Here is a 57,276-nt window from a genome sequence, read left to right as displayed (position 1 = left end):
CGAAGCCGTCCTGCCCGAACCCGTCGCCGGTGATCCGGACCGGCTGGCCCCCGAGACCCGGGCGGCGCGAGGCATCGACCCGCTGCCGGGCTCCCTCGCCGACGCCGTGGCCGCCTTCGAGTCAGACGCCGTACTCGGCGCCGCCCTCGGTGCCGAACTCGTCGACACCATCGCCGCCGTCCGGCGTGGCGAGATCGCGCTGTTCGCCGACGCCACCCCCGAACAGATCACCGCCGCGTCCCGCTGGCGATACTGAACCCGGGGGCTGCCGGGTCGGCCTGGCCCCGGCTATCGCCGTACCGCGATCGTCGCCGGGTCGGGGCCGGGCGCACCGTCGAGCCGCGCGGCGAGCCGGCGATTGGTGACCCTCAACTGCCGGGCCGTCGAGGCGGCCAGCGACCGCAGCTGGACCGGGCCGATCCGTCCGCAGACATGATCCCAGTGCAGTGCGACATGATCACCCACACGCAGTCCCTCGATATCGGGGCGCCCGGCGTATCCGGTGACATCCAGTGCGCGAGCAGAATTCGGCGACAGGATCAACCGGCGGCCGTCCCACCGCAGCCGCCGGGCACACACGGTCAACTCCCCCGGTGTCCGGTCGCACACCCGCGCCCACGTGATCCGGCAACTGTCCAGGATCCGCACGGGCTGTTCGGCCGGACCGCGCCCCAGCAACCAGGACCAGGGATACACACCGAAGACGTGGAAGCCGTGGTTCGCGCACGCCTCGTCGCTCAGTGCCGGAGTGAGATGATGCCAATAGCCCTGGGCGAGCGGGCCGATCAGTGCCAGCAGCTCCGACAGGAACGCGTCCGGGTCGAGCCGGGCGCCGAGACCGCCACCGAGCCAATATGATTCGACGAGTCGCCGGTCCAGCGGATCGGCCACACCGGTCATCGCGGCCATGATCCGCAGATACGGCCAGGCACCCGAGAATTCCCGGGCGGCGGCACGGATCTCGGATTCGGTGCCCGTGGCCAAGGCCGTGGTGTCGGCCGGACCGCAGTAGCCCAGCGCGTTGGGAGCGTGGGCGTACCGCGCGAACATCTCGACCCCGGCACTCGTCCCGGTCACGGCGGCGCCTCCGAATTCGCCGCGGGACTCAGGCCCGCCCGCCAGCGTCGTTCCACATCGCCGTATCGCCACACCGCGACCGCCACCGCCCAGGTGCCGACGAACAACGCGACGATGATGAAGCCCATCGACCCCAGATCGAGGTTCCCGATCCAGGCCAGCGGCCCGGCGGCGATGTCGAGCTTGTCGGCCAGAATCGAGATGATCTCCTGGGCTCCGATCAGCAGCGCCACCGTCACCGACAGTCCCGTCACCACGACGTTGTAGTAGATCTTGCGGACCGGTTCGGCGAAGGCCCAGCCGTAGGCGTAGTTCATGTACGCGCCGTCGAGCGAATCGAACAGCGACATCCCCGCGGAGAACAGCACCGGCAGCACGATGACCGCGTACCACGGCAGATCGGTGGCCGCGGCGCCACCGGCGAGGACGAGCAGGCCGACCTCGGTGACGGTGTCGAATCCGAGGCCGAACAGCACCCCGACCGGATACATCTGCCACGGCGCGCGCACCGCCCGCAGCAGCGGTCCCAGGAATCGGTTCAGCGCACCACGGGAATCCAGCTGCCGTTCCAGCGCCCGCTCGTCGTATTCGCCGTGGCGCATGCGGCGCAGCACCCGCCAGATACCCACCAGCGACACCAGATTGAGCAAGCCGATGAGGATCAGGAAGGTACCCGACACCCCGGTCCCGAACACGCCGGTCCAGCGCTGCAGGCCAGAATCCGGATCTTCCACGCCGGCCGACAGGGCCCGGACCCCGAGCGCGACCAAGGCCACGATGGCGAACACGACGGTGGAATGTCCCAGCGAGAACCAGAATCCGACCGACATCGGTTTCTTGTTCTCCGCCACCAGTTTCCGGGTGGTGTTGTCGATCGCGGCGATGTGGTCGGCGTCGAAGGCGTGCCGCATGCCCAGGGTGTAGGCGGTGGCGCCCAGGCCCACGCCGAAGGCCGCGCCCTGCACGGTGTATCCGCCCGGCGCGACGAGCAGGATCAGCACACCCCAGCCGATCAGATGCAGTGCGGCGACGGCCGCGACCATCGAGACCACGCTGCGGCGCTGGCCCCGATCCCACTGTGACCACGGGCGCCGGATTCTGGCGGTGGCTGTTCCGATCCGCAGCATGGTCGATCCTCGTGGTCGGGCACCCGGCGATCCCGTGCCGGGGCGCGTCTTCGGCCGATCCGCCGCCCGCTCAGCAGATTCGCGGCAGTTGCTCACCGGCGGGCAGATCCACCACGCGGGTGCCGCCCAGCGCGGTACGAGCCACCACCATGCCCGGATGATCGGCGACACAGACGCCGATGGCCTGCGCGTGCGCACCCAGCGGATGGGCCCGCATCGCCGCCAGCACCCGGTCCGCGTCCTCCGGTGCGACGAACGCCACCGCCTTTCCCTCGTTGGCGACATACAGCGGGTCCAGTCCGAGCAGACCACACGCGTCGCGGACGGCATCGGGGATGGGCAACTTCCGTTCATCCACGGTAACACCGACTTTCGCGAGTTTCGCGATCTCGTTCAGGGTCGCCGCGACGCCGCCGCGGGTGGGGTCGCGCAGGGTGTGCAGATCGGCGCCGGTGGCCAGCGCGGCCGCGACGAGGCCGTTGAGTGGCGCGGTGTCGCTGCGCACGGTGGTGCCGAATTCCAGGCCCGCCCGGCAGCTCATCACCGCCACCCCGTGCACGCCGATATCGCCGCTCATCAGTACCACGTCGCCGGGCCGGGCGCGGTCCGGGCGGATGTCGACGCCCTCGTCGACCACGCCGATTCCGGCGGTGTTGATGAAGATCCCGTCCCCGTGCCCGGAGTCGACCACCTTGGTATCGCCGGTCACCAGCTTCACTCCGGCAGCCGTCGCCGCGGCGCCGACCGCCTGGGCGACCCGGCCGATCTCGGCGAGTTCGGTGCCCTCTTCGAGAATGAACGCCGTCGACAGCACCAGCGGCCGGGCACCAGCCATCGCCAGATCGTTGACCGTGCCGTTGACCGCCAGCTCCCCGATCGAACCACCGGGAAAGACGATCGGCTTCACCACATAGGAATCGGTCGAGAACGCCAGCCGGGTTCCGCCCACACCCACCACCGCGGCATCGCCCATATTCGCCTCGGCGGCCGCGCCGAACGCGGGCAGGAACAGGTGCTCGATCAGTTCGCCCGACATCGCGCCGCCACCGCCGTGGGCCATCACGATGGTGGGCGAATCCCGAAGCGGCAGCGGGCAGACCCAGCCACTGGGATCGATGTTCGGTGTGGCCGGCGGGGTCTCGGTGTCCTCAAGCATGGGCCACCTCCGGCGGCTGTTCCAGGCGGCGGTACAGGTAGTAGGCCGCACAGGCGCCCTCGGAGGAGACCATGGTGGCGCCCAGCGGATTGCGCGGCGTGCACTGCGTACCGAAAGCCGCGCACTCGTTGGGCTTGATCAATCCCTGCAGCACCTCACCGGAGCGGCAGATCGAGGATTCGGCGGTGTGCAGATCCCCGACCGAGAACCGGTGTTCGGCGTCGTAGTCGCGGTAACGCTCCGACAACCGCCAACCGCTGCGCGGTATGACACCGATCCCGCGCCAGCCGCGATCGGCCACCTCGAAGACGTCCTCGAGCATCGCCTTGGCCGCCGGGTTGCCCTCGGCGGGAACCGCTCGCGGATAAGCGTTCTCGACCTCGTAGGCGCCGTGCTCCAGCTGGGTGACCGTGCGCCGGATGCCCTCGAGGATGTCCAGCGGCTCGAAACCGGTGACGACCATCGGTACCCGGTACTTCTGCGCCAGCGGCGGATATTCACCGGTGCCCATGACCGAGCACACGTGCCCGGCGGCCAGGAAGCCCTGCACCCGGCAGTCGGGCGACTCCATGATCGCCGCGATGGCCGGTGGTACCAGCACATGGGAGACCAGCAGCGAGAAGTTCGTGATTCCCAGGCGCTGGGCCTGATAGACCGTCATCGCGTTGGCCGGAGCGGTGGTTTCGAATCCGATGCCGAAGAACACCACCTGTTTGTCCGGATTCTCCCTGGCGATGTCGAGCGCGTCCAACGGTGAATACACCACCCGCACGTCACCACCCTCGCTCTTGACCCGGAACAGGTCCTTGTCGCTGCCGGGCACCCGCAGCATGTCGCCGAACGAGCAGAAGACCACACCCGGACGGGCGGCGATCTCGAGCGCCTTGTCGATCAGTTCCAGCGGGGTCACGCACACCGGGCAGCCGGGGCCGTGGATCATCTCGATCTGCTCGGGAAGCAGTTGATCGATACCGTGCCGGATGATCGAATGCGTCTGTCCGCCACATACTTCCATGATCGACCAGCGCCGGGTGGTGGTGGCGCGGATACGCTCCAGCAGCCGTTGCGCCAGGTCCGGATTGCTGAATTCGTCCAGATATTTCATCGCTGCACCTCGCTGTCGCCGGTGACGGTCGGATCGGGCAGCCCGGATTGGCGGGCGGCGATGGCGAACCCGTCGCCGAACTCCTCGTTCAGCACTCCGAGATGTTCGAATTCGGCGAGTGTGCGCAGGGCCGATTCCTCGTCGAGCCGCTGAATCGCGAACCCGACGTGGACGACCACGTAGTCACCGACCGCCGCATCCGGAATGTATTGCAGGCAGACATCTTTGCGGACGCCACCGAAATCCACGACCGACATCAGGGTGCCGTCGCGTTCGTAGAGGTCGAGCACCTTCCCCGGTACCGCCAGGCACATGGAATTCTCCTTTCATTCCGCCCCGGCAGCCAGCAGCTGCCCGAATGCCAGGCCGCCGTCGTTGGGCGGCAGCCGATGATGGGTGATGACGCGAAATCCGGCCTCGCGCAACGCCGCGCGCGCCGACGAGAGCAGCAGCGCGTTCTGGAAGACCCCGCCCGACAGCGCCACCGTCGAGCCCGGCTCGGCGAAGCGCGACGCCAGCTCGAGGATCAGGCTCGCCACCGCGGCATGGAAGCGAGCGCCCACCACCGCCGCGCCCACACCGGCGGTGACATCGGCGACGACCGCGGCCAGTAGCGCCCCGGGATCGATGATGGTCGCGGGATCTGCTGCGGCCGAGTCGGATTCGCCGATCTCGAACCGATAGGGCCGCGGTCCGGGATCGACACCTCGAGACAGCCCTTCCAGTTCGATCGCGGCCTGCGCCTCGAAGTCCACCACCTGCCGCACATCGGCCAGCGAGGCCACCGCGTCGAACAATCTGCCCATACTGGAGGTCGGGGCACAGCCGAGCCCGGTGCCGAATTGATGGCGCAGCACCCCGCGCTCGATCTCCGGGCAGGCCGCCACCGACGGGATCGATTCCGGCCAGCCGAGTCCGGCGGCGTACAGGTGCGACAGCGCCATCCGGTACGGCCGGTGCACGCTGGTGTCGCCACCGGCCAGCGGGACATATTTCAGATGGGCGAGGCGGCGGAAACCCTTGTATCCGGCGGCGAGCACCTCGCCGCCCCAGATGGCGCCGTCGTGCCCGAAACCCGTACCATCGAAGGCGATTCCGGTGACCGTGGCACTGTCGGGCAGTCCGTGCTCGCCCATCACCGCGGCGATGTGCGCGTGGTGGTGCTGTACCGTCCGCACCGGGCGGCCCGCCGCGTTGCGCCGGGCCCATGCCGTCGACCGATACCCCGGATGCGCGTCGGCGGCCAGCCGCAGTGGTCGCACACCGGTCAGCTGCTCGAGGTGGCGTTCGGCGGCATCGAAGGCGCGCAGTGTTGCCACATCGTCCATGTCCCCGATGTGCTGACTCAGCCACGCGTAGCGGCCCTCGGCGACCGCGCAGGTGTTCTTCACGTCCGCGCCGACGGCGACGGTGGCCTCGGCGGCGACCGGCATCGTCAGCGGCAGTGGCGCATAGCCACGCGAGCGCCGGATCGGCAGTTCGGCGTCGTCGACGAGCCGGACCACCGAGTCGTCGCAGGGCACCAGGATCCGGCGATCGTGCCAGAGCCTGCCGTCGGCCAGGTCCGCCAGGCGCAGCGCGGCGTCGTCGTCCTCGTAACAGATCGGCTCACCACCGAGATTCGCCGAGGTCATCACGAGGGTGGCCGGGCCGGGCGGATCACCCGGCAGGCCGAACAGCAGCAGATGCAATGGCGTATACGCCAGCAGCACACCGAGATCCGGGTTACCGGGAGCGACCGAGGCGGCCACCGCGCGCTCGCCGCGTGGCAGCAGCACGATCGGCCGCTGCGGACCGCTCAGCAGGGTCTGCGCCGCGGTGTCCACCCGCGCGATCGCCCGGGCGCCGGCCAGGTCGGCGACCATCACCGCGAACGGTTTGGCACCGCGCCGCTTGCGGCGGCGCAGTCGCGCGACCGCGGTCTCGTCGGCGCCGTCGCAGGCCAGATGGTAGCCGCCGATTCCCTTGATCGCCAGAATTCCGCCCTCGCGCAACAGCTTTCGCGCTGCCGGGAGCGGATCACCGGTGCCCGGGCCGGTATAGCTCAGGACCGGGCCGCAGTCCGGGCAGGCGATGGGCTGGGCGTGGAAGCGCCGGTCGGTGGGATCACCGTATTCGCGGGCGCAGCGCTCGCACATCGCGAAATCGGCCATCGAGGTCTGCGCGCGGTCGTAGGGCAGCGCGGCGATGATGGTGAACCGCGGCCCGCAATTGGTGCAGTTGACGAACGGATGCCGATACCGCCGGTCGGCCGGATCCCGAAGCTCACGAACACAATCCACACACACCGCCACATCCGGTGAGGCGAAGGTACGGCCCGCTCCGCGGGTGGTGCCGGCGATGCGGAATCCGGTGCCGCCGCGCGGTGGCAGGTCGGCTCGTTCGACGGATTCGATCACCGCCAGCGGCGGCGGGCGCTGGCGCAGGCGCTCGGCGAATTCGGCCAGTGCCGCAGGCGCGCCCTCCACATCGATGGTGACCCCGGCACTGTCGTTGGCGACACTGCCGGTCAGCGCCAGTTCGGCCGCGGTGGTGTAGACGAAGGGGCGAAATCCCACCCCCTGCACCACCCCGCGCACCAGTAGCCGGCACCGGCCGCGCTCGCCGCTCACGGCCCCTCACCCCGGCCCAGCAGCCGCAGTCCCGCCATCGCCTCGCGCGCACCCGCCTCGTCGGTGCGCTCGACGGCCAGTCCCATGTGGATGATCACCCAGTCCCCCGGCTGTACCGGATCCTCCTCCAGCAGCCCGATATTCACCTTCCGCTTCTCGCCCGATACGTCGACGAGGGCGAGCTGACCGCCGTAGCCGTCCAGAATTTCGACGACCCGGCCGGGAATTCCCAGGCACATGGTCACACCTCCGTCCGCTGTGCCAGCAGTCCGGCGACCACCCGGCCCACCGCGTCCACGGCCGGTGCCACCGCCGCGGCCACCGGCTCCGACAGGCCGATGCCCTCCTCGGTCGAGGCCACCCGGCAGCCGACGACGACGGTCGGCGGCGGTAGCGCTCCGAGCGCCCGCACACCGGCGAACACCGTGGCCGGATCCATGCCGTGGGCATCGAGCTCGGCTGGACGGTCCGGGTCCGGTTCGGCGCGCACGATCTCGAGGCGGCCGGGCATGCCGGTGTCCGGGAGCGCGTCGACCAGGACCAGGGCGTCCCAGGGGTCGAGCAGGTCGTAGGCCAGATGCATACCGCGGATGCCGTAGTCGACGATGCGCACACCTGGATCCGGGTGCGGTGGCATCGCCCGCACCACTTCCGATCCGAAGCCGTCGTCGCCGAGGAAGATGTTGCCGATACCGGCGACGAGTACTCGGCCGGTCATCGCGGATCGGCCGTTCGCGGTGTGCCGCGGATGGTCACATCCGCCGCATTCGCAGGTACCGGCTGATGTCCGGGATCGAGCGCACGCCGACGACCGCCGCCACCACCACGGCCACGGCGACGACCGCCACTGCCACCATTCCGACGATCTCCATGAGAGGTCCCTCCTTTCCCGCTGGGCTGTCGCGGATGTCGCTGTTCAGTTGTCCGGCCCGTCGAGCGGTTCCAGCTCGTCGGGATCGAAATACAGGTAGCGCCCGTAGGACTCGTGCAGATCGGCGCCGGGATCGTCGGTGATGACGACACCGACGTGGGTGCGGCCGTCCACATCGGCGTGCACCGAGGTGACGCGGGCGTCGCGGCCGTCGAAGAACATGTCGTGGATGTCGGCGCGACGGGACGGGTGCAGCCGCACCCGGCTGCCCTTGCGCACCAGCGTTCCCGCGGTGGCGACGCCGTCGGAGTCGGGGCGCACCGCACCGTCGGCCTGCGGATCCCACCAGTCCATGCCGAACGGGATCTCCGGAATCGGATGCGCGGCACCGTCGTTCGGATCGCGCAGGACGCCGTGCAGCCGGGCCATGTCGTCGGCGGTCATGGCCTCGCAGCGGTCCACGATGCGGGCGGCGCGGGCATCGGTGGCGCGGGCGGCGGCCTTCTCCGCATCGGTCATGGTCAGCACGCGCAGGGTGAGGATCTCGTCGATCTCGGTCGAGTCGTAGAGCGGTTCCTGGCTCTGCTCGGCGATCTGCGGATGGTCGTACAGGATGATCGGCGACAGCAGCATCAGGCTGTGGTCACCGGGTGGTCCGGCCAGCACCGGGAAACAGCGGTGCTGGGTGCAGTGATCGACCGCCGATGCCGCCTCCGGTGGCGGCTCGAGCAGCGAAATGAACTCCCCGCCTTCGATTTCGGCGATCACGTGTGCGCCGATCAGCGAGCGGGCGATGGCGTCGCGTGCATCGGTGGCTGGTGCGCCGGTGTTGCGCACCGTCACCGTCAGGCGCGAATATCCGCCGTCGCGATCGACGCCCAGTTCGCACTCGCCGCTCAGCGCCGCCCGGGTGCGCACCACCGTCGCGCCGGAACCCAGCGGTTCGGTCTCGGTGGCGGCCGGAACGCGCAACGGCACCGTGGTCGCCTCGGGGGCGATCGGGCCGATCGAGATCTCCTGCTCGACCGCCTCGTCCCACGCGTGCAGCGACCGCGTCCCCATCGTGAGCTGCTCGGTCTCGGCCCCACTCTCGTCCCGCAGCCCGCGGTGCTGCAGTTGCAGGAAGCGCACCGCGATCCGCAGCACCGCATCGGCTCCGGCGCCGATCGGGAACTGGCCGCGCAGGGATGCTTCCTCTCCCATCCCCGCCGCGGCCGCTCCCGCGGGGCCCAGGACCCCGAACTGCCACCGCGATCGGTTCTTCGCGGCATCGGCGCGATACGGATAGAGCAGGTAGCCCTCGTAGAGCACGGCATCGGCGACCGCCCGGGCCCGTGCCCGGCCGGGATGCGGGGCGGTGGTCACGACGGCTCCGGTGCGGTCGCGAGCAGCCGGGTGACGGCCTCGTCGAATCCGAGCAGGCCGTGCCCGGATTTGAACGCCGCCAGTGCCGTGAGGGTGTCCTGATTCAGCCGCACCCAGCCCGCGTGCGGGAAGTGCGCCGCCATCAGCTCCCGCCACACCGATACCGGCATCCGGTAGGAGTCGTCGCGGTCCCACGGGATCTGCTGAATGGCGAATCCGTTGCTGCCACGAATGAAGACGGTGCCGCTGAACAGGAAGACCAGCGGTATCACGCCGTCGCGCAGGGCGTGCAGGTACTTCGATCCGGCGACCTCGAAATCGTAGGTGCACGACATCGGCAGATCCACCTCCGCGCCGCCGATGAATCCGGGAACCGTTGTCGCGCAATGCATCCACAGGAAGGGGCGCTGGGTATCGGACCACCGCTCACGCGGGCCGAACAGATCGAGCAGACCGGCCGCCTCCTCGTCGGTGTACTCACGGCGGTGCGGTTCGATGCGCACCTGTGCCCGCAGCGCGATGGCGTGCACCGGTTCGTCGCCGACCGAGGCGATGCCGACGCGCGCGGACAGGATCGGGGTCACCGCATACGGCTCGGGCCGTACGTCCAGGACGGCGAATGTCGTGGAGTATGCCGGACTCATCCGGTGCCCCCAGCCACCGCACCCGCGCGCGCCGATACCGTGGCGAAGAACTCCTCGACATAGTCGCGCACCTCGGCACCACCGTCGAAACCACGCCACAGCAACCGGATTCGGCCCACGAATTCGTAGCACGCGTCGATCGGCAGCAGCAGGCACCGCGCCGCCGCGGCGTCTCGGTCGGGTACGCGGACGAGCAATGCCTCCACATCCTCGGTGAGGGTATCCAGGCCCGGGTGCCGGTCCAGGATCGACTGCCAGTGCTCGAGGGAGAGTTCGGATTCGATGGCGCCGGCCGGGCCCGGATAGAACGCGACCGTCCGACCCACCGCCGAACTGCGGAACAGGAACACCAGACCTACCGGGAACTCGAGCGCATCCCATTCCCCCTGACTGAGGGTGAACTCCGGGATACTCGTATAGCGTTGCGGCACAGCACGATAGCGCAGCGCGGCCTGCTGATCGGTGAACAGCAGATAGCAACCCCGGCAGACGCACATCAACTGCCGGGCCTCGACGTCGACGACGTGCTGATGCTGTTCGGCGATGGACTCCGCGCACATCTCGCACCGCTCGCCCGGTGGTGCGGGCGGACGGCGATCGGCGGCCAGGCGGCGCAGTGTGCGGGCGGTGTCGGTCATCCGCTCACCCCCGCCGGAACGGCGACCGACAACTGCCCGTCACGAACGAGCACGGGCAGCGGCTCGAGATGCCCGTCGCCGTCGATCCGGGCGCCCGCGTGCACGACGTCGTAGTGGGCGTGACAGGAGGGACATCGCAGCACCGGGTCGCCGCGGCCCACTCCCCGGTGGAGGACGGCGCCGGCCATCGAGCGCGCGCAGGACGGGCAGTGGTCGCGGTAGACGTAGAGTTCCCGGTCGACCCGGCAGGCCAGCACCGTGGCCCCGGCCACCTCGAATCCGCCCACCTCACCGGCCGCGAGTCCGTCGAGTTCAGGGACCGCGACCCAGCTGCCGGCCGGACGGACTCGATCGAACAGCGAATCCGGCTCGATCACCGCGGTCTGCGCATCGGCCTGCGCCGCCACGACCTCGATCGTCTCGATCTCGGGCGCCGCCGCGCGCACGGCATCCTCCACCGCCAGTTCCAGGGTCACCGAGGACGACGGACAGCTGCGGCAACTCCCGGTGAGCTCCAGATGCACCACGGCGCCGGTCACATCGAGCAGCCGCACATCACCGCCGTGCGATCCCAGATACGGCCGCACCGAATCCAGTGCGGTCGCCACCCGGGTAGCCACGTCATCGGGATGCAGGCCGTGGACCAGCAGCAAGCTGGCGATCAGATCATCGCCCAGCAGGCGGCGCACGGTGTCGTGGTCGAGCTGTCCGATGATCCGGTGCAGACCGGCACCGTAGAGGTCGACCACTTCACCGACGAGTTGTTCGGCACGCTCGCGCGCGGCCACACCACCGGCGGCCATGGCATCGAGCAGCGTGTCGATACGATCACCGGCGCCACGCCACCGCTGCTCGTCCACCGCGATGTGGCCGGTCTCGGAGTGTTCGGGCACCGCCGTACCGCCTCCTCTCCGCGTTCCGGGCCGAGCGGCCCGCCGCCCTATTCGGCGGTCAGCGTCTGGGTCGGTGAATGCACCGTCTCCAGGGTTCTGCCCTTGCCGAGGTACATGTGCACGCCGCACGGCAGGCACGGATCGAAACTGCGCACCGTGCGCATGATGTCGATGCCCTTGAAGTGCTCGCGATCGTTCTCCTCGAAGATCGGCTGCCCCTGCACCGCGTCCTCATAGGGCCCGGGCGTGCCGAAGCTGTCGCGCGGGTTCGCGTTCCACGGCGTCGGCGGGTAGGGGTGGTAGTTGGCGATCTTGCCGTCACGGATCACCATGTGATGGGACAGCACGCCACGAACGGCTTCGGTGAAGCCACAGCCGATTCCGCTGTCGGGCACCTCGAACTTCTCCCAGGTCTTGGTGCGCCCCGCCCGGATCTCGGCGAGCGCCTGCTCGGCGAAATGCAGGGCACAGGCCGCGGCATAGGCCTGGAAATAGGTACGCGCACGATCGCGCTCGATGGTGTTGCTGCCGTGGACGGGGATCTTCCATTCCAGTTCCACCGGTGGTTTCAGGGCGGTCTTGGGCAGATTGATCTGCACGCTGTGCCCCGTCGCCTTCACATAGCCGACATCGACCAGTCCGGCCAGGGCAGTGGACCACAGTCGAGCCAGCGGCCCGCCGCCGGTGTCGAGCGCCAGATGGTTCTCGCCGTCGAACCAGCGCGGCGACATCACCCAGCTGTACTTGTCGTCCAATTCCCGCTTCTGCGGTTTCGGATTGGTGTGCTGATTCCAGGGATGGCGCCGGTCCACCGGATTGCCCAGCGGATCCTGGGTGACGAACATCTCCTGATCGGTCCAGTCCTCGTAATACGAACTGCCCAAAAGGATCCGGATGCCGAGGTTGATGTCCACCAGTGAGGTCGTGACCAGCTTCCCGTCGACGACGATGCCCGGTGTCACGAACATCGCGCGGCCCCACTGCTCCATGTCCTTGTAGTCGAAATTGCAGACCTCGGGATCCTGGAACGAACCCCAGCACCCCAGCAGGGTGCGGCGCAGGCCGACGTTCTCGTACCCGGGGACGGCCTCGTAGAAGAAGTCGAACAGATCGTCGTGCATCGGCACGACCTTCTTCATGAATTCCACATAGCGCATCAACCGGCTGGTGTAGTCGGTCATCAGCTGCACCGTCGCGACCGTGCCGATACCGCCGGGATACAGCGTCGAGGGATGGACGTGGCGCCCTTCCATCAGGCAGAACATCTCGCGGGTGTACCGGCTCACCTGCAGGGCCTCGCGGTAGAACTCACCGGTGAACGGATTGAGCGCCCGCATGATGTCGGCGATGGTGTGATAGCCGTGGGCGTCGGCATGCGGTGCGGAGGTCTTCTCCGCCTGCGCCAGCACACCCGGATTGGTTTCCGACACCATCTTCTCGCAGAAGTCCACGCCGACCAGATTCTCCTGGAAGATGTTGTGGTCGAACATGTATTCCGCGGCCTCGCCGAGATTGACCAGCCACTCGCCCAGATGCGGCGGTTTCACCCCGTAGGCCATGTTCTGCGTGTAGCAGGAGCAGGTGGCGTGATTGTCACCGCAGATACCGCAGATCCGGCTGGTGATGAAATGCGCGTCGCGCGGATCCTTACCGCGCATGAATATCGAATAGCCGCGGAAGATGGACGAGGTGCTGTGGCATTCGACCACTTCGCGATTCTCGAAGTCGATCTTGGTGTAGATACCGAGGCTGCCGACGATCCGGGTGATCGGGTCCCACGCCATTTCGACGAGTGAATCCGGGTCGACTTTCTTGTGTGACGGCTCCGGGATGATCTGTGTCATCGAGCGACCCTCCTACCAGGTGCGTGTCGCGCCCGTATCCAATGTCGCGCTCTTGTGCCGCCAGTGCGGCTCCTTGTCCACGGTGCGGCCGGTGATGTGGCGCAGACTGCGAATCACCGAGCCGTACAGACCTGATGCCGTCGAGGACAGCTTGCCGCCGGGCGGCTCGTCCATGAACGGCATGAATTTGTCCGGGAATCCCGGCATGGTGCACCCGATGCAGATACCGCCCACATTCGGGCAGCCGCCCACGCCGTTGATCCAACCGCGCTTGGGCACATTGCATTTCACCACCGGGCCCCAGCATCCCAGCTTGACGATGCACTTGGCCGAACCGTATTCGTCGGCGAAGTCACCCTCCTCGTAATAGCCCGCGCGGTCGCAGCCCTCGTGCACGGTCGCACCGAAGAGCCATTTGGGGCGCAGCGCATCGTCGAGCGGAATCATCGGCGCCTGACCGGTCGCCATATAGAGCAGATAGGTCAGCGTTTCCGACAGATTGTCCGGCTGAATCGGGCAGCCGGGGACGCAGACGATGGGGATGTCGGCCTTGGACTTCCAGTCCCAGCCCAGATAATCCGGTACGCCCATCGCGCCGGTGGGATTGCCGGCCATCGCGTGGATACCGCCGTAGGTGGCGCAGGTACCCACCGCGACGACCGCGGTCGCCTTGGGCGCCAGCCGGTCCAGCCATTCGCTGGTGGTCATCGGCTGATCGGTATCCGGATTGTTGCCGAATCCGCACCAGTATCCCTCGGTGTGCAATGTCTCGTTCGGAATCGAACCCTCGACGACCAGGACGAACGGCTCGAGTTCGCCACGGTCGGCTTTGAAGAACCATTCGAGGAAGTCGTCGGCTCCCCCGCTCGGGCCGCATTCGAAGTCGATGAGCGGCCAATGTACGGCGATCTTGGGCAGACCCGGCAGGGCTCCGAGCGCGATCTCCTCGACACTGGGCTGGGTGGCGGCAGTCAACGCCACCGAATCGCCGTCACAACTGAGGCCGGCGTTGATCCACAGGACGTGTATCAGCGTTTCCTCGGCCCGAACTGCTTCCTGAGTGGGCATGAGCTTGCCGCCTTCCCGAACCGGGCGGGGGCTGGCCGATCCGGCTCGAAGCCGTCACGATCTGTGATACAGACCACATCAGTTTAGGCCGGTCGGTTTGTTGCGACAACAGCTGTTGACGCCTCATTCGATCGGTACTGCTCCCCCAGCCACCGGTACCAGTCCGCCATACCCGCGCCCGTCGTCGCCGAGACCGGCAGAATCGTCACGCCGGGATTGACCGAGCGCGCATATTCCGAACACCGGTCCAGATCGAAATCGACATACGGCAGCAGATCCACCTTGTTGATCAGCACCAGGCCCGCCGCGGCGAACATGTGCGGATATTTCAGCGGTTTGTCGGTCCCCTCGGTCACCGAGATGATGACGGCCTTCGCACGCTCACCGAGGTCGAACAATGCCGGGCACACCAGGTTGCCGACATTCTCGATGAAGACCACCGACCCGGCCGGCGGGTCCAGCGTATCGAGCGCCTGCCGGACCATCTGGGCGTCCAGATGACATCCGGCACCGGTATTGATCTGCACCACCCGGGCTCCCGTGGCCCGGATCCGGTCCGCGTCGAGCAGGGTCTCCTGATCACCCTCGATGACCGCGATCGGGATGTCGGGGACCTCGCGAACGGTCCGTTCGAGCAGGGTGGTCTTCCCCGCGCCCGGCGAGCTGGTCACGTTCAGCGCCACGATGTTCCGGGTGGCCAGCCACTGCCGATTGCGTTGTGCCAGTTCGTCGTTCTTGGCCAGCACCTTCTCCTCCAGGGTGACCGTATCGGTCACCGGAGGATGACTGTGCTCGTGCCCGCCATCATGGGCGTGTGCATCGGGCCCGTGGTCGTGACCGTGCTGATGGTCGCCGGCATGCTCGTGATCGGAGTGGTCGTGCCCGTGATCGTGCGGGACTGTGATCACGGCCGCGCCGTCTCCGCCGCATCCGCAGGTTGCGCACATGGATCACTCACCTCCATCGAACGGATTCGAAGTTCCCGGCCCGCGACGACCTCGACATCGGCGCTGCCACATCCGCACAGCAGGATCGGGTCGCGCAGGATGAAATCGGCGCCGCAGCGATGGCATCGCGCCCGGCCCGGCACCGGCTCCATCAGCAGCTCGGCCCCCTCGGCCACCGTCCCCTCGGCCGCCAGGCCGAAGCAGAAACGCAGGGCATCCGGGACCACCGCGCACAGATCCCCCACCGCGACGGTCACACTGTGTACTCGCCGACCGGACGCGCTGCGCTCTATTCCGCCGATGATCGCTTCCGCGACCGCCAACTCGTGCATGCGATATCTCGATTCATCCGTCAGCCGGGATCATCGATCGCCATGTCACGATCAACCATACTCGCGCACCGGGCATCCACCCGGCACACCGTGCAACCATGCCGATGCGGACATCACCGCGGCGACACGATCAACGCGGTCCCCCGGTCGAGGGACCGTACGGCGTACAGCGCCGACGATGCTGTGCGGCGACAAGCCGAGCCGCACCGCCGCCGCGAACCGGATCATCGTTCCCGCCGCCCGTCGCCACCATGTGCCGCGGTCACCGGAACCCGGTTCGGACTGTGTCGGTGACGTCGTTGCTTTCATCCGTCCCAGCCACGCCGAACTTTCAACTTTCTACGTTGTCATCAGCGTATGGACCCGCCGGGCCGCACACCTGAGTAGAGCGCTACTCGAATTCCGCGGGCATCTCCCGCGATTCGCTGCGTAGGCACCGTCGCCGTGCCGCCGCGCGCCACGCGCCGCCTGCGGATGCCGATGTGTGGCCGTGCCGAGGATTGCGCACGGACCCAACCTTTTCCGCTCGTATCGGGTTGTCACAGGTGAGGATCGGTCACAGCGTCCGGTTCGACGCCGAATGGGGTGATGTGTGGTGACTGGCGACGAGATCGAGCCGACGGCCGGGGCCGGCGATACGGAGACGCCCGGTGCTGTCGCACATCGCGGCGAGGTGGATCCGGTGGCGTTCCTGGAATCCGTACTCGGCGAAAACCTGTATCGGGACAACCCTTTCCGGCTGACCGGCTTGCCTGCCGACGCCGATCCGGCGCTGGTCGCGCAGCGTGCGGCCGAACTGGAGCGAGGCGAGACGCGCACTGCTCTGCCAGGATGCGCGATCGTCCTCCCGGTCGAGCCCGCGCCGGACGCCGGCGCACTGCGGGTCGCGCTGGATCATCTCCGGGAACCGGCGCATCGCCTGGTGTTCGAACTGTTCTGGTTCACACCGGCACATGGCGCCGATTCCGCTCGGGATGCTTTGGTACGCAACAACGTCGGCCGTGCCCAGCGAATCTGGCTGAAGCGGATGGCAGAGGACGCTACGGCGGCCCACGACGCGGCGGTGTTGTGCCACCTCCGGCTGCTGGACACATCCGATGGCGGGTCGGCGGGGGATTGGGAGACGGCTTTCCTGGCATGGGGCATCGCGCTGTACCAGGACGACACATGGGATCGACTGCGCGCCCGCGCCGCGCGCATCGACGAGCGATTGTCGTGTGGATCGGCCGTCGACGATCTGCGCCGTGCCCTGCCCGCGGCACTGCTACGCATCAATGCCGAACTGATGACGCGTGCCGTACTGGACGGCTCCTCCGTGACCGGGGCGCCACACGTGCGAGTAATCGAACTGCTGGAGAAGGTCGAGAAGCCCTTCGCGGACGCCCCTTTCACCTCCGCGGCCGCCCTCGACGAGGCGCGCGAGTGGGCGGCCCGGACACTGTCGGAACGGTTGTGCTCGATCGCCGAAAAGACACGACTCTTGGCGGCCGATCGACCGGCCGAGGCATGCGCCGCGGCCCAGGACATGCTCGATCGCGCCACTGCGCCATTGCGCGTGATCGATCGGCTGTGTCCCCCACCGAGCCGCCTCGGAGCCGAGGCCCGCGACGCTATCGTGGACACCGGATTATTCTGCAGCGCTCGGCATTACGATACCGCCGCCGATCTCGTCGCGAACCATGCCCTGCTGGGAAAGCTCTGGCCGTTTGCGACCGCATCGTCGTGGCCACGGATCGTCACGCAGCGCGACGAGCTGGTGGTCCGGGACGTGGAGTCGCTGTGTGCCGGTGCGATGCGGACCCTCGACGCCGATCGAGGATCGGGCGCGGACGTAGGGCGCGCTCTGCTCGACCTGACATCGGTTGCGCTGAAATGGAGCCTGGCGGCCGACCAATCCGATGGGCCGGTCACGGCGGAACTGTGCGCCATGATCGCGGAAGCGGCCACCGCATCCGCGGTGGCCGAGCGTGAAAGGTCCGGCGATCTGTTCGCCGCCGAGCAGTTGCTCGACGCGCTGTCGATTCTGGCGCGCGGCACGGAGGCCGAGGACCTCGTACACCGGGAATTCGGCGTCCTCGTGCGCGCGATACAGCAGCGCGAGACCGAACTCAGCGCCCGATGCTGGTTCTGCGGAGACGGATTGGCGTTGCACCGCCCCTATCGGGTGGTGTTGTACGGCTCCCACCCGTTCACCGGAGTCCGCCGGACGCACACCGCGCGGGTGCCACGTTGTTTCGATTGCGGTTGGGCGCAGCGGCCGGGCGATAGGAAGCGGGGCTTCCTCCTGTGGGCCGGCCTGTTCGGCCGGCTGGGGGCCACGGTGGCGTTCGGCGTGAGCATCTGGGGGCACCCGGCGTACGTCGTCTGCGCGATCTTCGTGGCCTTGACGATCATGTCGCTGCTGATCAGGCGGAGGATCGCCCCCGATGTCGAGGCCCGCGCGAGGCAGCATCCGTTCGTCACGGACATGCAGCGCCAGGGGTGGCAACTGGCCTGGTGGTGATGCCGAAGTGGCGCGACACCGATCGCGATGGTGGCGAGCCGGCGCGCGCAGCGTTTCGCGGCCGGAACGTGCGGTCCGGACACCCGCGCGGCGGGCTCCGGGGTCCGGACCGCACGACCCCGATCAGAGGTACGGCCGGGTGATCATCTCGATACCGTGCCCGGCCGGGTCCAGGAAGTACACACCCCGGCCACCATGGTCGGCATTGGTCCGGCCGGGCAGTTTCCGGTGCGGATCGGCCCAATGCTCGATTCGCCGCTCACACAACCGGGCATATGCCCGATCGAAATGCTCGTCGTCGACCAGAAATGCGTAGTGCTGCATCTGGATCTGCACCGGCGGTTCGGCGAACTGCAGCAGGACACCGTCCGCGCACTGCAGATTGGTGAACACGCCCCACGACGGCGCAGCGGCGAACTCGAAGATGTCGCGGAAGAAGGCGGCGGACTGCTCGCGATCCAGCGCGGCGATGATGGTGTGATTGAAACGTGCGGTCATGAATCCTCTTGTCATAGCTGATGTCTCGATGCGAAATCAGCTCGGCAGGAGGTGCGCGTGCGGACCGCGGTGCCGACCGGAGCGGGCTCGACGCCCGCCGCGCGCTCAGTGGGGCACCGGGTCACCGATCCGTGTGTGGCTCTTGGCCGTCCCGGTAGTCATCGTCGGCGAGTATAACCCCATCGCGGCCTCCCTTCCCCTCGCGGCCGTCGCTTGCTACATTGCGTACATCGCGACCGTATTGTCTACCGTATATGCAACAGTATTAATCCACAGAGTGGCACTGCGGTGATTCCCTCGAACGCGGGCAACCGTCCGGCGCGAGGGCGTCTCACTTCCCGGGGCCGGCCGCCGCCGTCGAAAGGTGAACCAGCGAATGCGCCGGCACCCCACGCCCCGCGCCGGATACCGCCACCCGATCGGCGGCGCAGCCCCTGGCCGGGATGACACCGACCCGGCTCGGCGCCGATGTCATACGCGTCGATCCACTCACCGGCGCGGCCGACTCGCCGTCGCTCGAGGATGTCGCACCGACCACGGCGGGCAATCCGGGATTCTCCGAATCACCGGGCGGCCGCGATGAACGACGTCCGCCCCGGGCACCACACCCGGCACCGAAACGGAGTGGCGCAGTGCCGATCGCAGCCCACCAGGCACCGGACGATGCCGACCCGCGACGCCAGCGCTCCCGCGCCAGACTGCTCGCGGCGGCCGGCGAATTGCTCGCGACCGGCGGGATCGACGCGGTCACGGTCGAGGCCGTCACGCAACTGTCGAGGGTGGCCCGGACGACGCTCTACCGACACTTCCGCGGTGTCGCACAGTTACGCGCGGCGGCGCTGCAGCGGTTGCTCATGCCACCCTGCGACCCCGCCGCGGCCCGCGGATCGCTGCGCGATCGGCTGATCGAACTGGTGGCTCGGCAGGCCCTGTCGATCGACGACGCCCCGCTGCACACGACCACCCTGGCCTGGCTCGCCACCGCCGGCCACACCGAGGTCGATGCCGGACCGGAGGCGGCCACCCTGCGACACCGGCTCACCGAGGAGTATCTCCGGCCGTTCGAGGAACTGCTCACCGGTACGGAGGCCGTCGCCGAGCTGGGCGTCTGCGATATCCGCACCGCGGTGGCGCAGTTGATCGGGCCGATCGTCTTCACCAGAATCGCGGGATCGGGCCGCAGCACCGGCGAGGATTGCGTCCGCCTGGTCGACGATTTCCTTGCCGCGCGCACGGCGCGGCACACCGGCAGCACCGGCGGAACAACCTCCGGCAAGTAGCACTGTGGATATTACAGTAGCCTTACCGTTCCGCGCGCGGATTCGCGAAATTTACTGCGCAACAGCCATATAGCAGCCGAACTTCGGAAATTTTCCGATTGCCCAGACTCGCTGACATGTGTCAGCATGTGTGCAGCGGCCACATCCGGTCGCAACTCACCGATCCCACCGCCCTCGCCGACAATCGTCGGCGGCATTCGACGGAAGCCGGGCCATGAGTGACACCTCACGGAAACCCCACGGCCGTACGGCCCAGCGCTTGGAGACGCGACAGCGCGTACTCGACGCCGCGATCGCGGAATTCCGGGCCACGGGCATGGCCGAGGCCGATGTCGCGGCGATCGCCGCGGCCGCGGGAGTCGCCCGCGGCACCTTCTACTTCCACTTCCCCACCAAGGAGCATGTCCTGCTCGCGCTGGAGGAGCGTGAGGAGGTGCGGATCGCCCGCGCCCTCACCCGGTTCCTGACGTCCCCCAGAGATCTGGCGACCTCGCTGGCCAAGACGATCGAGCTGGTCGCGGCGATGGAGCGGCGGCTGGGCACTCTGCTGTTCAAAGATCTTCTCGCCGTGCACTTCTCACCGACCCGGCCGCTCACCGAGGAGTGGCGCGAGCATCCGGTCATCGTGCTCGTCGCCGAGATGATCGAACGCGCGCACCGGCGGGGCGAGGCGCAGATCGCCGTGGACCCATACCACAGCGCGGTCTTCTTCCTGCTCGGTCTGTACGGGCTGCTGGCGACGACCACCACCGCGGCGGCGCTGCGCACCGTCACCCTCGACAACTACCTCGTCACCGTCCTGCGCAGCCTCGAACCCCGATAGCACGCTCCCCCACCATGATTCGCGGCGCGGCACCCGCGCCCGGGAAATGAGGAAACCATGTGGCAAGAGATCGTCCGGCTGGCCGTGGCCTGGGGTGGGGTCCTGCTGATCACCGCCTTCTGGTACTGGGTCATGAAGAACATCGGCACCTTCTGACGGGCGCCGGACATGTACCCATCCACCGATCCGGCCGCCCTGGAACGCAGTTGCGCGGTCACCGCGGCAGCGTTCTCCGGCCGCCGCCGCGAGGGCGCACGGCTGAGCACCGGACCGCGGCGGGCCTTCGGGCTCGACCGGGCCCGCACCGTCGTCCACATCCCGTATCCCGCACCCGAGCCGGGCTGGAACCGGACCACCATGACCGCCGGTGTCGCCCTGCAGTGTGCACCGACCAAGGACCGCATCGCCGAATACGCACTGCACGAGCTGACACCCCGTCAGCGCGCCGCGCTCACCCTGGTGGAGAGCTCGGCCGCGGCCGGCTGGATCGCCGGATGCCTGCCGGGTCTGTCTGCCGAATTGCACCGTGCCGCTCCGGGACTCGACATCGCCGACCCCGGTCTCGGCGGTCGGGACCTGCTCTCCCGCGCGATGGAACTGGCGCGATCACGACGAGAACTGGTGGTGCCGCCGCTGCTCGGTGAGCTGCCGTTCGCGGCGCCGGTGCGAGGCGGGGTGGCCGCGACACTGCGGCGGGTGTACGGGCGGATGCCCTGGACCTCCCCGCGCAGCGACCGCTTCCGCCTGATGTCGGTGCCGGTGGGTGGTGCGGGCGGTGACCGCAATGCGAATCTGCCCCCGCCCAGCCGGCCCGAGAACGACGACCTCGAGATCCGCGCCGACCGGCGGGCCGGGATTCCCTATCCGGAATGGAACCTGTGGACCGAGGCATTCCTGCCCGACCACGTGGCGGTTCTCGAGCGCCGCCATCCGGCCGGTGATACACCCCCGGGCACGGTCTCGCCGGCGGTGCAGCGCTGGTTCACCCACCACACCCACCGATCCGTGCGCACCGGACTCGAGGACGGATCCGATATCGATGTCGACCGCTACGTCGGTCACTTCCTCGACCTCGGGACCGGAACAGCGCACCAGCCCAGGATCTTTCGTGACCTGATCCCGAGTTCGCGGGATGTGGCGACCGCACTGCTGCTGGACGGCAGTTCCTCGCTCGGCGTGCACGGCGGACGGATCTTCCGGCTGGAACTCGAATGCGCCGACGCGCTGTCGCGCGCGATGACCCTCGCGCGCGAACGGCACGGCGTCTTCGTCTTCACCGGCAACACCAGACACCGCGTGGAGGTGGGCTGCCTGCGCGACTTCGACGACCGGCACTTCGCCGAACCGAGTGCGCTGGGCCTGATGACCGCCGGATACACCCGGCTCGGCGCGCCCCTGCGTCATCTGACCCGCCGCCTGATCGACCAGCCCAGCGAGCGCCGCCTGCTGATCGTGATCGGTGACGGGCTGATGTCTGACGAGGGCTACGAGGGCCGCTACGCCTGGGCCGATGTCGCGCACGCGGTCGAGGAGGCCGAGAAAGCCGGGGTGTGCCTGTACTACATCGGGGTGGGGCCGGTTCGGGTCGACCCGCTCCCCGAAGTCTTCGGGCCACGCCGATCCTGCCGTATCCACCGGGCCGAGGAACTGCCCCGGGTCCTCGCCCACATCCATCGAGAGTTGGTGGCCGCATGACAACCGATCGATATCTCACCGCGGGTTCGGAAGTGCGGTTGTTCGAATGGGCTGCGCGGCAACGCATGCCGGTGATGCTCACCGGACCGACCGGTTGCGGGAAGACCCGCCTGGTGGAACATCTCGGCGCACTGCTGGGCCGCCGCGTGGTCACCGTCAGCTGCCACGACGATCTCACCACCGCCGATCTGGTCGGCCGGTTCCTGGTCACCGGCGGCGACGTGGTGTGGTCCGATGGTCCGCTGACCCGCGCCGTCCGATCCGGTGCGATCTGCTATCTGGACGAGGTCGTCGAGGCCCGGCACGACGCGCTGGCCGTCCTGCATTCGCTGACCGACCATCGCCGCACGCTGTATCTGGACCGAGCCGACGAAGCGGTGGCCGCGCCCGAGTCCTTCCTGCTCGTCTGTTCCTACAATCCCGCCTACCGCAGCACGCTCAAGGAGCTCAAACCCTCGTTCCGGCAACGCTTCGTCACGATCGGCATGGACTATCTGCCCGCCGATCGCGAGGCCGAAGTGGTGATCGCGGAATCCGGTGTCGACCCCGGGGTCGCCCGCCGGCTGGTCGACTGCGCCAACGGAATTCGCACCGCCGATCAGATATTCCATTTCGAGCCACCGTCCACTCGGGTACTGGTCGCCGCGGCCCGGCTCATCGCCGCCGGCGCACCCGAGATCGCCGCGGTGGACGCCTGTGTCCTCGCACCGTCGAGCAGCGACGGTGCGATCCGAGAAGGCCTGCGGGAGATCGCGGCGGCCCATCTGGCCGGCGCCTCCTCGCCGGCGCGGTAACCGAAGGAGCCGGTGCCATGAACGAACAGGACCGCAAGCGCAGGCGTGCGCTCATCGTCTTCCAGATCGCCATCTACGGCTATCTGCTGGCGATGTTCCTGATCCAACTGAACATGTCTCTGTCGCGAGACTGGTAGGAGCCACCGTGAACCTTCCGATATTCACCGGGCAGCGCGGATCGGCCGGCGCGGGCGCCCAGGACCAGCACGACGAGATCAGCCGCACCGCGCAGCGGCGGGCCGACTACTGGCTCACCGCCGGTACCGCGCTGATGGGCACCTTCATCCTCGGAATCATCGGCCTGCCGATCTTCCTGCGCGGGGTGTGGTTGCAGCGGCGGGCCCAGCGCGCGGGCCTGTCGGTGCGGCCGATCATCGTGACGCTGATCGGCTACCTGGTCATCCTCGACGCGTTCCTCAACAGCATCGGCTGGGTGCTCGACCTGTTCGCCAGCCATACCCTGATCACTCGCGTGTTCTTCACCGCGTGGGGCAATTTCGTCGACAACGGCTATTTCTGGCACTACAACGAGCTGTGGATCGGCGGGTCCAGCGCTCCCGGCGAGAAGGGCTGGGAGATCGCGCTGATCTGCGTGGTGTTCCCGATGCGAGTCGCCGCGGCGATCGCCTTCCTGCAGATGAAGCGGTGGGGGCACCAATGGCTCACCGTCACCTGCTGGTTCGGCGTCGTCATCTGGGTCGGATACGTCGCCAACATGACCATGTACGCCGATATCCGCTTCGACGGCACCGTGCTGCCGGTGCTGGGCTGGTGGCTCTACGACATCTTCTACATCACACCGTTTCTGGCCATTCCTTATCTGCACACGGTCAACCGCGAGATCTTCTCGGACTGACCCGTATCCCCGGGAGAATCGCCATGTCCACCACCTCCGAATCGGAACTCGAATCCCGCGGCGCGCAGCTGCCGCTCGGCACCACCGCGGCCTTCGCGCGCATGCACAAATGGCTCAAGCGCGGCATCTTCGTCTGCCTGTTCGCACTCGTGATCGAGGGCGCGTTCACCATCCCGGCGCTGGCCTTGTGGTACGGCTGGCCCACCCTGTCGCTCACCGAGATCTGCAACGAGATGATGAAGGTGCGCTATTCCGACGACAGCCTGGAATGCCAGAACCCGTACCCGATCGGCGGACCGCCTTTCGGCGGCAAACCCGAAGCGGCGGACCAGAATACGGCCCGCGACGACTGGGGGGTCCAGCCGAAGCCCGGATATCACCGGATCGGTTTCCGTGAGCTGGTCCGGCACCACGACGAACGTGTCGCCCGCGAACAGGCCCAGCAGCGAGCCCCTCGGTGACCCCGCCCGTCCGCGCCACCGCGCTCGCCCTCGGCACAGCCGTCCGGGAGGCCGCCCGGGCGGCGGCCGACCGGGCGATCCCGTACGACACGAAGATCCCGCTGCGGGTGCGGGATGTGACCGCCCCGTGGCTGGCCGGGGCACTCGGGGTGCCCGGCGACGCGATCGACGCCGTACGGATCCTCGGCCAGGACTCCGGGACCGCCGCGCGAGCCCGCATCGCGGTGTCCTCGGATGCGGGCCTGCCCGCGACCCTGTTCCTGAAATTGATGCCGCGCAACTATTTACAGCATGTGCTGATGAACGTCTTCCGGCTCGGCGTCCGCGAGGTGCTGGCCTATCGGGCGCTGGGCGAGAGCCCACCGGTGCGGGTGCCGCACTGCCACCTCGCCGAGATGGATCCGAGACGCGGGCGCTGTGTGCTGATTCTCGAAGACCTCAGCGCGACAGCGGAATTCCGCACCGTCGTGGACTCCGTGACGCGCGCCGAGGCCGAAGCCGTCGCCGACGCCCTGGCCGATCTGCACGTGGCGTTCTGGAATTCCCGCCGCTTCACCGGTGATCTGCGCGGGCTCGCGCACCGCTCGGCCGCCGAGATCAGGGTGGGCGACCTGGTCCGGCGCCGGTTCCTCGCCGGCATCGATGGGCACTGTGCGGACTTGATCCCGGAGTCGATCCAGCAACAGTGCCGGATCTTCTATCGGCGCAGCGCCGAGATCGACGCCTTCTGGGCCGCCCAGCCACAGACCCTGATACACGGCGATCCGCATCTGGGCAATCTGTTCTTCACCGACGGCCGCCCCGGCTTCCTCGACTGGCAGGTCGCCACCGCCGGTCCCGGCATTCGGGACCTCGCCTATTTCGCCACCGTCTCGGTGCGACCGGAGCTGCTGCGCGAGATCGAACACGCTCTGGTGGAACGCTATTCGGCCCGGCTGGCCGAGGCGGGAGTCGAGGCCGACTCCGAGCGGATGTGGACGCTGTATCGCGCCGCGCTCACCGAGCCGTTCCTCGCAGCCGTCTGCACCGCCGAGGCCGGCGAGCGCATGCAGCCGCGCGACATCTCCCGGGTGGGTGTCCAGCGCGCTGTCGCGGCCGTGCGCACCCATGACAGCTTCGCCCTGCTCGCCGACCTGATCACCGATACCGCAGATCCGCCGCCGAATATACTGGAATGATTACTGTATAGTCCTCCACACAGGCCTGCGGGGCGCGCGGGCCGGATCTCGGAGAGAGGCACGATGGCCACATTCGACATGTCCAAGGTCAACGTCATCCCCTACGTGTCACTGGCGGACGCATCGCTGCAGGACCACTCGACCGGAGACAAACAGTTTCCGGGACTGCACAACGACCTGCTGTTCCTGTGGGCGATGGCCGATACCGAAAACGGCAAGCGCTACGAGCTGATCCGCACGATGTCCGCAAGCGCCACATACGATTTCACCCTCCACGAATGTTCCACCGACCTCTGGTCGCATCCGGTGAACGTCCGCTTCCCGGGCGAGAACGACCTGTACTGGGGGCCGATCTTCTGGGTGGAACGCAAGGGTAACCAGACGGTCTTCCCGGCGAACATGGACATGCGGGCCAAGCACCCCATCCGGATATCCCTGGGCCCGCGGGAATACCGCTGGAAGGAGCACGAGGACAGCGTCGACGTGGTGTTGACACCACTGCCGATGAACGTCACCGCCATCTACGTCCCCGGACTGCCCGACGATGTCGGCTACACGAGTTCGGGATGCGCCGTCTCGGGCAGTATCGAGGGCTCACCCATCGTCGGCGGCTACGGCGGCCTCGATCGGATGTATTGCCTGCCCGGAATGAGCGCGCAGGTCTCCAAAATCGCCGAGCTGGAACACTATTGGTTCGTCTGGGGTTCGCGTCTTCCCGACGGCCGCTGGGAGACCGGCAACGCGATGCTCGGCGCCGGCAACTACGCCACCGCGACCTTCCACCGCGAGGGCGAGGCGCCGGTGGTGGCCACCAACGACGAGATCGGGTCCAAGGTCGTCTGGGAGACCCGCGGCGAGGTCCGGCAGCCGGTGCGCGCCCGGCTCGAATTCGGCGGCCGCACCTTCGAGTTCGAGGCCACCCACAACGCGGCGTCGGCGGGCGTCTCACTCGGCATCGCCTGGATGCACGGCACCATGCGCGAGGCCGGCGGGCCGGAACCGGTCGACAGCTGGTCCACGATGGAGGTCATCAAGATCCGCGCGACACCGCGGGACTGACCGCGGGCACGCTCCAGCGGTTGCCTCCCGAGCGTGGTTGGAATAATGTTTGGACACGTGTCTATAGGACAGGTTTCCCCTGGCGGCAGACGTACTCCGCGCGCGAACGGTGCCGGCACACCGGGCCCGGCGGGCACCGGCGCCCGCTCGAACGGCGCCGAGCCCACCGTGTCCGAACGACTGTTCCGGGCAGCCCTGGAGGTGCTGATCCGAGACGGCTCGGATCGCCTGACCGTGCGACGGGTCGCGGCCGAGGCCGGGCTCGCCGTCGCCACGGCGTACGCGTATCTGGGGTCGAAGGATCAACTGCTCGCCGAGATCGCCCGGCGCTCGATCGCCGAGGGCGCGCCCACCGGCGACGGGCGCAAGACGTTCGGCCGCGGCAACTCTCGCGCGGATCCCGGCGTCCCCGATCCGCTCTACGCCGCGCCCGGTAGCCCGTTCAGCGTGGCCGATGTGCGCACCCGCATCGCGCCCGACATCCGCCGCCGCGTACGCGAGGCGCTGGGACCCGACATCGCTCCGGAACGCGCCGAGGCACTCGAGGCGCTGTACTCGAACGCCGTGCTCGGCGCGGGCGTCGGCTATTCCCTGCACACCGGCGCGGGATCGGTCGAACAGGTCGCCAACCGGATCCTGCGCCGCTGAACGCCGCCGTCAGTGCGGCGTGCGCACACCGGCGGTGCCGGCCCCCGGTGCCGAGGCGTTCGCCAGATGTTCGGTGAGTACCGCGGAGATCCGGCCGGCCTCGCATTCGGGCAGCCAGTGCGAGGCCCCGTCCAGGGCCAGGAACCGGTACGAGCCGGTGACGTAGTTCGGGCACAGCTGCGCGGCGGCGCGTGAGACGTATCCGTCCGCGGTGCCCCAGACGTAGAGCGTCGGCACCGCGACGCGAGGTACGGGCCGGCGCAGATCGAATGGCAGTCCGCGATACCAGTTGACCGGGCCGCGCATCGCGCCCCGGTCGGCCGCCCGCACCGAGTACCGGTCGGCGGACTCCTCGTCCAGCCCCGCCCGCACCAATCCCCGCCCGATCAGCCGGCCGCCCCGCAACGACAGCACCAATTCCGGCAGCCAGGGCAGCTGGCAGACCAGCATGTACCACGACCGCAGCGCCTGCGTGCTCGTGAACATCGCTCGGGTGAAGGCCATCGGATGCGGAACCGACAGTGCGGTCAGAGAGCTCACTCGATCCGGATGAGCGGCCGCGACCTGCCATGCCAGCATCGCGCCCCAGTCGTGCCCGACCACATGGAACCGCCGCGCACCCGCGGCATCGGCCAGTGCGAGCACATCACCTGCCAGCCGATCCAGCGCATAGGCCGAACGGGCAGCGGGCCGCGCCCGCGGCGAATAGCCCCGCAGATCCGGTGCCAGCACCCGATACCCCGCTGCGGTCAGGGCCGGAGCCAGCGCCTCCCAGCTGTGCCGGTCCTCGGGGAAACCATGCAGCAGCACAACGGTTTCCGCCGCATCGGTACCGGACGGCGGCGGTGTGTCGGTCACGTCGAAAACCAGATCGGCGTGGGTGAAAGTATCCATTGCCCGTTGCCTTCCCCTCATCGGACGGTGTGGAAGACGTTAGCCCGAAGCCCGGCGCGGCTCATCCACCCGCGGGCGGATTCCACACCGGCATCTACAATCGCCAATGCGTGGCAGATGTGTCTCGGCAGGCCGGCGCCGGGTGGGAAGGATATGCGAATGACACGGGCGCAGAACAAGCCGACGAGCCGCGACCTGCAGCGCATACAGACCCGTCAGCGCATCCTCGCCGCCGCCGTGCCGGAGTTCAAGCGCGCCGGCCTGGCCGGTGCCGAGGTACCGGCCATCGCCCGCGCGGCGGGTGTGGCCCAGGGGACGTTCTATTTCCATTTCCCCACCAAGGAACATATGGCGCTGGAACTCGAGCGCCGCGAGGAAGAGCGCATCGGCAAGGAGTTGTCGAAATACCTGGCCGGTGAACACGACCTGCCGGGGGCCCTGCGTCAGGTGGTACGCGTCGTACTGGCGGCCGAACGCCGCCTCGGTGCCCAGTTGTTCAAAGATGTACTGTCACTGCACTTCTCGAAGTCCCGGCCGGCCGATGACGAGTGGGTCGATCATCCGGTGATCGTGGCACTGGTCGCCGAGATCGATCGTGCGCGCACTGCCGGAGAGGTCCATGCCGACGCCGACGCGTTCCACAGCGCGGTGTTCTTCCTGCTCGGGCTCTACGCACTGGTGGCGACCATGCCGCGAGGCAAGCGCGCCCGCGACGAGGTACTGGACAAGTTCGTCGCCACCGCGATGCGGGGACTGTCGGCGCGCTGACCGCGCCACCGGCGCCCGGTGCGATGGCATCCGGTCCGCCGGAAAACGTGTCACCGCAACATCTTTCCCGTCCTCGAATTCGCAGCTCCGCGTCCATTTCCGAACGCCGGAGCGCCTCCTCGCGCCGCCTGCTCGCCATCCGAACTCATTGACTCGACTCAGTGAGTGAGCTACAACATAGTGATGTTGCAAGAGATCTTCCGACTCCTTCTCACCTGGATCGCGATGTGCGGCGTCATCGCGTTCTGGTACTGGATGTTCAGCCGCATCGGCACCTTCTAGCCCTCGGCGCCGCACCTCCCCACTGTTCGACCGTCCCGGACGGAGCCCACCCATGAACGAACAGGACCGCCGGCGCAAGCGGGCGATGATCGTCTTCCAGATCGTCGCCTACGGCTGGCTACTGGCGATATTCCTCGTCCAGGTAACGATGTACATGTCCCGGGACTGGTGAGCCGCATGAGCACCCGGGATCAGCACTCCGCACTCCCCTCCGACTCCGTCACCTACGACGACCACCACGAACTGTCGCGCCGGGCGCAGCGCCGGGCCGACCTCTGGCTGACCGCCGGAACCGCCCTGATGGGCACGCTGGTACTCGGAATCGCCGGCCTTCCGGTATTCCTCTACGGCGTGCACCTGCAGCGCACGGCCCACCGCGCCGGACTGTCGGTGCGCCCGATCATCGTCACCCTCATCGGATATCTGGTGATCCTCGACGCCGCCCTCAATTCCCTGGGCTGGGCGCTGGATCTGATCGCCAATCATTCCCTGATCGCTCGCGTCGTACTCACCGCCTGGGGGAATTTCTTCGACGCCGGATACTTCTGGCACTACAACGAGCTGTGGATCGGCGGCGCGGGCGCTCCCGGGGAGAAGTCGTGGGAGGTCGCACTGATCCTCACCGTGTTCACCATGCGGATCGCCGCGGCCATCGCCTTCCTGCAGATGAAACGCTGGGGCCACCAATGGCTGATCGTCACCTGCTGGATGGGCCTGGTCATCTGGATCGGCTACACGGTCAACATGACCATGTACGCCGACATCCGCTACTCCGGCGTCGTCCTGCCGGTGTTCGGCTGGTGGTTGTACGACATCTTCTACATCACACCGTTTCTGGCCGTCCCCTACCTGCACACCGTCAACCGCGAGATCTTCTCCGACTGACGATCCGGCCCATCCCCGAGGACACCGCCATGCCCCGTGCATCCACCTCCGCGACGCCCGCGCCGCGCGATCTTCCGCTCGGCACCACCGCACCGTTCGCCCGCATGCACACCTGGCTGCGGCGCGGGTTGTTCGTGTGCCTGTTCGGCCTGGTCGTCGAGGGCGCGTTCACCCTGCCCGCCCTGGCGATCTGGTACGGCTGGCCCACTCTGTCGTTCACCCAGATCTGTGGCGAACTGATGAAGGTCCGCTATTCCGACGACTCCCTCGACTGCCGCTTTCCGGTTCCGCTGAACGGGCCGCCGTTCGGCGGCGCGCCCGAGGCCGCGGGACAGCACACCGCGCGCGACACCTGGGGAGTCCAGCCGAAACCGCGATATTCCCATATCGGTTTCCGCCAGCTCGTGCGGATACACGACGAACGCGAAGCCCGGCAGCCAGCCGCGACCGCACCGCGCTAGCGGACCGCGATCCGGCCACGTCCCGGCCGCGACGCCGGTGGCCCGGACACCGGATCACCCTCGGGATCGAGGAATTCGACGATCTCGTGGGTGACATGCCGGTGGACCGGCTCGTGCAGCAGATCGTGTCCGGCATCGGCGATTTCGATCAATCGGCAGTTCGGCGCGGTATCCGCCCAGGCTCGGATCGGAGCGATCGGAGCGCGCCGATCGTCGGCACCGTGCAATACCAGTGTGGGTACCGCAGGTGGCGAATACCCCTGCACCGGAAGCTGTTCCGGTGTCCCCAGCAGCGCCACCCGCGCGGTGCGCGTGGCCGCGCCGATATCGGTGGCCATCGCCACCACCGCGGTACCCGCTCCGAGCGAATGACCGATCAGCACGAGTGGCAGGCGCGGATGCGCCGCGGCCGCGAGTGCGGTCAGCGCGGACGCGTTGGCCGCGAGATCCTCGATCGGGGCCATCTCGTGCCACTGCCCCTCACTCAAGCCGTGGCCGATCTGATCGATACCGAACACCGCTACGCCACAACGGTTCAGCGCCCGCGCGAAGCGGTGGTAGTCGGCACTGCACTGACCGAGTCCGTGCAACAGCACCGCCACCGCACGCGGCGAGTCGACCGGCCACACCCGGTAGTGCACCAACCCGCTGACACCCTGAAAGAACCGCATCCAGGAATGATCTCATCTTTAGGTTAGCCTAACCAATGTGATGCCCAGCACGCCGCTTGGGCCACCCCGGCGATCAGGCCGATTCACGCACCGAATCCCGCACCGCGACACCGTCATCGGATGCCGGCCGCGCCGATCGATCCAGCCGGGCCAGAGCGACGGCCGCCGAGCCGCCGATCGCCACCAACCCCGCCCACACCAGCGCCTCCAGACCGGCGGATCGAGCGGCGCCCAGCACCACGCCGGTGGCGAGATTGCCGATCAGGATGCCCACGCCGACGATCGTGTTGTAGAAGCCGTAATGGGTGGCGACCAGGTTCCCACCCGACAGCGAGACGACCGTATCCATCTCGAACGGGAAGACCGCGGCGGTGCCGACGGCGAGGATCGCCGCCGAAACCAGCAGCGCCACCACGGCCGTCGCGGTACCGAACGGCCGCGGGCCGGGCACCAGCAGCAGTGGCAGGAATCCGGCGGCCAGTACGCCCATTCCGGCCACCAGCGCGCGCCCGGTCCCCCATCGGCGCCGGAACCACGCGGTGATCCGCAATTGCCCCGCCACCGCGACCACACCCGACACCACGAACAAGGCCGATGTCAGCAGCTGTGCCCGCCCGGGAGACAGATACCCGGCCTGCAGCGGCAGCGCCAGATAGATCTGGAACGACAGCACGTACGAGCCGATCATGACACCCGAGAAGGCCAGGAACCGGCGGTTGCCGGCGACCCGGCGCCAGTCCGCGAGCACCGATCCCCGCACCGCCGGCACCGCGGCCCGCCGAGGCGGCAGGGCGAACAATTGCGCGACGGTCAGCGCCGCGAACACCACCGCGGCCACCGTGGCGGTGATCCGGAAGTCCGCCACCATCAGGGCCAGGCCCGCCAGCGGGCCCACGAGGATGCCCGCCTGGTAGAAGATGTTGAACACCGCGAAGGCTTCCACCCGCCGCTCACCGGCTTCGGCGGCCAGATAGGCCCGCACCGCGGGATTGAACAGCGCACCGGCGAATCCCGTCGCGGCCGAGGCGATCAACACCATCGGCAGCGATGTCGCGACGGCCAGCAGCGCGAATCCCGCGGTGCGCAACAGACATCCGGCCACGATGAGGGGTTTGTAGCCCAGCCGGTCGGCCAGGGTACCGCCGACGAGGAACATGCCCTGCTGGGAGAAGTTGCGCACGCCGAGCACCAGGCCGACGGCCCAGGCCGCCAGTCCCAGCGGCCCCGCGAGGTACCCCGCCAGGTACGGCATCAGCAGGTAGAAGCCCAGGTTGATACCGAACTGGTTGATCATCAGCAGCCGGGCGGCCGGGTCGAAGCTGCGGAATCGTCCGATGGTGTTCACGCGACGGGCTCCGGACCGGCGGTGTGCGGATCGACCACGGTCGTGCAGCGGGTCCACGCGGTCACCACCCGCTCGGCGGGATGATCGATGATGGCGGGTTCGACGGGTGGCCCGGAGTCGAGGAGGCCGTGTTCGGCGCAGTAGACATCGTTGTAGACCGTGTCGGCGTAGCGGTGCGGACCGTCGGGGAAGATCGCGGCGATCCGGGTTCCGGGCTCGTGGACGCGCGCGGCCCAGCCCGCGACGAGTGCCACCGCCCCCACACTCCAGCCGCCACCGGTGTGGTGGGTGGCGGCCAGGGCGCGGCAGGCCCACACCGCCTCGGCCGGTGCGACCCAGTGGATTTCGTCGAAGGCGCCGTAGTCGACATTGCGCGGGTGAATGCTCGATCCGAGACCACGCATCAGCCGGGGCCCGGCGGGCTGGCCGAAGATGGTCGAGGCCACGGTGTCCACGCCGATCAACCGCAGTCGCGGATGATATCGGCGCAGGACGCGTGCGACACCCGCGGAATGGCCGCCGGTGCCGACCGCGCACACCAGCACGTCGACCCGGCCCAACTGCTGGATCAGTTCGAGGGCGAGAGATTCGTAGCCCGCCACATTGTCGGGGTTCGTGTACTGATCGGGGCACCACGCGCCCGGATCGGCGGCCAGCAGTCGCGCGACGCGGTCGCGGCGTGCCTGTTGCCAGCCGCCGGCCGGATGCGGCTCGGTCACGGTGTCGACCTGGGCACCGTAGGCACGCAACAGCCGTACGACCATGGGTTCCATCCCCGGATCGGCCACCACCGTGACCGGGTGGCCGAAGACGGTACCCGCCAGCGCCAATCCCAGCCCCAGGGTGCCACTCGATGATTCGATGATGTGGGCGCCCGGGCGCAGCTCACCGCGCTGGACGGCGCTGCGCACCATGTGCAGCGCGGGGCGATCCTTCATCCCGCCCGGATTGGCGCCCTCCAGTTTGGCCCAGAAACCGCCGTCCGGGCCGGCCAGCGGTGCTCCGATCCACAACACCGGCGTGTTGCCGACCAGTCCGCGCGGGCGCCGGGCCGGATTCGGGGCGGCCGTCGCGGGAAGTGCCGCCGGGAAGTCGAGCAGTGTGTCGTCCATGACTGTCGCTTTCGGTATCGCCCCCACCCGTCGACGGGCGGGCACGGCTGATGTCGGGGCAGCGGGCACCGGCCGGTGGCGTGCACCATCGGCCTGACGCCACCCCATCAGCGACGGGCGATACCGAGACGAGTGAGAATCTGCCGGCCCGTGCGGGTGAACGCGGGTGCCCCCGGCGGACCGCGCACCGCCGTCGCGGCCGGGAACCTCGGCACGAGCACCGCCGCGATGACGACGAAGGACCACAGACCCGCGAGCCAGTGTTTCGCCGGGTCGGCGAGCAGCACGGAGGGCTGTACGAGATACCGGTCGTGGGCGCAGCAGTCGTCCCATGCCGGCAGATGAGCACTGGAGTGGGCCGTGGCGACAGCCGTGGGCCGCGCAGCAGCGGATGCACCCGGCGACTCGGCCCCGGCAACCACACAATCGAGGTGCAGGACGGCGGTCCACAGCGCGATCAGCAGTACGACCACCGCGCCGCGGCGGAATGCCGGAAGGATATCGGAGCCGGAAACCGGCCACGAATTCACCAATCCGGCCTCCTCTCGTCCGACATCGGTGCGCCACAGCCCATTTCGAACCGGCGCCACCGCGCCGAGGACTGCCGATCAATCTACTATCTATGTACGAAGATAGTAGATCACGATCGGACCACGGCGGCGGATTCCGCCTCACGCCTTCGCGGCGAGCCTGGTCCCCAGCGTCTTCAGTCCGGCTCGAATCCGGGACTTCGCCGTCGGCACCGGGATGCCCAGATCGTGGGCCACCTCGGGATAGCTGCGGTCACCGTAGAAGGCGAGCAGGATCGCCTCGCGCTGGCGCCGGCCGAGCCGCAACACCTCACCGGCGACCGAGTGCTCGTCGAGACGGCGGGTGACCTCGTCGAAGACCACATCGCCCTCGTGCAGAATCTGGCCCCGCCCGAAGGCGCGTTCGCGATCGGCCAGCGACTGCTCGCTGCGCACCCGATCGACCGCCCGGCGATGAGCGAACATCATCAACCATGCCATGGGACCGGCCCGGCCGGGGTCGTAGTCACCCGCCGCGGCCCACGCCTGCAGGTACACCTCCTGGCTGACCTCCTGAGCCAGGACCGGGTTACGCAGGATGGTGGTCAACCGTGACAGCAGGTACGGGCTGGTACGACGATAGAAGGCAGCGAACGCATCGGCATCGCCGGTCGCGGTCTTCTGTAGCAGCACGGCCAGCTCTGCCGCGGTTGTGGTCTCACTGCCGTGAGCAGAACGCCGATCGATGTCCATTGCACACCGTTTCAGTTCGCGGAATTGGTCGATACCGGCGGTGCGATCCGGCCGCGTTGCCGAATCGCCGCTCGCCCCCGAGCGCATTCCCGGTCCGGTACCGCACGAAGCGGCCGGCCGGCCCGGCCCGAAGCCGACATTGAGGCAATCGGCCGGGCAATGCGGAATGTTAACCGCATTGCCCGGAAGATTTTCGACCTACCGACGAAACCGGGCGATTATGCCGATCGACAGGTGATATCAGTGGCCGAAATCCTCTAGTGCAGAATCTTCAAACCCACTACGCACCCAACGATACCGAGCAGAAGGAGCACTTTCACCGGAGATCCGGATTCGGTTCCGGTCACCATCGAATAGGCAACCGTCAGTACCGCACCGATGCCGACCCAGACCGCATACGATGTGCCAACCGGTAGCTGTCGCATTGCGACGGCCAATCCACCCATGCTCATGGCCAGCGCCACCGCGAAGATCACCGATGGCAGCGGACGGCTGAACCCCTCCGACTTTCCGAGCGCGGTCGCCCACACCGCTTCGAGCACACCGGACAGCACCAGAACCAGCCAGGACATGACGAGCCTCCCTGGCCGTCTTGTCACCCGCCGGGTACGGCTCCCTCGTCCGGGACTCCTGAGATGAAGTCTGCTTCCACCGTCGCAAACTTCGCGTACCGGGGCAAGGTACGCGGTGGTGAGCATGGTCTCCACCACCGGTTCGATACCTGCGCACCCGGCGAGGCGTGCACGTACCCGGTGTGGCCCCGCGCGCAGGTCGATCTGCCGCGCGGCGCGGCGGCGTACCCTCGGCTTCGCTCGATGTGGAGCACATGGTGGACGTCACCACGGTGACCGATCCGCGATGTCGGTGTGCGTCCGCTGCGCGGCCTGCTCACATCGTGGTGTTCGCGCGCACCGTCTCCGACGGCGATCGTCCGAACTCGGCGCGGTAGTTCTGTGCGACACGGCCCAGATCGGTCCTCACCGGACGGTGACCGCGCCGGATCGGACGCGGCCACACATGGAACACGGACCCGGTCTTCGCCTGCGGCGTCCACCGACGGGGGCGAGCCGCTGCGCACGAGCGCCGCTCGCGTCAGACAAGCTGCGCCGGTTGCCGGTATCGGCCGTCGAACAGGGTGCGGACCAACGTGTTGTATCCACCGATCAACTCGGCCAGCTGCAGCCAATACCGGTGCGTCGTACCGGTTTCGACGTTGGCTGACCCGACGGCATGGTTGGCTTCGACCCATGCCTGGGCGAGCCGATCGACGACCTGCCCCAGCGAGGCGATGGTGGTCGCGACATCCTGTCGCTCGGGCGCACCGAGATCGGCCGACCATTCATTGACCTCGTCGGCCAGTTCGCCACGGCGAAGGTCGATTTCGCGAATCAGCTCCGCATCCGTCGTCTGGACCCGACTGAGGTGGAGAAGTACGAAACTTCGGGCCGATCGATACAGCGTGTGATCGCGAAACCTGTTGCCCTGGAAAACAGAGAGCAACTGCACTGCTGTGGGAAGGCCGCCCCGTTCCGGCGCCCAAACCATGCCGGGCTGAAGCCGATCCGACACGAACGTACTCTCATGAAACATTCGCAGCTCCTGAGCCAGTCGTACCACGCGCAAGGAAGGTCATTCGCCAGGGACATTAGCCGAATAGCAGTGAAATTTTCCAGTGAAACGCAATATTGCGTTTTCGACGCTCGGCGGGAAGACGGGCACGGCGGCACCCACTGGCTACAGACCAGCTCTTCCGAACGCGCGAAGGACAGGTGACACGGGAACCGCTGCGGGTCCGCCTCTTTCGAGCGCGACCGGCCGTCGCGGACGCTGCGTCGAAGCGGATTCGCGCACCGGGGCAGCACACCGGCCCCATATCGATCTCCGCTGTCAAGGCCTACGGAACGGCGTCGCATCCGAGGCGGTCGAACCGGATCTCCGCACCGGCGATGTGCGACCGTCGCAGCCGGCTCGAGGTCCGTCCGGGTCGGGGCGCCAACGCCGCCGGCCGCTCAGATGATCCGACACGACCGCAGCGCTGACAGCCTTTGGGACGCAGTGGGTCAGGACCGTCGGACTTGCACGGTCGAGCGTGTCGGGCTTCTTCGCGATCGAACTCGCCGATGTGCGGGTCGGGCGGAGGGAGCAGCCGGCGCACCGGGCGGCAGACACCACCCGATGAGCGCCAGGCGGGCACCGCCGCAGGCAATAATTGGAACACCACTGTTTGACTCTCCAGATGCCGGGTATCCGCCGTTTCGAGCACCGCTTCCCGATGCGATCGGAATACGTCGCGGTGGGGTTCGAATAAGGAGTCTGTTGTGATCACCCTCGGAGTCGTTCTGCTGATTCTCGGATTCATCTTCGGGATTCCCATCCTGTGGACGCTCGGAATCATCGCCCTCGTCATCGGAGCCGTACTGGCCCTGCTCGGTGTACTGGGGCGCCCTGTCGCGGGCCGCGCCCACTATTACTAGCCCACTCACGACGGCAGTGCCGGTTGCCGCGTAGACGCAACGGAAAGGCCCTGGAAAATCGGAACCGATTTTCCAGGGTCCTTTTCGTATGGCGCGCGGGGCAAGGGACAGGACTTCTCACCCGGATGACAACGACCTCGATCGGGGTGAGAATGCCGAAGAACAGAAGCCGGCAATTGGATCCCCTTCGACGGGGAACCAATTCCTGGCTGGAAGCAAAGGTGTCACACAGCGTAGCGAGGTTCGGGTCGATATGCTGAATGACGGTAATCGCGCAGTTCGTCGTCCTTCCGAATGATCTGAACGACTTGGCATTTCTTCCGAAGGACACGCGGTGGCCATCTTTTCCCGGATGACATGTTCGGCTCGGCGGTCGCGACATCGATGACGCCATGAACGCAACCGCTCGATGGATTGTCAGGCACGTGCCCATCAATACCGCCAGGAGGCAGTGTGTACAGATCCAACGGAAATTTCGAGGCCTTCGCCCGCCCCCCGAAGCGCGACGGACACCCCGACCGCAAAGTGCACCTCGTCGGTGGTGGTCTGGCGGGCCTCGCGGCGGCGGTGTTCCTCATCCGCGACGGCGGTGTCGCGGGCAGTGCGATCACGGTGTACGAGGAACTGCAGATTCCCGGCGGCAGCTGCGACGGCCTCCTGGACGAGCACAAGGGATTCATCATCCGCGGTGGACGCGAGATGGAGGCTCATTTCGAGACACTGTGGGACCTGTTCCGCTCGATCCCCTCGCTCGACACCCCGGACGCTTCGGTCCTGGACGAGATGTATTGGCTGCACAAGTCCGATCCGTCCACCAACCCCAACCGTGCGATCCGGGACCGCGGAAAGCGCATCGAGGAGATGAGCGAACTCACCCTCACTCCGCAGGCCATCCAGGAGATCTTCAATCTCGCGCTCACCCGCGAGGAGGACCTCGACAACAAGCGGATCGACGAATTCTTCGGCGAGGAGTTCTTCGCCTCGAACTTCTGGCTCTACTGGGCGACCATGTTCGCGTTCGAGCCGTGGGCATCGGCGATGGAGATGCGCCGCTACCTGCTGCGTTTCGTGCACCACATCGCGACGCTCGCCGACCTCAGCTCGCTGCGGTTCGCGCAATACAACCAGTACGAGTCGCTCATCAAGCCGCTGGTGGCGCACCTACAGTCCGAAGGAGTGATGTTTCGCTCCGCTACACAGGTTCTCGATGTGCTCGTGACCGACGCCGGCGGCCGCAAGACGGTGACCGAGATCGAACTACTCGTCGGAGCGACCACCGGCGACACCGCCGGTGTGGCTGCCGGGGCATCGGGTCTCGGCAATGACGGCACCACCGAGAAGATCGCCGTCGGCCCGAACGACCTCGTGATCATCACGAACGGGTCGATCACCGAGAGCTCGACCTTCGGCGACAACGACACCCCGGCGCCGGTCGTCACCGACCGCGGCGGCGCCTGGAAGCTCTGGAAGACCATGGCCGAACGTGACCGCGCCTTCGGCTACCCGGAGAAGTTCTGCGAGAACATCCCCGAGGCGAACTGGACGATCTCGGCGACGGTGACGTTGACCGACGACGAGATCGCGCCCTATCTGCAGAGGGTGCAAGGGCGCGATCCGCGTGACGGCCGCATCGTCACGGGCGGACCCTGCACCATCAAGGACTCGAACTGGCTCTACGGATACACGATGAGCCGCCAGCCCCACTTCGCGGGGCAGGATCCGCAACAGGAATTGGTGGTGTGGTTGTACGGCCTGTTTTCGGACAAGCCGGGAAACTACGTGAAAAAGACCATCCGCGAATGCACGGGCGCCGAGCTGACAGCCGAGTGGCTGTACCACATCGGGGTACCGATCGATGAGATCGACGACTTGGCCCGCAACTCGGCGCGCACCGTGCCGTGCAACATGCCCTACATCTCGTCGTATTTCATGCCGCGCGCACTGGGCGACCGGCCGATGGTGGTTCCCGACGGGTCGGCGAACCTGGCCTTCATCGGCAATTTCGCCGAGACCGAGCGCGACACCGTTTTCACGACGGAGTACTCGGTTCGCACTGCCATGGAGGCCGTCTACACCCTGCTGGACGTCGACCGGGCGGTGCCGGAGGTTTTCGCGTCGTCGTTCGACGTGCGAATGCTCATGCAGGCGTTGTACTACCTCAACGACCGTAAGCCGCTCAGCGAGATTCCACTCCCATTCGGCGGCAAGCTGATCGAGAAGGCCGCGCTGAAGAAAATCAAGGGCACCTACCTGGAGCAGCTTCTGCACGACGCCCAGCTCGTCTGAGGCACGCTCACCCGGCGGGATCTCTTCATGGCCGAGCCATCGGTCCCGCCGGGACGGGGTTCTGATTCTCGGGCCGCGCTTGCCGCCGCCGACATCTCGACAACCCCGGGCCGAGCCCCGTGAGCCGGGTGGGTCTTCCCGTGGAGCCACTACGCCACCAGCTCGAGACTCCCGTTAGCACCCCCAGGGTGATGGCAGTCCAGCCGGCGCAGTCGACGTCTCACTTCCGGACATCGGCGCATGCTGCGGTTACCCATCGAGCACAGTCCGGAAAGTTCCTGTCTCTCCTGGCTTGCGGTTATCGCCGCCGGCCGCTCAGATAATCCGACACCACCGCCGCGCCCAGACCGTCGAGGTCGGGGGCGATCACACGGCCGCCGCTGCGCCGGGCCATCAGGTCGACGAACGCGGCCAGACGCGGATTCTCCCCCAGCACGAAAACCGACACGGACGCACCGAGTTTCGCCAGGGCGTCGACCTGGGCCAGGGTCACCGCGAGTGTGCGGGTCTCCGGGGGCCAGTTGAAGTAGGAACTGCCGTCGGGTTCCAGATGCGCGGTCGGCTCGCCGTCGGTGACGACCAGGACCACCGGCACCGCGTCGGGGTGGCGACGCAGGTGGCGGGCCGCCAGCAACAGGGCGTGGTGCAGGTTGGTGCCCTGTTCCCACACCGCCTCGAGTGCGGTGAGTTCGGCGATGTCGACGGTGGTGGCGTGGCGGCCGAAGGTGATCACCTCCAGGGCGTCTGCGCGGTAGCGGGTGCTGATCAGCTGCTGCAGCGCCAGGGCGGTGCGCTTCATCGGGAGCCAGCGCCCGTCCTGCACCATCGACCAGGAGGTGTCGACGCACAGCGCCACCGCCGCACGGGAACGCTGATCGGTTTCGGCGATCTCCACATCCGACACCGCCAGCGAGACCCGCCGGCTGCCTGCCGAGGCCGAGCGCAGGACGGCGTTTCGCACCGTCCGGGACACGTCCCAGGGTTCGGTGTCACCGAACTGCCACGGCCGAGTCGCACCCGTGGGCTCCCCCGCCGCGCCGGCCGCGGTGTTGCCGCGCTGCCCGCGATGGGTGCGCAACCGGCCGATCACATCGCGCAGCGCCACCTCGCCGAGGCGGCGTAATGCCTTGGGCGTCAGCCGAAGCGAACCGTCGGGTGCGCGTTCGAACAGGCCCTGGCGGCGCAGTTCGCGTTCCAGTTCGGCCAGCCGGCCGGCGTCGACACCCGCCTCCTGACCGAGTTGGCGGGCCAGGGCGTCGAGGTCGATGTCCTCGAGCCGGGCACCGGGATAGGACTGCCCGAGTTGTTCTGCGAGCGCGTCCAATTCGGCGAGATCCTGCATGGCCTGCGCACCCTCGCCCATCCCCATCGGATCCTCACCGCGGAAGCGCTGCCCGGATTCCCAATCCTCGCCGGGGCGCAGGGCGCGCAGATGAGCGTCCAATGCCGAAACCTGTTCGGCGATCCGCGGATCACCGAACGCCTGCCCGACCAGTTCGCTCAGCTCGGCCTGCTGTTGCGGAGTCAGCGAGTTCATCATGCGCTGCGCGGCGGCCGCGCGCGCGGCGAGCGCGTCGATCAATTCCTCGGTGTCGCGGGGGTTCTCCGGAAAGAACTCACCGTGTTCGGCCATGAACTCGGCGAACCGCTCGGTGGTGTCCGCATCCCGCGCGTGGGCGGCGAGCAGAGCGTTGAGATCGGTCATCATCTGCCGGACGCGTTCCACATCCTGCGGTGTGGCGCTCTCCAGCGCCTGCTTCATGCCCTGGAACCGGGAATCGAGCAGTTCCTGGCCGAGCAGATCGCGGATGCGCTCGTAATTCTCCCGGCCGGTCTCCGAGCGCCACGGGTAGTCGGCGAGTTCGGTGACCGCGCCGGCCGTACTCGACGGCAGCGCGTCCAGCTGCGCCTCGGCGAAGCGGGCGTCATCGGAGGGATCGGGGAACAGTGCCGAGCGTTCGGCGTCGAGTGCCTCGTCGAGTAGTTCGCGCACCTGTTGCAGGGTGCCGTCGAGCCGGTGGCGGCGGGTGATCTCGGCGCGGCGCTGCCACAACCGCCGGGTCAGTTCGTCCAGGCCCGGCGTGTCGCCGGTGCCGCGCCGCAGCAGCTCCTCCAGCGCATTGCGCGGTGAGCTGCCCTCCATCACATCGTGACCGATCCGGTCGAGAGCGTCACGCAGATCCAGCGGCGGCGCCAGCGGATCGGGGCCGTCGTGATAGGGACCGTAGGAGTAGCGATCGGGGGCTGTCATGTTGTCTCACACCAACGTTCGGTGATCAGGAGCTGTAGGTGGCGGTTCCGTCATCGGAATCCTTGGCCAGCTGACGGCTCAGATACAGTGCCTCCAGGGCGAATTCGACGGCCGCGGCGATGCGGGCCGGGGAGTCGGTGGCACCGACACCCAGGCGGTCGGCCACCTCCTGCAGAACCGGCAGTTCCGGCAGGGCGGAGAGCACCTCCTGTCCGGGCACCCGCTCCCCGGTGGTGACGGGGTGACCGGCACTCACCGCCTCGGCCAGCGGCCGCAGATCCACGCCGGCCAGGCGACGGCGGGCGGTATCGGCGAAGGCACGTCGCAGCAGATGCGTCAGGTGCTCGGTTTCGCGGCCTTCCTCACCGGATTCGAATTCCACCTTGCCGCGCAGCACGGCGGGCACCGATTCCAGATCCACCGGCCGGGCGACGGCCGGCTGTTCGCCGGTGAGCGCGGTGCGGCGCAGGGCCGCGGCGGCCACGGTCTCGGCGGCGGCGACCGCGAATCGGGCCGAGACACCGGAGCGCTGGTCCACCGCTGTGGACTCACGCAGTGCGCGCACGAATCGCGCCAGCACCTCGAGCAGCGGATCGCCGACCTCGGCGACCAGTTCGGCCTCCTGGCGCACCAGTGCGGTCTCGGCTTCGACCTCGAGCGGATAGTGGGTGCGGATCTCCGCGCCGAAGCGGTCCTTCAGCGGGGTGATGATGCGGCCGCGGTTGGTGTAATCCTCCGGATTGGCGGTGGCCACCAGCAGCACGTCCAGTGGGAGCCGCAGAGTGTAGCCGCGCACCTGGATATCGCGTTCCTCCATCACGTTCAGCAGCGCGACCTGGATGCGTTCGGCGAGGTCGGGCAGTTCGTTGAGCGCGACGATGCCGCGGTGGGCACGGGGTACCAGGCCGAAGTGGATGGTTTCCGGGTCACCCAGGCTACGGCCCTCGGCGACCTTCACCGGATCGACATCGCCGATCAGATCGCCGACGGAGGTGTCCGGGGTGGCCAGCTTCTCCGCGTAGCGCTCGCTGCGATGCCGCCACGCCACCGGCAGTTCGTCGCCCAGCTCGGCGGCCAGTCGCCGGCCCGCGGGGCTGATCGGCGCGAGCGGATGTTCGCCGAGTTCGGTGCCGTCGATGACCGGCGTCCATTCGTCGAGCAGGCCCGCCAGGGTGCGCAGCAGCCGGGTCTTGCCCTGACCGCGTTCGCCGAGCAGCACCACATCGTGCCCGGCCAGCAGGGCCCGCTCCAGCTGCGGTACGACGGTCCGCTCGAATCCGACGATGCCAGGCCAGGGATCGGTGCCCGATTGCAGCGCGGCGAGCAGATTCTCGCGGATCTCGGCTTTCACGCCGCGCGGTTCGTAGCCGGCGGTGCGCAGTTCGCCCGCGGTGGCGGGCAGATGCTGAGGAACACTCACCCCAGCGACGCTACGACGATCTCGCGACCGCGACAACGTCTCGGCGGTTCGCTCTGCGCGGACAGCGCACCCGCGCCGGGGCGTCACATATTGCTGTCGACCGCCGGAACGCCCTCGGGCAGGCCCGGTGCGCCGGCGCCCGGGATCGGCGGCGGGCAGGTACCGCCGAGTTGATACGCGGCCATGGAAATCGAACCGGCACAATGGCCTTCGACGATCGGAGTCAGCGGCTCGGCACCGGCCAGACCGGCGATGTAGAGCAGTGGCAGATAGTGATCGGGGGTGGGGACCGCGGCCGCGAAATCGGGGTGGGCGTCCAATGCGGCGGCCTCGGTCGGTGCGGTGGTCAGCACTTCGCGGGCGGCATCGTCGAAACGCACCGCCCAGTCGTAGCCGCCATCGGGGATACCGAAGTCGACGGCACGCAGATTGTGCACGATATTGCCGCTGCCGACGATCAGCACGCCGTCGGCGCGCAGCGGCGCCAGTGCGCGCCCGAGTTCGAGATGATAGTTCATCGGCTCGAAGGCGTTGAGCGACAACTGCACCACCGGGATCGAGGCATCCGGGAAGGCGTGCACCAGCACCGACCAGGTGCCGTGGTCCAGCCCCCAGCTGTCGGTATCACAGCCCACCCACTGCGGATGTGCCACATCGGCGACCTGATCGGCCAGTTCCGGCAGGCCCGGAGCCGGATAGTCGACCGCGAACAATTCGTCCGGGAATCCGTAGAAGTCGTGAATGGTGCGCGGATGCGGCATGGCGGTGACCGCGGTGGCGTTGGTGTACCAGTGCGCGGACACCACCAGGATCGCGCGCGGGCGCGGCACCGACCGCCCGAACGCCGACCACGCCTCGGTGAAGCGGTTGCGGTCGATCGCGTTCATCGGGTTGCCGTGGCCGAGGAACACCGCGGGCATCACATCCTGCGACATCTGCGCACTCCCGTCGTCGTGGTCGATCCCGCCGCGCGGATCAGTCGGCAGGCAGGTCGATGCCCTCGGCGGCGGCCTTGGCGGCCACCTCCTCCGGGAAGATGTTGCGGAACAGGTACAGATCCTGGCCCAGCCGCCAGCCCGGAGCCAGCGCCACCGCGTACCGCTCGAAGTAGCCGAGCTGCTTGCCCATCAGCAGCAACTGCTGCGGTCCCGAGGCACCGCGCCGCTTGCCGAATTCCACCATCCGGGCGGCGACCTTGCCCATGTCCAGCTGCGCCAGTTTGCCCGACAGCACCGGGGCCAGGGCGGTGGCCAGCTGCCGGCCGATGGCCGCGTCGTCCCCGGCGTCACCGTCGACCAGATCCAGTTCCCGCAGTGCCCGTGCGACCGGACGGAAATCGCCGTCGACGGCACTGGCGTGGAACAGCGCCCGGACGAACGCGCGCCACTGCGGGGTCATGGTGCCGACGATGCCGAAATCGAGCATGGCGGCGCGGCCGTCGTCGAGCAACCACAGATTGCCGGCGTGCACATCACCGTGGAAGAGGCCGTGCACCACAACGCTTTCCACCCAGGCCTTGACCAGGCGGCGGATCAGCAACTCCGGATCGGGGTGCGCGGCGCGGATGTCGTCGAAACGGTCCAGCGGCATCCCGCGCATCCGCTCCATGCACAGCACCCGCGGACCGCAGTACTGCTCGTACACCGCCGGCACCACCACGCCCGTGTTGTCCCCGAAGGCGGCCAGATCGATCCGCGCCCGGGCCTGATTACGGGCCTCGTTGCGGAAATCCAGTTCGGCGACGGTGGTGTCGTACAGGTCGCGGACCACGCCCTCGGCATTGGCGATGCGGGCGTTCTCCGAGCGCTTGGACAGCATCCCGGCCAGCCGATAGGCCGCGCGCAGATCGACGATCATGCGCCGCGCGATATCGGGACGCTGGATCTTGAGCACGGCCGGGCGGCCGTCGGTCAGGACACAGGCGTGCACCTGGGCCACCGAGGCCGCCGAGAGCGGCTCGTCGTCGAATTCCGCGAACAGTTCCGCAATCGGGGCGCCGAGATCGGCCTCGATCACCGCGCGGGCGTCGGCGGCCGGAAAGGGCGGCACATCGTCGAGGCAACGCAGGCAGGCATCGGCCAGTTCGGCCGGGAACGAGGCCGGTGAGGACGCCACGAGCTGGCCGAGTTTGACGAACATCGGGCCGAGCACCTCGAAGCCGTCGACGGTCCCCTCGGCGATCGCACGCCGCCGCCGCGGCCGGCGCAGCCCCTCGCGCAGAACCCGCCGCGCCACCCGGCTGCCGATCACCCCGCCGATGGCGGTGGTGCGCCGGAACTCGGCGAATCCGAACTTCTCCAGCGCCGGCACCGGTGGAGATGGCGTGGTCGCCTCCGGCCCGGACGCGGTCTCGGTAGCCGCCGTCACCGCCGGCCTCCGCCGACCACCTGCTGACCTGCCCGAATCATTCGTCGCGACCGTCCTATCGTCGTGTCCGTCGGGGCACAGTCTACGGCTGCCCCGCCGCGGCGCCGACGGTTACGGTCCCGCGCCACCACAACCCCGCCACCGCGATGTGGATCAGCTGTTCGCAGATCCGCTCCCACAGCGGTGCGGCGGACTCGGCGCCGCCACCCCGCGCCATCCCTCCCGCTGTGCGGCCGGCCCACCCGCCACGGGTCGGGCACGCGATCATCGACGATCCCGAAGAGCTCCACGCAGGTCTCACCCGAACAGCACGCGGTGGTTGGCGGTATTCGACGCGATCGGCACCGCACCCGGCTCCGGTGCGAGCAGCAGGACGGAACGGGGACTCAGGGTGAAGCCCAGCTCCCGGTAGCGGGCAGCGAGCCCGTCCGGGTCGGTGGTCAGTAGTACCGCGTGGTCGATGTGGTCGATCTCGCGGGGCTCGGTCATGGTCATGGTCTCAGCGTCGGCCCGGATACCGTGTCATCGACAGCCGCGAACAGTGCAACGGTGGAATCCGACATCGAGTACGCTCGGCCGGTGGATGCCACCACCACCCTCGACGAGCTCGATCAGCTGTTGATCCATGCCCTGCAGCTCGACGCACGCGCCCCGTTCAGCCGGATCGCGGCCGTCCTGGGCGTGTCCGATCAGACGGTCGCCCGCAGGTACCGCAGACTGCGGACGGCGAATGCGTTGCGGGTGGTGGCGGTGCCGGACGCCCGGCAGCCCGGACATGTCGAATGGCTGGTCCGCATCCGGTGCGCACCCGCGGCCGCCGCGGACATGGCCGCCGATCTCGCTCGCCGCAGCGACGTCTCCTGGGTGACCATCACCTCCGGCGGGGCCGAGATCACCTGTATCGCGCGCACCCGCTCTCAGCGCCACAGCGATGATCTGCTCCTGCCGAAACTTTCCCGCACAGCACGTTTGGGGGATATCACCGCGTATCGGCTGCTGCGCTACCTGGTCGGGGCGGGCCGGTGGTCGGCCCGCACGTCGGCGTTGTCGCCCGCCCAGGCCGCCGCGCTGACCCCGGTCCGGGCCGCCGCGCGACCGATCCAGCCGACCGAGGCCGACGCGAAGCTGATCCGGGCCCTGGCCCGCGACGCGCGGGCGGACTACCGGACACTGGTCGCGGCGAGCGGATATCCGGAGTCGACGGTTCGCCGACGCGTCGACCAGCTCCTGGAGTCCGGCGCGATGTACTACGACGTCGACATCGATTCCGCGGCGCTCGGCTATGAGATCGAGGCCATGCTGTGGCTCACGATCTCCCCCGCCCAGCTGGCCCAGGTGGCCACCGCGCTACGAACCCACACCGAGATCGCCTTCGCCGCGGCCACCACCGGTCCCACCAACGTGGTCGCCTTCATCGCCGCCCGGGACGCGGACGCCCTGTTCGACTATCTCGCCACCGATCTCGGCGCCCTGCCCGGAGTGCGGCGAGTGGAGACCGCACCGATCACGCGCACGGTGAAACGAGCCGGCGCCACCTTCCTGCCGTGAACCGGCCGCGCCGTCAGGCCGCGATACCCAGTCCGGCCGCCAGCACGGGCCACGACCGCTTCAGCGCGTCCTGCCAGTAGCCCCACGAATGGGTGCCGGTGGGCTGGAAATCGAAGGTCGCCGGAATACCCAGCTCCCCCAGCCTGGTCGCCAGATTGTGGGTACACCAGTTCGCCGCCGCCTCGATCACCCCGCCGATGAGCATCTGATCCACATATCCGCGCGGGCCGGGCTGCATGTGGTCACCGCCGTAGATGTCGTACATACCGGGCACGCCGGTTCCGGTGGAGACGAACAGATTCAGCCCGCGCAGGCCGTCGGCGTGGACGTACGGATCGTTGGCGGCCCACATCGGATCGTCGTCGGGGCCGTACATGTTGTCTACGTCACCGCCGCCCCAGCTCTGCACCGACAATTTCACGAATTCACGGCCGATCGGATCGCTGATCTGCGCACATCCGGAATACGCGGCGACCGACCGAAACAGTCCGGGCGCCGCGATCGGCAATTGCAGCACCGAGGTACCGGACGTGGACAGACCGGCCAGTGCGTTGGCGCCGGTGGTGCGATAGTGGGCGTCGATCAGCGGTGGCAGTTCCGCGGTGAGGAACGTCTTCCATTTGTACACACCGAGTTTCGGATCCGGCGCCCGCCAGTCGGTGTAATAGCTCCAGCGACCGCCGACCGGTTGCACCACGTAGGCCTGCTTGTCCGACAGAAACCCCGCGACATCGGTATTGCGTTCCCAGGTCGCCGAATCCTGGCCGCCGCCACCACCGTTGAGCAGATACAGCACCGATGCGGCGGCGTCCGGATCGGCGGGCAGCTGCACCTTCACCATGATGTCGGTGTTCATGGCCGCCGAATGCACCCGCAGTTGCTCGGTGCGCGGGTCGAGCCGCCAGCTGCCGGTGACGGCGGAACCGTCGGCGGCGCCCGGGGCGGGTTGCGCCACCCCCGGCGCCGTGGTCGCCAGCACGACAGCGGCGGCGATGATGCTGCCACGCAACATCTTTGCGAACATGATCACTCCTCGAGCGAGAGGCGGCAGAACCGCGTTGACGACGAGGCCCGCCGGGCGATGTGGTGTGTGGACATCACCCGGCGGGCGTACCGCCGTGGTGCGTGCGTTCCGGGGAACGGATGCGAGGTCGGCGTACCAGGCCCGCCCCGGAACCCACGGCGGTGTGCGGCCCGCCGGACCGCGATCGGAACGCAGGAATCGCGCGGTCCGGCGGGCGGGCCGCACCGGTGGGGCAGGCTCAGAGTTTGCCGCCGCCGCCCACCAGCCAGGGATTGAACGTGCACGTCAGTGCCGGTGTCTGAACCGGATCCAGCGCGTTGAGGATGATCGACAGCGACCGTGGGGAATACATCATCGTCAGGTGGTCGGACACATCCTGCTCGCACCCGTCCTGCATCGTGATGTTGTCGACCGTCGCACCCGGCCCGGCCTTCAGGAAGGTCAGATCGTAAGGATTGGTGACCTCGTCGTAGCGGCTGCCGACCACCGTGTAGTCCACGCCCGGCACCGTGTCACCGCCGGCATTGAGCTGATTCACGAAATCCGAGCCGATCGTCTGCTGAATCCCCGCGTGCCCGACGAAGATCTCCACCAGCCCCAGCACATCGATACCGAAGTTGTTGATCATCCGGCCCAGTGCGCCGATCCCGTCCAGGGAGGTGCCGTGATTGGTGCCCCCGAAGATGACCTCGTGATGGACCTTCTCCGCTCCGCCGTCGAATTTCAGATACCACCGCGACATCGGACCGCCCTGGGAATGGGCCACGAGGTTCACCTTCGGCGACCCGGTCGCGGCCAGGACCCGGTCCACGAACTGCGCCAGCTGCTTCGATGAATCCTGGATATATCCGGTCCCGTTGGTACCCGGCAGGACCGATCCCAGACCACCGCCCTGAATCAGATTGGATTTGCCGTAATTGAACGTGAATACGCAATATCCCGCATCTTTGATCGGCTGCGACACATACGAGAAATTGTCGTAGGCGTTCTCCCACGTGCCGTGCACCAGCACCACCGGTTCCGGATGTGCCGCACTCGGCTTGCAATTCCAGTCGTTGGTTCCCGGCGGCGCCACGTCCGGATGCGTCAATCCGTAACCGAAGGCCGCCAGGAACGCGCTCTGCGCCGGACCGTAGCCGACGGTGTCGGTGGATGTCCCGCCCGAGGACCCGGAGCTCGAGCCCGACCCTCCGTAGCAGTCACCCGACCCGTTTCCCGAACCGGCGCCGCTGCCCGAAGTGCAGGCCGATCCCGTCCCGGAGCTGCCCGAATCCGCGATGGCGTGCGCGGCGGGGTTCTTCAGTCCCTGGGTGATCATCTGAGCCAGCTGCTGTTCCTGCTGCGGATCACCGGGACCCGCACCAGGATCCGCTCCCGCGGATGTCCCCGCGAGGCCCAAGGTCGACAGTGAAACCGCGGCGACAACGGCGGCGCTGCGCCACCGGCGGCGAGTGGTGGGTCTCATGGGTGAACCTTTCGTCCGAACGTCGGTGTTCTTCGTCGGGATGCCCGCCAGCGTGGCTCGGCACCGAAACCGAATTCAGACGCTAGGGTCGCGTTCGAACCTCCGATACGGGCTCGGCCGGTGTCTTCGGGATCTCACGAGGCGCCGATCGGGCGAGTGTGAACTTGCACAACGACAGGCATCGGCACGATGGCATCCGGAATGCCTTTTCCGGCATCGCTGCCGTCACAACACAAATGGCGTACGTGCCGTGAATTATCCAGCGTTGCAACCAATTACGGCGCAATCACGAAAATATATCGGATCATCACTACAGGGTTGTCCGTTCCGGTCCGGTCACGTACCCACGTGGCACGGTCCCACGTCGTCTGGAGTCCTGATGCCCGGCACTCGTACCGCCTTCCGGCCCACCGGAATTCGTCTCGTCGCCGCCGCCGCTCTGGTGGTCGGAGCACTGACGGCCACATTCGCCCCCATCGCTGCCGCCGATCCGGTCGCCGACGCGGTGGGCGCCATCGAACAGCTCGGTTCCATCGCCGATCCGCTTCCGCCGCTGCCGGTCCCGCACGGTCCGGGTACCGCGATCGTGGTCCTCGGATACGGCCTGCTGCCCGATGGCAGCATGCGCCCGGAACTCGTCGCCCGCCTGCAGGCCGCCCTCGTACAGGCCATGGTGTCGCCGGCCTCACCGATCATCGTCACCGGCGGTAATCCGCGGGCGGGCACCACCGAGGCCGATGCCATGGCGCGCTGGCTGATCGGCCATTCGATCGCACCCGAACGGATCCACATCGAATCGCGGGCCAGCGACACCGTGCAGAACGCCGAGAACACCGCCGAGATGATGCGCGGTCTCGGCGCCGGCGACGCGGTGGTGGTCACCTCGGCCGACCACATGCCCCGCGCGGTCGCCGATTTCGCCGACGCCGGAGTGCCGGTGGTCGGCACGCTCAGCCCGCAGGACCTGCCGCTCGGCGTGCTCGCTGCCTTCGGCCCGGACGAGTGACCCCCGCGCCACCGTCAGCGCGGACCCGGCCCCCAGGCATGCGAGATCCCGAGACCTGCGGCGAGGGCATCCCAGGCCGGCGGCAACGCCGCGGTGAAATCGGGCCAGGCGTGGGCGCCCGCGGGGATGTAGCGCACGGTCGCGGGGATGTCGAGCTGGGTCAGCCGGGCGGCGAACCGCTCGGTGCAAGTACGCGCGCCGGCCTCCAGCGCCGCGCCGCCGCCCGCGGCCTGCAGCGCACCCGCGACGTCGTGTGCGCTCAGAATGGTGGCGAGATCCGGCGGACTGGGCAGTCCCGTGGCCGCCGACAGATAGATCGAGGTGCCGCGCAATTGATCGGCGCCGAGATAGCTGTCGTGGGCAGCCCATTCGGGCGAACCCGGCGGGCCCCAGAGGTTTTGCGGATCGCCACCGCGCGACGCCACGGTGATGCGGGTGACCGCCTGCCCCACATCGTCGGACGTGGAGTAGCAGCCGCTGATGCCGGCGACCGCCCGATAGAAGCCGCGATGTCGCTGGGCCAGCATCATCGCGGCCTGCGCACCCATCGACACTCCGGCGACGGCGCGCCGACCGTCGGAGTGCATGTATGTCTCCACGAGCGGCGGCAATTCGTCGACCAGGAAGGTCTCCCAGCGATTGAGCCCCAGTGTCCCGTCGTACTGGTCCCAATCGCTGTACATGCTGCCCACACCACCACCGGGCAGCACCACGTCGACCGGTTTGCCGGCGAAGAACCGGGCGGCGTCACCGTCGGTCAGCCACCCGGAGGTGGCCGCACCCTCCACACCGTCGAGCAGATACAGGGTCGGCTTGGGTTCGGAACCGCTCCCGTGCAGCACATCGATCGGTACCACCCGCCGCATGGCCGCGGAGGCCACGTACAGCCGTTCCCAGCCCGGACCACGACTCTCGGCGCGTACCAGTTCGGTTCGCGTGACCGACGGATCCACCACCGGTGGTGCGGGAGCCGGATCGGCGTGCGCGGGCACGGAGGTCATGGCGGAGGCGGCAACGGCGAGCGCGACTCCCAGCGCCGCGCGGGTGAATCCCGCCGCCCCGCGCGCCGACGCGTCCGTATCGGACACCTTCCGATGCCGGCCCGGAGTGGCTCGGTGACGCCCCGGGGCGCGTCCGGTCACGGGAGGGGTCACGCGTACTCCTTGGTGCGGGAATCGGTTCCGAGATCGAAGGCCAGCAGCGCCAGGCTGGCGCGCGCGAGGCCGTCGGGGCGGGACAGTGTGATTCCGGTGAGCCGCTCGATCCGCCGCACCCGGTGCGAGAGGCTGGTGGGATGAATCGCCAGCCGCACGGCCGTGGACTTGCGATCCAGCCCCGAGTCGACGTACGCCCGCAGCGTCTCCAGCAGCTCCGGATGCGGTGTCAGTGGACCGAGTGCGGCCGCGAGATGGTCGCGAGCCGGGCCCGGCCTGGTCAGCTGATATTCCACGGCAACATCGGCGATATCGTACAGCCCCGGCGGACGGCCCAGTGCGCGTACCAGTTCCAGCAGGTCGTGGGCCTGCGCGGCCAGATCCGGGATTCGGGAGGTCACTCCGGTGACCACGGCCGCGGTCAGCGGCACCGAAGCCGCCGCCGACAGCACCTCGAGGGCATCGGCGGTGAGGACCGGCGCGTCGATACGGGCGGCCCCCTCGGTCGCGTCGACCGGCACCAGTACGGTCCCGCCGTCGACCGACAGCAACGACAGCGCACGGGAGCCGAGTACGGGCGCCAGCGCGCTCTGCAGCCGGCGCAGTTTGCGCCGCGCCACCGTCTCGGCGTTGCGCCTCGGATCGGTTTCTCCCGGATGCACCGCGATCGACAGCGCCACCACCTGATAGGCGGGCGCGATCACGATTCCGGTGCGCCGCGCCAGTGCGGCCCGGCCGTGCCCGCTCAGCAGTGCGGTCACCAAGGTCTGTGCGGCGGTTTGGTGATGGCGGGCGGCGGAGCGGTGCTCGTCGAGGTAGGCCGCCGAGGTGGCCACCGTCACCGTCTCGAGCAGCCGCAGCGCCTGGTCGGCGTCCGCGACGAGATCCGCGCCGGTGCGGCGCCCGCCCGCGAGATCGGCGAACGCGGTCCGGACCGTTTCGTGATAGGCGCGCAGAACGGTATCGAGATCGACCCCCTCACGTGCCCACGCGCCCGCGCGTCCGACCAGTTCGGCCAGCCGCGCGGCGTCCGCGGGTTCCGGATCGGGTTCGGCGACCAGATCCGCCGCGAGGGCGAGGCATTCCCGCACTCCGGCACCGAATTCGGGCACCGTGTCGGGGCGTTCGGCGGGCGCGTCGGCGCCCGCCGTCCGGGTCAGAGTCGCCGCCAGGCTGGGTGCGGATGGTGTCATCGAAACGCTCCAGAATCTGTCCCCGCGCGAGGTGTGCCCGCCGGATGCCTCGGGGTGAGGTGTGCACCCGGCGGGCGGCTCCACTGCTACACACGGTCACCGCGGCGAGGAAGGGGTTGGAAGTCCTGGTGCCGTGGGACGAACCGTGCGCCGTGAGCGGCCGACTCGAGTCAGGTCGCCACTCACCGGTGGCCGGTCCGACGTCCGCACTGTCGACCTCCTTGTCTCCCGAAGGTGCGGTGCGTCGGTGCCGAACGCGGCACCGCCCGCGCAAAAGCCGGTGCCGCGTTCATATCACGGTACGGCCACGGATTCACCTCGAGCCGGGGCCGGAGATGATCCGATGACAATTCATGAACCGTGCCTGTGGCGGCTGGGGTCTGGGCACAAAAGCGATTCGCCGCGAATATGCCCGGCCGTCAGCATTCGTTGGGTGCGGGCACTCCCTGCAAGCGTTGATCGACCCAGTTCATCGCCTCCGGATAGCCAACCCCGGCCGCGATGATGTGTTCGCCCAGGACGCTGCGGTAGACCGCGGCGACCCCCATCGAACACTGGTCGCGATACAGTTCGCGCGCACCCGCCGCGGGGATCCAGAACTCCTGTTCGCCGTTGTAGACATAGAGCGGGACAGCCGATTTCATGCCCTGCATCCGAGTCACCCGATAGATGTCGTCGGCCAGTGCGCTGTGCAGCGGATCGGGGGTGTCGGCGGCGATGTCGATCGGCAACGACAGCACCCCCGGCACGGCGAACACCCCGGCACAGGTGTCCTTGAGCGGCGACAACGCGGCCCAGCGTGCCAGATGGTTCATGCGCTCGAGGATTTCGGGCCGTTCCCGTCCCACGCCGAAGGTCGCGGCGAGGAACACGCCCGAGGCCAGATTCGCATTCATGCTGTGCGACAGGATCTGGTAATCGGCCGGCACTCCGCCCAGCGCCGCGCCGACGACGACCGACGCCAATTCCGGTGCGTAGGAATCGATCAATGCGACCGCACCACGTGTCGCGATCGCGCCACCGGAATATCCGTGCATCGCGTACCGGCTGCCGCCGAACTCTCCCGGAAGCGTCGCCCGCACGGCGCGGATGGAATCGAGTACCGCGTGTCCCGCGACGAACGGCTCGGCATAGGCCATGCGTGGCCCCTCGTGATCGGGGATCAGCACCGCGTATCCGCGCAGCAGCGCCAGCTGGGTGGTGGGCGGAACGAAATCGGTCGTGCCGGTGTCACCGCTGAATCCGTGCGCGAGAGTGTATCCGGGAGTGCACTTGCGGCCCAGCGCATCGATGGGCAGATTGTTCACCAGTACCGGCCGCGCCCCCGGCCCCGGCCACGGGGCGGCCGGAATCGCCAGGGTGGCAGTGGCATACGACGGATTGTCGTGAGCGTCGGTGGTCCGGAACTTCAACTGCAGCGCCTGGCGCACCGGCACCACCAGCAGCGGGGCCGCCGTCGCCGTCACATCCCGGGTGGTGATGACATCGCCGGGGGCCAGCCGGTCCAGGTCGGCCGGCCACACGTCGAGCAGGGTGTCGCCGACCGGTGACGGCATCACCGCATCCTGTAATCCGGCCAGATCGGGCGCAACGCCCGCCTCACCCGCCGCCGCCTCGCCGGCAGGCGGCATGGGCGGGGGCGGGATCAGCGCGTCGATCCACTGCTGTAGTTGTGGCAGTCCGGGATTCGCCACCGGCAGCGGGATCGCCGGGACCGCGGGCAAGGGCCCGGGCGGCTGCGCCGCCGCGATTCCCGTGACCGGACCACAGCCGATCAGCAGTACCGTGACCAGAATCTGCCGGACTCGCATGGCGCACCCCCAGAAGAGCTCACACTGGTCCCGATGTGCGCGCGCTAACCCGAGTTCCGCACTGAACCAGGTGTTTCGAGACTACCGGTGCGAATCCGCCTGTCCGGGTGGCGTGTTCGGATCGTGCGCACCGCGAGTCCGCTTCGAGACCGAATTCGGGTGCGGCGAGGGTCTCAGCAGTTCTTCGGTGCGGGCTGACCGCTCATCCGCCCCTCGAGCCAGCCCATCACCTGCGGTATGCCCAGCACCGCGGCCGTGAGGTGGTCCGGTACCGGGATCTCCTCGGACTGCACCTGCACCCCGGCCTGGCACCAGCGCCGATCGGTATTGCGGATCGAGTCCACCGGAATCAGGCCGTCGATCGGCGAATGCCATTCGAAGACGGGCATATTCGGCACACCGTCGGTATAGAACTCGAGGCTGTTGTCCTCGACGACCTTGCGGGCGACGGCATCCCCGGTCATCGTCGTGGTCTTCGCGAACTCCGAGATACCGTGCCCGGCACCGGCCGCCAGCAGCCCGTTCGTGCAGCTGTTGGCGAGCACCTGCCGGGTCGCGGCGCCCCTGTCGTTGAGTTGATCCGACAGCGGGAAGCGGTCCGGATACTCACGTTCCAAGCCGAGCCCCGCGGCGAACGCGAGCCCGAACGCCGGATGCGAGCCGTAACCCAGGCCCTCCAGCATCTTCACCATGTTCATCGGCACACCGCCGGCCGCGGCACCGGCGATCCGCAGATCCGGCGCGTAATTCGGCGCGAGCGCGGCCGCCCACGCGGTGGCCATACCACCGCCGGAGTAGCCCGCCATCGCCACCGGGCTGCGCCCGAGGTTGAGCCCCGCGGTGTGCTGCACCGCGCGAATGCCGTCGAGGGTGATCTGGCCGCCCAGACGCGCCGCGCCGTAGGCGAACTGCGGCCCGAGGTGGTCGGGCATCGCGATACTCCACCCGCGCTGCAGCACCACGTTGTATGCCGGGGCTTCCCGCACCATCAGGTCCGGGTCCTTGGTGTAGAGCGTGTGGGAGACAGCGCATTCGGTGCCCAGACCATTGATGATGGTCTGATACGACAGCAGCGGGCCGTCGACTGCCCGGTGTCGCGGCGTCAGGACCGTGGTGGTCGCCGCGATCGGCTTGCCCTCGGAGTTGGTGGAGCGGAACTTGATCAGGGTGATGTCGGTGTCGGGGAAGATGTCCAGCGCCGGCATCGGCCTGGTCGCCAGCACGTCACCGGGATGATGATCGGCGATATCGGCCGGTGCCGCGTAGAACGGATCCGGGTCCGGCGCCGGATAGATCGGTTGTGCCGGTGCAGAAGTCGTAGCGGCAGCGATCAGCAGCAGGGAGCCGGCGGCGACACTCAGCGCCCGCCGGATCGCGGTATGGCCCATGGGCCAAGAGAATATCGCGCGCGCGAAGGGACCCGAAATCCGCCCGGCGCGTCCTGACAAGTCACAAGCGCGTCGCGCGCGGGCCTGTGTTCGGAGCTGAATTCCGCACTGAAACCTGTTCGAGTTACTCGCGAGTACGTAGCTTCGTTCCTGCACCGATGCAAAGGAGCACGGCTCATGAACATCCCCGACATGATTCCCGAGTCCCCCACCCGCCGGATCACCGTCTACTTCGACGGCTCCGCACCCGGCGACGGCATGATGCTCGAATACGCCGCCACCCGCGCCGAGGCATGGGAGTTCGCCGCGGCGGCCGTCCATTCCGGTCTGGCCGTCACGGTCGACGGCATGGTCCGGCCCGGACTGCGGCCGCTGCCGTGCCGGCGGCTGTGGCATTGAGCCAGGTCGACAGCGAAACCTGTGATACAGCCCGAACTCAGCGCCTCCGGCGCACTGTGAGGATTCACAACGCGCAGCCGATCAGCTTCGACTTCCGCACAGACGATTCGGGAAGCGACCTGGGTTTCCACAACGGCAGTTAGCGTTAACCGCCGCAACAGATAGATTCGGGAGTGGAAGGAGTCAGCGATGACCGTCGACAGTTCAACCCGGTCCAGCCTCACCTTCTCGGGACGACCCATGTCGTCGCCGTTGAAGGATGTCTGGTCCCTGTCCCGCCACATGGTCGGACACTTCGTCGAAAACGTCGCCCCCTGCGGCACACTCCCCGGCGAC

56 protein-coding genes and 1 riboswitch (1 of these 57 only partly in view) are annotated in these 57,276 nt (G+C 68.1%); of the genes, 19 read left to right on the top strand and 37 right to left on the bottom strand.

The window, feature by feature from the left end; all coding sequences use genetic code 11:
- Positions 1-256 carry the 3' end of a glutamine synthetase family protein gene (locus AB0L57_RS30730; protein WP_364969646.1) on the top strand. 1,139 nt of this gene lie to the left of the window's left edge, so only the last 256 of its 1,395 coding nucleotides appear in the window; its start codon lies off the left edge, out of view; it ends in the stop codon at positions 254-256.
- Positions 257-288: 32 nt separating this feature from the next.
- On the opposite strand, the gene AB0L57_RS30725 is transcribed toward AB0L57_RS30730, so the two are convergent.
- From AB0L57_RS30725 to AB0L57_RS30650, 16 genes are all read right to left on the bottom strand, one after another.
- Positions 289-1,077, bottom strand: coding sequence for a DUF6390 family protein (locus tag AB0L57_RS30725; RefSeq protein ID WP_364969643.1), 789 nt, complete (start codon positions 1,075-1,077; stop codon positions 289-291).
- Complete coding sequence (locus AB0L57_RS30720) at positions 1,074-2,204, bottom strand: HoxN/HupN/NixA family nickel/cobalt transporter (protein WP_364969640.1); 1,131 nt, start codon at positions 2,202-2,204, stop codon at positions 1,074-1,076. The genes AB0L57_RS30725 and AB0L57_RS30720 overlap by 4 nt, the downstream gene beginning before the upstream one ends.
- A 70-nt stretch (positions 2,205-2,274) precedes the next feature.
- On the bottom strand, positions 2,275-3,360 hold the full coding sequence (gene hypE, locus AB0L57_RS30715; protein ID WP_364969637.1) for a hydrogenase expression/formation protein HypE: 1,086 nt from the start codon (positions 3,358-3,360) through the stop codon (positions 2,275-2,277).
- Positions 3,353-4,465: a hydrogenase formation protein HypD gene (gene hypD / locus AB0L57_RS30710; protein WP_364969634.1), complete on the bottom strand. Its 1,113-nt coding sequence runs from the start codon at positions 4,463-4,465 to the stop codon at positions 3,353-3,355. The genes hypE and hypD overlap by 8 nt, the downstream gene beginning before the upstream one ends.
- The gene (locus AB0L57_RS30705) at positions 4,462-4,779 is read right to left on the bottom strand and encodes a HypC/HybG/HupF family hydrogenase formation chaperone (RefSeq protein WP_364969631.1); all 318 of its coding nucleotides are present in this window, start codon (positions 4,777-4,779) and stop codon (positions 4,462-4,464) included. Before AB0L57_RS30705 ends, hypD begins: the two co-directional genes overlap by 4 nt.
- Before the next feature lie 12 nt (positions 4,780-4,791).
- Positions 4,792-7,077 (bottom strand): carbamoyltransferase HypF, encoded by a 2,286-nt coding sequence (hypF, locus tag AB0L57_RS30700; protein WP_364969628.1) that lies wholly within the window; start codon positions 7,075-7,077, stop codon positions 4,792-4,794.
- A complete protein-coding gene (locus tag AB0L57_RS30695) occupies positions 7,074-7,316 on the bottom strand; it encodes a HypC/HybG/HupF family hydrogenase formation chaperone (RefSeq protein WP_025349267.1) in 243 nt (80 codons plus the stop codon). The genes hypF and AB0L57_RS30695 overlap by 4 nt, the downstream gene beginning before the upstream one ends.
- Positions 7,317-7,318: 2 nt before the next feature.
- Entirely contained in the window at positions 7,319-7,795 is a 477-nt protein-coding gene (locus AB0L57_RS30690) for a hydrogenase maturation protease (RefSeq protein WP_364969624.1), read from the bottom strand.
- Between the two features lie 198 nt (positions 7,796-7,993).
- On the bottom strand, positions 7,994-9,313 hold the full coding sequence (locus tag AB0L57_RS30685; RefSeq protein ID WP_364969622.1) for a hypothetical protein: 1,320 nt from the start codon (positions 9,311-9,313) through the stop codon (positions 7,994-7,996).
- On the bottom strand, positions 9,310-9,957 hold the full coding sequence (locus AB0L57_RS30680) for a DUF6084 family protein (RefSeq protein ID WP_364969619.1): 648 nt from the start codon (positions 9,955-9,957) through the stop codon (positions 9,310-9,312). Before AB0L57_RS30680 ends, AB0L57_RS30685 begins: the two co-directional genes overlap by 4 nt.
- Positions 9,954-10,595, bottom strand: coding sequence for a DUF5947 family protein (locus AB0L57_RS30675; RefSeq protein WP_364969615.1), 642 nt, complete (start codon positions 10,593-10,595; stop codon positions 9,954-9,956). The genes AB0L57_RS30680 and AB0L57_RS30675 overlap by 4 nt, the downstream gene beginning before the upstream one ends.
- On the bottom strand, positions 10,592-11,398 hold the full coding sequence (locus AB0L57_RS30670) for a NifU family protein (protein ID WP_364969729.1): 807 nt from the start codon (positions 11,396-11,398) through the stop codon (positions 10,592-10,594). The genes AB0L57_RS30675 and AB0L57_RS30670 overlap by 4 nt, the downstream gene beginning before the upstream one ends.
- A 137-nt stretch (positions 11,399-11,535) precedes the next feature.
- Positions 11,536-13,332 (bottom strand): nickel-dependent hydrogenase large subunit, encoded by a 1,797-nt coding sequence (locus tag AB0L57_RS30665; RefSeq protein ID WP_364969613.1) that lies wholly within the window; start codon positions 13,330-13,332, stop codon positions 11,536-11,538.
- A 12-nt stretch (positions 13,333-13,344) separates the two neighbouring features.
- The gene (locus AB0L57_RS30660; protein ID WP_364969610.1) at positions 13,345-14,400 is read right to left on the bottom strand and encodes a hydrogenase expression protein HypE; all 1,056 of its coding nucleotides are present in this window, start codon (positions 14,398-14,400) and stop codon (positions 13,345-13,347) included.
- Between the two features lie 83 nt (positions 14,401-14,483).
- On the bottom strand, positions 14,484-15,347 hold the full coding sequence (hypB, locus tag AB0L57_RS30655) for a hydrogenase nickel incorporation protein HypB (RefSeq protein WP_364969608.1): 864 nt from the start codon (positions 15,345-15,347) through the stop codon (positions 14,484-14,486).
- Positions 15,305-15,679, bottom strand: coding sequence for a hydrogenase maturation nickel metallochaperone HypA (locus tag AB0L57_RS30650; RefSeq protein WP_364969605.1), 375 nt, complete (start codon positions 15,677-15,679; stop codon positions 15,305-15,307). The genes hypB and AB0L57_RS30650 overlap by 43 nt, the downstream gene beginning before the upstream one ends.
- A 595-nt stretch (positions 15,680-16,274) precedes the next feature.
- Between AB0L57_RS30650 and AB0L57_RS30645 the strand changes: the two genes are divergently transcribed.
- On the top strand, positions 16,275-18,182 hold the full coding sequence (locus AB0L57_RS30645) for a hypothetical protein (protein WP_364969602.1): 1,908 nt from the start codon (positions 16,275-16,277) through the stop codon (positions 18,180-18,182).
- A 123-nt stretch (positions 18,183-18,305) separates the two neighbouring features.
- Here AB0L57_RS30645 and AB0L57_RS30640 read toward each other — a convergent pair whose 3' ends face one another.
- Positions 18,306-18,680: a VOC family protein gene (locus AB0L57_RS30640; protein WP_364969600.1), complete on the bottom strand. Its 375-nt coding sequence runs from the start codon at positions 18,678-18,680 to the stop codon at positions 18,306-18,308.
- Positions 18,681-19,312: 632 nt separating this feature from the next.
- Here AB0L57_RS30640 and AB0L57_RS30635 point away from each other — a divergent pair.
- From AB0L57_RS30635 to AB0L57_RS30595, 9 genes are all read left to right on the top strand, one after another.
- Positions 19,313-19,960, top strand: a complete 648-nt coding sequence (locus AB0L57_RS30635) for a TetR family transcriptional regulator (protein ID WP_364969597.1) — start codon at positions 19,313-19,315, stop codon at positions 19,958-19,960.
- A gap of 214 nt (positions 19,961-20,174) precedes the next feature.
- A complete protein-coding gene (locus tag AB0L57_RS30630; protein WP_364969594.1) occupies positions 20,175-20,783 on the top strand; it encodes a TetR family transcriptional regulator in 609 nt (202 codons plus the stop codon).
- Between the two features lie 168 nt (positions 20,784-20,951).
- Positions 20,952-22,478, top strand: coding sequence for a VWA domain-containing protein (locus AB0L57_RS30625; protein ID WP_364969592.1), 1,527 nt, complete (start codon positions 20,952-20,954; stop codon positions 22,476-22,478).
- Positions 22,475-23,272: a CbbQ/NirQ/NorQ/GpvN family protein gene (locus tag AB0L57_RS30620; RefSeq protein WP_364969589.1), complete on the top strand. Its 798-nt coding sequence runs from the start codon at positions 22,475-22,477 to the stop codon at positions 23,270-23,272. Before AB0L57_RS30625 ends, AB0L57_RS30620 begins: the two co-directional genes overlap by 4 nt.
- Before the next feature lie 145 nt (positions 23,273-23,417).
- The gene (locus AB0L57_RS30615) at positions 23,418-24,128 is read left to right on the top strand and encodes a hypothetical protein (RefSeq protein ID WP_364969586.1); all 711 of its coding nucleotides are present in this window, start codon (positions 23,418-23,420) and stop codon (positions 24,126-24,128) included.
- A 23-nt stretch (positions 24,129-24,151) separates the two neighbouring features.
- Positions 24,152-24,589 carry a hypothetical protein gene (locus tag AB0L57_RS30610; RefSeq protein WP_364969584.1) on the top strand — a complete coding sequence of 146 codons (438 nt, stop codon included), beginning with the start codon at positions 24,152-24,154 and terminating at the stop codon, positions 24,587-24,589.
- Positions 24,586-25,767, top strand: coding sequence for an aminoglycoside phosphotransferase family protein (locus AB0L57_RS30605; RefSeq protein ID WP_364969581.1), 1,182 nt, complete (start codon positions 24,586-24,588; stop codon positions 25,765-25,767). The genes AB0L57_RS30610 and AB0L57_RS30605 overlap by 4 nt, the downstream gene beginning before the upstream one ends.
- 63 nt (positions 25,768-25,830) lie before the next feature.
- A complete protein-coding gene (locus AB0L57_RS30600; protein ID WP_364969578.1) occupies positions 25,831-26,826 on the top strand; it encodes a hypothetical protein in 996 nt (331 codons plus the stop codon).
- 168 nt (positions 26,827-26,994) lie between these two features.
- On the top strand, positions 26,995-27,474 hold the full coding sequence (locus AB0L57_RS30595; RefSeq protein WP_364969575.1) for a helix-turn-helix domain-containing protein: 480 nt from the start codon (positions 26,995-26,997) through the stop codon (positions 27,472-27,474).
- A gap of 9 nt (positions 27,475-27,483) precedes the next feature.
- On the opposite strand, the gene AB0L57_RS30590 is transcribed toward AB0L57_RS30595, so the two are convergent.
- Positions 27,484-28,368 (bottom strand): alpha/beta hydrolase, encoded by an 885-nt coding sequence (locus AB0L57_RS30590; RefSeq protein WP_364969572.1) that lies wholly within the window; start codon positions 28,366-28,368, stop codon positions 27,484-27,486.
- Positions 28,369-28,527: 159 nt separating this feature from the next.
- On the opposite strand from AB0L57_RS30590, the gene AB0L57_RS30585 reads away from it, so the two are divergent.
- The 3 genes from AB0L57_RS30585 (at position 28,528) to AB0L57_RS30575 (ending at position 30,764) form a co-directional block, all read left to right on the top strand.
- Entirely contained in the window at positions 28,528-29,136 is a 609-nt protein-coding gene (locus AB0L57_RS30585; RefSeq protein WP_364969570.1) for a helix-turn-helix domain-containing protein, read from the top strand.
- 459 nt (positions 29,137-29,595) lie between these two features.
- Positions 29,596-30,303: a hypothetical protein gene (locus tag AB0L57_RS30580; protein ID WP_364969568.1), complete on the top strand. Its 708-nt coding sequence runs from the start codon at positions 29,596-29,598 to the stop codon at positions 30,301-30,303.
- Positions 30,304-30,332: 29 nt separating this feature from the next.
- On the top strand, positions 30,333-30,764 hold the full coding sequence (locus tag AB0L57_RS30575; RefSeq protein ID WP_364969565.1) for a hypothetical protein: 432 nt from the start codon (positions 30,333-30,335) through the stop codon (positions 30,762-30,764).
- Here AB0L57_RS30575 and AB0L57_RS30570 read toward each other — a convergent pair.
- The 7 genes from AB0L57_RS30570 to AB0L57_RS30540 all read right to left on the bottom strand — a co-directional run bounded on the left by AB0L57_RS30570 (position 30,761) and on the right by AB0L57_RS30540 (position 36,660).
- Positions 30,761-31,435: an alpha/beta fold hydrolase gene (locus AB0L57_RS30570; protein ID WP_364969562.1), complete on the bottom strand. Its 675-nt coding sequence runs from the start codon at positions 31,433-31,435 to the stop codon at positions 30,761-30,763. The two genes, AB0L57_RS30575 and AB0L57_RS30570, sit on opposite strands and share 4 nt — an antisense overlap.
- A gap of 73 nt (positions 31,436-31,508) precedes the next feature.
- Positions 31,509-32,729, bottom strand: a complete 1,221-nt coding sequence (locus AB0L57_RS30565; RefSeq protein ID WP_364969727.1) for an MFS transporter — start codon at positions 32,727-32,729, stop codon at positions 31,509-31,511.
- A 47-nt stretch (positions 32,730-32,776) separates the two neighbouring features.
- Positions 32,777-33,892 (bottom strand): cysteine synthase family protein, encoded by a 1,116-nt coding sequence (locus AB0L57_RS30560; protein ID WP_364969560.1) that lies wholly within the window; start codon positions 33,890-33,892, stop codon positions 32,777-32,779.
- Positions 33,893-33,999: 107 nt separating this feature from the next.
- Entirely contained in the window at positions 34,000-34,422 is a 423-nt protein-coding gene (locus tag AB0L57_RS30555) for a hypothetical protein (protein WP_364969558.1), read from the bottom strand.
- A gap of 141 nt (positions 34,423-34,563) precedes the next feature.
- Complete coding sequence (locus AB0L57_RS30550) at positions 34,564-35,154, bottom strand: sigma-70 family RNA polymerase sigma factor (protein ID WP_364969556.1); 591 nt, start codon at positions 35,152-35,154, stop codon at positions 34,564-34,566.
- 257 nt (positions 35,155-35,411) lie between these two features.
- Positions 35,412-35,726, bottom strand: a complete 315-nt coding sequence (locus tag AB0L57_RS30545) for an SMR family transporter (RefSeq protein ID WP_364969554.1) — start codon at positions 35,724-35,726, stop codon at positions 35,412-35,414.
- 10 nt (positions 35,727-35,736) lie between these two features.
- A riboswitch (guanidine-III (ykkC-III) riboswitch) is annotated at positions 35,737-35,800 on the bottom strand.
- A 446-nt stretch (positions 35,801-36,246) separates the two neighbouring features.
- Entirely contained in the window at positions 36,247-36,660 is a 414-nt protein-coding gene (locus AB0L57_RS30540) for a hypothetical protein (protein WP_364969724.1), read from the bottom strand.
- A gap of 812 nt (positions 36,661-37,472) precedes the next feature.
- On the opposite strand from AB0L57_RS30540, the gene AB0L57_RS30535 reads away from it, so the two are divergent.
- Complete coding sequence (locus tag AB0L57_RS30535) at positions 37,473-37,628, top strand: hypothetical protein (protein ID WP_364969551.1); 156 nt, start codon at positions 37,473-37,475, stop codon at positions 37,626-37,628.
- Between the two features lie 453 nt (positions 37,629-38,081).
- Complete coding sequence (locus AB0L57_RS30530) at positions 38,082-39,914, top strand: oleate hydratase (protein WP_364969550.1); 1,833 nt, start codon at positions 38,082-38,084, stop codon at positions 39,912-39,914.
- A gap of 298 nt (positions 39,915-40,212) precedes the next feature.
- On the opposite strand, the gene AB0L57_RS30525 is transcribed toward AB0L57_RS30530, so the two are convergent.
- From AB0L57_RS30525 to AB0L57_RS30500, 6 genes are all read right to left on the bottom strand, one after another.
- A complete protein-coding gene (locus AB0L57_RS30525) occupies positions 40,213-42,165 on the bottom strand; it encodes a VWA domain-containing protein (RefSeq protein WP_364969548.1) in 1,953 nt (650 codons plus the stop codon).
- A gap of 25 nt (positions 42,166-42,190) precedes the next feature.
- The gene (locus AB0L57_RS30520) at positions 42,191-43,585 is read right to left on the bottom strand and encodes an ATP-binding protein (RefSeq protein ID WP_364969546.1); all 1,395 of its coding nucleotides are present in this window, start codon (positions 43,583-43,585) and stop codon (positions 42,191-42,193) included.
- Between the two features lie 83 nt (positions 43,586-43,668).
- A complete protein-coding gene (gene ygiD, locus AB0L57_RS30515) occupies positions 43,669-44,520 on the bottom strand; it encodes a 4,5-DOPA dioxygenase extradiol (RefSeq protein WP_364969544.1) in 852 nt (283 codons plus the stop codon).
- A gap of 40 nt (positions 44,521-44,560) precedes the next feature.
- Entirely contained in the window at positions 44,561-45,952 is a 1,392-nt protein-coding gene (locus AB0L57_RS30510; protein WP_364969541.1) for an AarF/ABC1/UbiB kinase family protein, read from the bottom strand.
- 82 nt (positions 45,953-46,034) lie between these two features.
- The gene (locus AB0L57_RS30505) at positions 46,035-46,169 is read right to left on the bottom strand and encodes a hypothetical protein (protein ID WP_364969538.1); all 135 of its coding nucleotides are present in this window, start codon (positions 46,167-46,169) and stop codon (positions 46,035-46,037) included.
- Positions 46,170-46,249: 80 nt separating this feature from the next.
- Complete coding sequence (locus AB0L57_RS30500) at positions 46,250-46,447, bottom strand: hypothetical protein (protein WP_364969535.1); 198 nt, start codon at positions 46,445-46,447, stop codon at positions 46,250-46,252.
- 54 nt (positions 46,448-46,501) lie between these two features.
- Between AB0L57_RS30500 and AB0L57_RS30495 the strand changes: the two genes are divergently transcribed.
- Entirely contained in the window at positions 46,502-47,500 is a 999-nt protein-coding gene (locus AB0L57_RS30495) for an AsnC family transcriptional regulator (protein ID WP_364969533.1), read from the top strand.
- 13 nt (positions 47,501-47,513) lie between these two features.
- Here AB0L57_RS30495 and AB0L57_RS30490 read toward each other — a convergent pair whose 3' ends face one another.
- Both AB0L57_RS30490 and AB0L57_RS30485 read right to left on the bottom strand, forming a co-directional pair.
- Positions 47,514-48,524, bottom strand: a complete 1,011-nt coding sequence (locus AB0L57_RS30490) for an alpha/beta hydrolase family protein (RefSeq protein ID WP_364969530.1) — start codon at positions 48,522-48,524, stop codon at positions 47,514-47,516.
- A gap of 238 nt (positions 48,525-48,762) precedes the next feature.
- Entirely contained in the window at positions 48,763-49,989 is a 1,227-nt protein-coding gene (locus AB0L57_RS30485; protein ID WP_364969527.1) for an alpha/beta fold hydrolase, read from the bottom strand.
- A gap of 379 nt (positions 49,990-50,368) precedes the next feature.
- Here AB0L57_RS30485 and AB0L57_RS30480 point away from each other — a divergent pair, with 379 nt between their 5' ends.
- Positions 50,369-50,995, top strand: a complete 627-nt coding sequence (locus AB0L57_RS30480; RefSeq protein ID WP_364969524.1) for a YdcF family protein — start codon at positions 50,369-50,371, stop codon at positions 50,993-50,995.
- A 14-nt stretch (positions 50,996-51,009) separates the two neighbouring features.
- Here the strand turns inward: AB0L57_RS30480 and AB0L57_RS30475 are convergent, their stop codons facing one another.
- From AB0L57_RS30475 to AB0L57_RS30460, 4 genes are all read right to left on the bottom strand, one after another.
- Positions 51,010-52,149, bottom strand: coding sequence for an alpha/beta hydrolase family protein (locus AB0L57_RS30475; protein WP_364969522.1), 1,140 nt, complete (start codon positions 52,147-52,149; stop codon positions 51,010-51,012).
- Positions 52,146-53,342: a helix-turn-helix domain-containing protein gene (locus tag AB0L57_RS30470; RefSeq protein WP_364969520.1), complete on the bottom strand. Its 1,197-nt coding sequence runs from the start codon at positions 53,340-53,342 to the stop codon at positions 52,146-52,148. The genes AB0L57_RS30475 and AB0L57_RS30470 overlap by 4 nt, the downstream gene beginning before the upstream one ends.
- A gap of 419 nt (positions 53,343-53,761) precedes the next feature.
- Entirely contained in the window at positions 53,762-55,153 is a 1,392-nt protein-coding gene (locus tag AB0L57_RS30465; protein ID WP_364969517.1) for a lipase family protein, read from the bottom strand.
- Positions 55,154-55,326: 173 nt separating this feature from the next.
- Positions 55,327-56,541 carry a lipase family protein gene (locus AB0L57_RS30460; RefSeq protein WP_364969514.1) on the bottom strand — a complete coding sequence of 405 codons (1,215 nt, stop codon included), beginning with the start codon at positions 56,539-56,541 and terminating at the stop codon, positions 55,327-55,329.
- A 177-nt stretch (positions 56,542-56,718) separates the two neighbouring features.
- Here AB0L57_RS30460 and AB0L57_RS30455 point away from each other — a divergent pair, with 177 nt between their 5' ends.
- Positions 56,719-56,940 (top strand): hypothetical protein, encoded by a 222-nt coding sequence (locus AB0L57_RS30455; protein WP_364969512.1) that lies wholly within the window; start codon positions 56,719-56,721, stop codon positions 56,938-56,940.
- Positions 56,941-57,276 lie beyond the last annotated feature (336 nt).

Origin of the sequence: Nocardia sp. NPDC052254 (assembly GCF_040679495.1) — a bacterium.
Classification (GTDB): domain Bacteria; phylum Actinomycetota; class Actinomycetes; order Mycobacteriales; family Mycobacteriaceae; genus Nocardia.
This window is presented reverse-complemented; position numbering and strand designations above follow the sequence as displayed.

What these genes read in the sequence shown, in the direction of transcription:
- AB0L57_RS30680 (WP_364969619.1), bottom strand. Translation starts at nt 9,957, where the DNA reads ATGAGTCCGGCATACTCCACGACATTCGCCGTCCTGGACGTACGGCCC.
- AB0L57_RS30675 (WP_364969615.1), bottom strand. Translation starts at nt 10,595, where the DNA reads ATGACCGACACCGCCCGCACACTGCGCCGCCTGGCCGCCGATCGCCGT.
- hypB (WP_364969608.1), bottom strand. Translation starts at nt 15,347, where the DNA reads ATGTGCGCAACCTGCGGATGCGGCGGAGACGGCGCGGCCGTGATCACA.
- AB0L57_RS30630 (WP_364969594.1), top strand. Translation starts at nt 20,175, where the DNA reads ATGAGTGACACCTCACGGAAACCCCACGGCCGTACGGCCCAGCGCTTG.
- hypD (WP_364969634.1), bottom strand. Translation starts at nt 4,465, where the DNA reads ATGAAATATCTGGACGAATTCAGCAATCCGGACCTGGCGCAACGGCTG.
- AB0L57_RS30660 (WP_364969610.1), bottom strand. Translation starts at nt 14,400, where the DNA reads ATGCCCACTCAGGAAGCAGTTCGGGCCGAGGAAACGCTGATACACGTC.
- AB0L57_RS30690 (WP_364969624.1), bottom strand. Translation starts at nt 7,795, where the DNA reads ATGACCGGCCGAGTACTCGTCGCCGGTATCGGCAACATCTTCCTCGGC.
- ygiD (WP_364969544.1), bottom strand. Translation starts at nt 44,520, where the DNA reads ATGTCGCAGGATGTGATGCCCGCGGTGTTCCTCGGCCACGGCAACCCG.
- AB0L57_RS30570 (WP_364969562.1), bottom strand. Translation starts at nt 31,435, where the DNA reads ATGCGGTTCTTTCAGGGTGTCAGCGGGTTGGTGCACTACCGGGTGTGG.
- AB0L57_RS30580 (WP_364969568.1), top strand. Translation starts at nt 29,596, where the DNA reads ATGAGCACCCGGGATCAGCACTCCGCACTCCCCTCCGACTCCGTCACC.
- AB0L57_RS30650 (WP_364969605.1), bottom strand. Translation starts at nt 15,679, where the DNA reads ATGCACGAGTTGGCGGTCGCGGAAGCGATCATCGGCGGAATAGAGCGC.
- AB0L57_RS30670 (WP_364969729.1), bottom strand. Translation starts at nt 11,398, where the DNA reads ATGGCCGCCGGTGGTGTGGCCGCGCGCGAGCGTGCCGAACAACTCGTC.
- AB0L57_RS30490 (WP_364969530.1), bottom strand. Translation starts at nt 48,524, where the DNA reads ATGTTCGCAAAGATGTTGCGTGGCAGCATCATCGCCGCCGCTGTCGTG.
- AB0L57_RS30485 (WP_364969527.1), bottom strand. Translation starts at nt 49,989, where the DNA reads ATGAGACCCACCACTCGCCGCCGGTGGCGCAGCGCCGCCGTTGTCGCC.
- hypE (WP_364969637.1), bottom strand. Translation starts at nt 3,360, where the DNA reads ATGCTTGAGGACACCGAGACCCCGCCGGCCACACCGAACATCGATCCC.
- AB0L57_RS30720 (WP_364969640.1), bottom strand. Translation starts at nt 2,204, where the DNA reads ATGCTGCGGATCGGAACAGCCACCGCCAGAATCCGGCGCCCGTGGTCA.
- AB0L57_RS30480 (WP_364969524.1), top strand. Translation starts at nt 50,369, where the DNA reads ATGCCCGGCACTCGTACCGCCTTCCGGCCCACCGGAATTCGTCTCGTC.
- AB0L57_RS30640 (WP_364969600.1), bottom strand. Translation starts at nt 18,680, where the DNA reads ATGACCGCACGTTTCAATCACACCATCATCGCCGCGCTGGATCGCGAG.
- AB0L57_RS30525 (WP_364969548.1), bottom strand. Translation starts at nt 42,165, where the DNA reads ATGACAGCCCCCGATCGCTACTCCTACGGTCCCTATCACGACGGCCCC.
- AB0L57_RS30625 (WP_364969592.1), top strand. Translation starts at nt 20,952, where the DNA reads ATGTACCCATCCACCGATCCGGCCGCCCTGGAACGCAGTTGCGCGGTC.
- AB0L57_RS30470 (WP_364969520.1), bottom strand. Translation starts at nt 53,342, where the DNA reads ATGACACCATCCGCACCCAGCCTGGCGGCGACTCTGACCCGGACGGCG.
- AB0L57_RS30585 (WP_364969570.1), top strand. Translation starts at nt 28,528, where the DNA reads ATGACACGGGCGCAGAACAAGCCGACGAGCCGCGACCTGCAGCGCATA.
- AB0L57_RS30705 (WP_364969631.1), bottom strand. Translation starts at nt 4,779, where the DNA reads ATGTGCCTGGCGGTACCGGGGAAGGTGCTCGACCTCTACGAACGCGAC.
- AB0L57_RS30505 (WP_364969538.1), bottom strand. Translation starts at nt 46,169, where the DNA reads ATGGCGCGGGGTGGCGGCGCCGAGTCCGCCGCACCGCTGTGGGAGCGG.
- AB0L57_RS30460 (WP_364969514.1), bottom strand. Translation starts at nt 56,541, where the DNA reads ATGGGCCATACCGCGATCCGGCGGGCGCTGAGTGTCGCCGCCGGCTCC.
- AB0L57_RS30695 (WP_025349267.1), bottom strand. Translation starts at nt 7,316, where the DNA reads ATGTGCCTGGGAATTCCCGGCCGGGTCGTCGAAATTCTGGACGGCTAC.
- AB0L57_RS30565 (WP_364969727.1), bottom strand. Translation starts at nt 32,729, where the DNA reads ATGATCAACCAGTTCGGTATCAACCTGGGCTTCTACCTGCTGATGCCG.
- AB0L57_RS30620 (WP_364969589.1), top strand. Translation starts at nt 22,475, where the DNA reads ATGACAACCGATCGATATCTCACCGCGGGTTCGGAAGTGCGGTTGTTC.
- AB0L57_RS30600 (WP_364969578.1), top strand. Translation starts at nt 25,831, where the DNA reads ATGGCCACATTCGACATGTCCAAGGTCAACGTCATCCCCTACGTGTCA.
- AB0L57_RS30465 (WP_364969517.1), bottom strand. Translation starts at nt 55,153, where the DNA reads ATGCGAGTCCGGCAGATTCTGGTCACGGTACTGCTGATCGGCTGTGGT.
- AB0L57_RS30610 (WP_364969584.1), top strand. Translation starts at nt 24,152, where the DNA reads ATGTCCACCACCTCCGAATCGGAACTCGAATCCCGCGGCGCGCAGCTG.
- AB0L57_RS30575 (WP_364969565.1), top strand. Translation starts at nt 30,333, where the DNA reads ATGCCCCGTGCATCCACCTCCGCGACGCCCGCGCCGCGCGATCTTCCG.
- AB0L57_RS30545 (WP_364969554.1), bottom strand. Translation starts at nt 35,726, where the DNA reads ATGTCCTGGCTGGTTCTGGTGCTGTCCGGTGTGCTCGAAGCGGTGTGG.
- AB0L57_RS30665 (WP_364969613.1), bottom strand. Translation starts at nt 13,332, where the DNA reads ATGACACAGATCATCCCGGAGCCGTCACACAAGAAAGTCGACCCGGAT.
- AB0L57_RS30560 (WP_364969560.1), bottom strand. Translation starts at nt 33,892, where the DNA reads ATGGACGACACACTGCTCGACTTCCCGGCGGCACTTCCCGCGACGGCC.
- AB0L57_RS30455 (WP_364969512.1), top strand. Translation starts at nt 56,719, where the DNA reads ATGAACATCCCCGACATGATTCCCGAGTCCCCCACCCGCCGGATCACC.
- AB0L57_RS30590 (WP_364969572.1), bottom strand. Translation starts at nt 28,368, where the DNA reads ATGGATACTTTCACCCACGCCGATCTGGTTTTCGACGTGACCGACACA.
- AB0L57_RS30550 (WP_364969556.1), bottom strand. Translation starts at nt 35,154, where the DNA reads ATGGACATCGATCGGCGTTCTGCTCACGGCAGTGAGACCACAACCGCG.
- AB0L57_RS30500 (WP_364969535.1), bottom strand. Translation starts at nt 46,447, where the DNA reads ATGACCATGACCGAGCCCCGCGAGATCGACCACATCGACCACGCGGTA.